The sequence below is a fragment of the Variovorax soli genome (assembly GCF_031454625.1).
Taxonomy (GTDB): domain Bacteria; phylum Pseudomonadota; class Gammaproteobacteria; order Burkholderiales; family Burkholderiaceae_C; genus Variovorax; species Variovorax soli_A.
This window is the reverse complement of the sequence record NZ_JAVDRF010000013.1, coordinates 1-56,292: the sequence shown is the minus strand read 5'-3', so window position 1 is coordinate 56,292 and position 56,292 is coordinate 1. Positions and strand designations below refer to the sequence as shown.

Annotated in this window: 55 protein-coding genes (1 of these 55 only partly in view); 19 read left to right on the top strand and 36 right to left on the bottom strand. The window is 66.2% G+C overall.

Annotation, left to right across the window (positions count from 1 at the left end; translation table 11 throughout):
- Nucleotides 1–358 carry the 5' portion of an FKBP-type peptidyl-prolyl cis-trans isomerase gene (locus tag J2739_RS23655; RefSeq protein WP_309906244.1) on the bottom strand. Its footprint begins 101 nt before the window's first position, so the window shows 358 of its 459 coding nt (coding positions 1–358); its start codon is at nt 356–358; its stop codon lies off the left edge, out of view.
- Between the two features lie 65 nt (nt 359–423).
- Between J2739_RS23655 and radC the strand changes: the two genes are divergently transcribed.
- Nucleotides 424–1,101, top strand: a complete 678-nt coding sequence (gene radC, locus J2739_RS23650) for a RadC family protein (protein WP_309906241.1) — start codon at nt 424–426, stop codon at nt 1,099–1,101.
- Between the two features lie 29 nt (nt 1,102–1,130).
- The gene (locus tag J2739_RS23645) at nt 1,131–1,793 is read left to right on the top strand and encodes a Smr/MutS family protein (RefSeq protein WP_309906240.1); all 663 of its coding nucleotides are present in this window, start codon (nt 1,131–1,133) and stop codon (nt 1,791–1,793) included.
- Between the two features lie 78 nt (nt 1,794–1,871).
- Here J2739_RS23645 and J2739_RS23640 read toward each other — a convergent pair whose 3' ends face one another.
- On the bottom strand, nt 1,872–2,291 hold the full coding sequence (locus tag J2739_RS23640; RefSeq protein WP_309906238.1) for a group II truncated hemoglobin: 420 nt from the start codon (nt 2,289–2,291) through the stop codon (nt 1,872–1,874).
- Between the two features lie 86 nt (nt 2,292–2,377).
- On the opposite strand from J2739_RS23640, the gene J2739_RS23635 reads away from it, so the two are divergent.
- Together J2739_RS23635 and J2739_RS23630 are read left to right on the top strand one after the other, a co-directional pair.
- Nucleotides 2,378–3,208, top strand: a complete 831-nt coding sequence (locus tag J2739_RS23635) for an ABC transporter substrate-binding protein (RefSeq protein WP_309906236.1) — start codon at nt 2,378–2,380, stop codon at nt 3,206–3,208.
- Nucleotides 3,209–3,286: 78 nt separating this feature from the next.
- Nucleotides 3,287–3,796 (top strand): YgjP-like metallopeptidase domain-containing protein, encoded by a 510-nt coding sequence (locus J2739_RS23630; protein ID WP_309906235.1) that lies wholly within the window; start codon nt 3,287–3,289, stop codon nt 3,794–3,796.
- 7 nt (nt 3,797–3,803) lie between these two features.
- Here J2739_RS23630 and nagZ read toward each other — a convergent pair whose 3' ends face one another.
- From nagZ to J2739_RS23520, 22 genes are all read right to left on the bottom strand, one after another.
- A complete protein-coding gene (gene nagZ / locus J2739_RS23625) occupies nt 3,804–4,880 on the bottom strand; it encodes a beta-N-acetylhexosaminidase (protein ID WP_309906232.1) in 1,077 nt (358 codons plus the stop codon).
- A complete protein-coding gene (acpS, locus tag J2739_RS23620; RefSeq protein WP_309906230.1) occupies nt 4,877–5,272 on the bottom strand; it encodes a holo-ACP synthase in 396 nt (131 codons plus the stop codon). Before acpS ends, nagZ begins: the two co-directional genes overlap by 4 nt.
- On the bottom strand, nt 5,269–6,012 hold the full coding sequence (locus J2739_RS23615) for a pyridoxine 5'-phosphate synthase (RefSeq protein ID WP_309906228.1): 744 nt from the start codon (nt 6,010–6,012) through the stop codon (nt 5,269–5,271). The genes acpS and J2739_RS23615 overlap by 4 nt, the downstream gene beginning before the upstream one ends.
- A complete protein-coding gene (gene recO, locus J2739_RS23610) occupies nt 6,009–6,779 on the bottom strand; it encodes a DNA repair protein RecO (protein WP_309906226.1) in 771 nt (256 codons plus the stop codon). The genes J2739_RS23615 and recO overlap by 4 nt, the downstream gene beginning before the upstream one ends.
- Nucleotides 6,780–6,795: 16 nt before the next feature.
- Entirely contained in the window at nt 6,796–7,761 is a 966-nt protein-coding gene (gene era / locus J2739_RS23605; protein ID WP_309906224.1) for a GTPase Era, read from the bottom strand.
- A complete protein-coding gene (gene rnc / locus J2739_RS23600) occupies nt 7,758–8,462 on the bottom strand; it encodes a ribonuclease III (RefSeq protein ID WP_309906222.1) in 705 nt (234 codons plus the stop codon). The genes era and rnc overlap by 4 nt, the downstream gene beginning before the upstream one ends.
- Before the next feature lie 90 nt (nt 8,463–8,552).
- On the bottom strand, nt 8,553–8,909 hold the full coding sequence (locus J2739_RS23595) for a DUF4845 domain-containing protein (protein ID WP_309906220.1): 357 nt from the start codon (nt 8,907–8,909) through the stop codon (nt 8,553–8,555).
- A gap of 25 nt (nt 8,910–8,934) precedes the next feature.
- Complete coding sequence (lepB, locus tag J2739_RS23590; protein WP_309906218.1) at nt 8,935–9,906, bottom strand: signal peptidase I; 972 nt, start codon at nt 9,904–9,906, stop codon at nt 8,935–8,937.
- Nucleotides 9,907–9,919: 13 nt separating this feature from the next.
- The gene (gene lepA, locus J2739_RS23585; RefSeq protein ID WP_309906217.1) at nt 9,920–11,731 is read right to left on the bottom strand and encodes a translation elongation factor 4; all 1,812 of its coding nucleotides are present in this window, start codon (nt 11,729–11,731) and stop codon (nt 9,920–9,922) included.
- Nucleotides 11,732–12,254: 523 nt separating this feature from the next.
- On the bottom strand, nt 12,255–13,739 hold the full coding sequence (locus tag J2739_RS23580; RefSeq protein WP_309906215.1) for a DegQ family serine endoprotease: 1,485 nt from the start codon (nt 13,737–13,739) through the stop codon (nt 12,255–12,257).
- A gap of 44 nt (nt 13,740–13,783) precedes the next feature.
- Nucleotides 13,784–14,854 (bottom strand): MucB/RseB C-terminal domain-containing protein, encoded by a 1,071-nt coding sequence (locus tag J2739_RS23575; RefSeq protein ID WP_309906213.1) that lies wholly within the window; start codon nt 14,852–14,854, stop codon nt 13,784–13,786.
- A 23-nt stretch (nt 14,855–14,877) separates the two neighbouring features.
- The gene (locus tag J2739_RS23570; RefSeq protein ID WP_309906211.1) at nt 14,878–15,525 is read right to left on the bottom strand and encodes a sigma-E factor negative regulatory protein; all 648 of its coding nucleotides are present in this window, start codon (nt 15,523–15,525) and stop codon (nt 14,878–14,880) included.
- Nucleotides 15,526–15,538: 13 nt separating this feature from the next.
- Nucleotides 15,539–16,213, bottom strand: coding sequence for an RNA polymerase sigma factor RpoE (rpoE, locus tag J2739_RS23565; RefSeq protein WP_309906209.1), 675 nt, complete (start codon nt 16,211–16,213; stop codon nt 15,539–15,541).
- Nucleotides 16,210–16,698 (bottom strand): hypothetical protein, encoded by a 489-nt coding sequence (locus J2739_RS23560; protein WP_309906207.1) that lies wholly within the window; start codon nt 16,696–16,698, stop codon nt 16,210–16,212. The genes rpoE and J2739_RS23560 overlap by 4 nt, the downstream gene beginning before the upstream one ends.
- 13 nt (nt 16,699–16,711) lie before the next feature.
- Entirely contained in the window at nt 16,712–17,956 is a 1,245-nt protein-coding gene (gene fabF, locus J2739_RS23555; RefSeq protein ID WP_309906205.1) for a beta-ketoacyl-ACP synthase II, read from the bottom strand.
- Nucleotides 17,957–18,049: 93 nt separating this feature from the next.
- The gene (gene acpP / locus J2739_RS23550; protein ID WP_007830471.1) at nt 18,050–18,289 is read right to left on the bottom strand and encodes an acyl carrier protein; all 240 of its coding nucleotides are present in this window, start codon (nt 18,287–18,289) and stop codon (nt 18,050–18,052) included.
- Nucleotides 18,290–18,386: 97 nt separating this feature from the next.
- Nucleotides 18,387–19,130 (bottom strand): 3-oxoacyl-ACP reductase FabG, encoded by a 744-nt coding sequence (fabG, locus tag J2739_RS23545; protein WP_309906203.1) that lies wholly within the window; start codon nt 19,128–19,130, stop codon nt 18,387–18,389.
- A gap of 27 nt (nt 19,131–19,157) precedes the next feature.
- Nucleotides 19,158–20,111, bottom strand: coding sequence for an ACP S-malonyltransferase (gene fabD, locus J2739_RS23540; protein WP_309906201.1), 954 nt, complete (start codon nt 20,109–20,111; stop codon nt 19,158–19,160).
- A gap of 54 nt (nt 20,112–20,165) precedes the next feature.
- Nucleotides 20,166–21,143: a beta-ketoacyl-ACP synthase III gene (locus tag J2739_RS23535; RefSeq protein ID WP_309906199.1), complete on the bottom strand. Its 978-nt coding sequence runs from the start codon at nt 21,141–21,143 to the stop codon at nt 20,166–20,168.
- A complete protein-coding gene (gene plsX, locus J2739_RS23530; RefSeq protein WP_309906197.1) occupies nt 21,143–22,234 on the bottom strand; it encodes a phosphate acyltransferase PlsX in 1,092 nt (363 codons plus the stop codon). The genes J2739_RS23535 and plsX overlap by 1 nt, the downstream gene beginning before the upstream one ends.
- A gap of 62 nt (nt 22,235–22,296) precedes the next feature.
- Nucleotides 22,297–22,479, bottom strand: a complete 183-nt coding sequence (gene rpmF / locus J2739_RS23525; RefSeq protein WP_028248601.1) for a 50S ribosomal protein L32 — start codon at nt 22,477–22,479, stop codon at nt 22,297–22,299.
- Nucleotides 22,480–22,641: 162 nt separating this feature from the next.
- Nucleotides 22,642–23,190: a YceD family protein gene (locus J2739_RS23520; RefSeq protein ID WP_309906195.1), complete on the bottom strand. Its 549-nt coding sequence runs from the start codon at nt 23,188–23,190 to the stop codon at nt 22,642–22,644.
- A gap of 38 nt (nt 23,191–23,228) precedes the next feature.
- On the opposite strand from J2739_RS23520, the gene J2739_RS23515 reads away from it, so the two are divergent.
- Genes J2739_RS23515 through J2739_RS23505 form a run of 3 tightly spaced genes read left to right on the top strand, consistent with a single transcriptional unit; the run spans nt 23,229 to nt 25,722 of the window.
- Nucleotides 23,229–23,810, top strand: a complete 582-nt coding sequence (locus J2739_RS23515; RefSeq protein ID WP_309906193.1) for a Maf family protein — start codon at nt 23,229–23,231, stop codon at nt 23,808–23,810.
- Nucleotides 23,807–24,568, top strand: coding sequence for an SAM-dependent methyltransferase (locus J2739_RS23510; protein ID WP_309906191.1), 762 nt, complete (start codon nt 23,807–23,809; stop codon nt 24,566–24,568). The genes J2739_RS23515 and J2739_RS23510 overlap by 4 nt, the downstream gene beginning before the upstream one ends.
- Nucleotides 24,569–24,570: 2 nt before the next feature.
- Complete coding sequence (locus tag J2739_RS23505) at nt 24,571–25,722, top strand: MFS transporter (RefSeq protein ID WP_309906189.1); 1,152 nt, start codon at nt 24,571–24,573, stop codon at nt 25,720–25,722.
- On the opposite strand, the gene J2739_RS23500 is transcribed toward J2739_RS23505, so the two are convergent.
- The 4 genes from J2739_RS23500 to J2739_RS23485 all read right to left on the bottom strand — a co-directional run bounded on the left by J2739_RS23500 (nt 25,723) and on the right by J2739_RS23485 (nt 28,894).
- On the bottom strand, nt 25,723–26,742 hold the full coding sequence (locus J2739_RS23500; protein ID WP_309906187.1) for a S49 family peptidase: 1,020 nt from the start codon (nt 26,740–26,742) through the stop codon (nt 25,723–25,725). It abuts the gene before it with no gap.
- A 1-nt stretch (nt 26,743) separates the two neighbouring features.
- Complete coding sequence (locus J2739_RS23495; protein WP_309906185.1) at nt 26,744–27,109, bottom strand: Rieske (2Fe-2S) protein; 366 nt, start codon at nt 27,107–27,109, stop codon at nt 26,744–26,746.
- A 68-nt stretch (nt 27,110–27,177) separates the two neighbouring features.
- Nucleotides 27,178–27,846 carry an HAD-IIIA family hydrolase gene (locus J2739_RS23490; RefSeq protein ID WP_309906183.1) on the bottom strand — a complete coding sequence of 223 codons (669 nt, stop codon included), beginning with the start codon at nt 27,844–27,846 and terminating at the stop codon, nt 27,178–27,180.
- Nucleotides 27,839–28,894 (bottom strand): RluA family pseudouridine synthase, encoded by a 1,056-nt coding sequence (locus J2739_RS23485; protein ID WP_309906181.1) that lies wholly within the window; start codon nt 28,892–28,894, stop codon nt 27,839–27,841. The genes J2739_RS23490 and J2739_RS23485 overlap by 8 nt, the downstream gene beginning before the upstream one ends.
- A gap of 541 nt (nt 28,895–29,435) precedes the next feature.
- Here J2739_RS23485 and J2739_RS23480 point away from each other — a divergent pair.
- The 8 genes from J2739_RS23480 to J2739_RS23445 all read left to right on the top strand — a co-directional run bounded on the left by J2739_RS23480 (nt 29,436) and on the right by J2739_RS23445 (nt 40,832).
- Nucleotides 29,436–32,375, top strand: coding sequence for an Rne/Rng family ribonuclease (locus tag J2739_RS23480; protein WP_309906179.1), 2,940 nt, complete (start codon nt 29,436–29,438; stop codon nt 32,373–32,375).
- Between the two features lie 626 nt (nt 32,376–33,001).
- Nucleotides 33,002–33,637, top strand: a complete 636-nt coding sequence (locus tag J2739_RS23475) for a sugar transferase (protein ID WP_309906177.1) — start codon at nt 33,002–33,004, stop codon at nt 33,635–33,637.
- 2 nt (nt 33,638–33,639) lie between these two features.
- Nucleotides 33,640–35,070, top strand: a complete 1,431-nt coding sequence (locus J2739_RS23470; RefSeq protein WP_309906175.1) for a mannose-1-phosphate guanylyltransferase/mannose-6-phosphate isomerase — start codon at nt 33,640–33,642, stop codon at nt 35,068–35,070.
- A 63-nt stretch (nt 35,071–35,133) separates the two neighbouring features.
- Nucleotides 35,134–36,102 carry a GDP-L-fucose synthase gene (fcl, locus tag J2739_RS23465; protein ID WP_309906173.1) on the top strand — a complete coding sequence of 323 codons (969 nt, stop codon included), beginning with the start codon at nt 35,134–35,136 and terminating at the stop codon, nt 36,100–36,102.
- Nucleotides 36,103–36,124: 22 nt separating this feature from the next.
- Complete coding sequence (locus J2739_RS23460) at nt 36,125–37,099, top strand: hypothetical protein (protein WP_309906170.1); 975 nt, start codon at nt 36,125–36,127, stop codon at nt 37,097–37,099.
- Nucleotides 37,096–38,442 carry a hypothetical protein gene (locus J2739_RS23455; RefSeq protein WP_309906168.1) on the top strand — a complete coding sequence of 449 codons (1,347 nt, stop codon included), beginning with the start codon at nt 37,096–37,098 and terminating at the stop codon, nt 38,440–38,442. Before J2739_RS23460 ends, J2739_RS23455 begins: the two co-directional genes overlap by 4 nt.
- Complete coding sequence (locus J2739_RS23450; protein ID WP_309906166.1) at nt 38,439–39,602, top strand: glycosyltransferase; 1,164 nt, start codon at nt 38,439–38,441, stop codon at nt 39,600–39,602. The genes J2739_RS23455 and J2739_RS23450 overlap by 4 nt, the downstream gene beginning before the upstream one ends.
- A 3-nt stretch (nt 39,603–39,605) precedes the next feature.
- Complete coding sequence (locus J2739_RS23445; protein WP_309906164.1) at nt 39,606–40,832, top strand: glycosyltransferase WbuB; 1,227 nt, start codon at nt 39,606–39,608, stop codon at nt 40,830–40,832.
- A 50-nt stretch (nt 40,833–40,882) separates the two neighbouring features.
- On the opposite strand, the gene J2739_RS23440 is transcribed toward J2739_RS23445, so the two are convergent.
- The 7 genes from J2739_RS23440 to hemC form a co-directional block, all read right to left on the bottom strand.
- Entirely contained in the window at nt 40,883–43,132 is a 2,250-nt protein-coding gene (locus J2739_RS23440) for a polysaccharide biosynthesis tyrosine autokinase (protein WP_309906161.1), read from the bottom strand.
- On the bottom strand, nt 43,132–43,569 hold the full coding sequence (locus J2739_RS23435; protein WP_309906470.1) for a low molecular weight protein-tyrosine-phosphatase: 438 nt from the start codon (nt 43,567–43,569) through the stop codon (nt 43,132–43,134). Before J2739_RS23435 ends, J2739_RS23440 begins: the two co-directional genes overlap by 1 nt.
- A gap of 5 nt (nt 43,570–43,574) precedes the next feature.
- Nucleotides 43,575–44,705 (bottom strand): polysaccharide biosynthesis/export family protein, encoded by a 1,131-nt coding sequence (locus J2739_RS23430; protein WP_309906160.1) that lies wholly within the window; start codon nt 44,703–44,705, stop codon nt 43,575–43,577.
- Nucleotides 44,706–44,955: 250 nt separating this feature from the next.
- Complete coding sequence (locus J2739_RS23425; RefSeq protein WP_309906157.1) at nt 44,956–46,242, bottom strand: heme biosynthesis HemY N-terminal domain-containing protein; 1,287 nt, start codon at nt 46,240–46,242, stop codon at nt 44,956–44,958.
- A gap of 12 nt (nt 46,243–46,254) precedes the next feature.
- Nucleotides 46,255–47,331 (bottom strand): uroporphyrinogen-III C-methyltransferase, encoded by a 1,077-nt coding sequence (locus J2739_RS23420; RefSeq protein ID WP_309906155.1) that lies wholly within the window; start codon nt 47,329–47,331, stop codon nt 46,255–46,257.
- Complete coding sequence (locus tag J2739_RS23415) at nt 47,328–48,101, bottom strand: uroporphyrinogen-III synthase (protein WP_309906153.1); 774 nt, start codon at nt 48,099–48,101, stop codon at nt 47,328–47,330. Before J2739_RS23415 ends, J2739_RS23420 begins: the two co-directional genes overlap by 4 nt.
- A 5-nt stretch (nt 48,102–48,106) precedes the next feature.
- Entirely contained in the window at nt 48,107–49,012 is a 906-nt protein-coding gene (hemC, locus tag J2739_RS23410; RefSeq protein WP_309906151.1) for a hydroxymethylbilane synthase, read from the bottom strand.
- Between the two features lie 98 nt (nt 49,013–49,110).
- On the opposite strand from hemC, the gene ppc reads away from it, so the two are divergent.
- Together ppc and J2739_RS23400 are read left to right on the top strand one after the other, a co-directional pair.
- Nucleotides 49,111–51,954, top strand: coding sequence for a phosphoenolpyruvate carboxylase (gene ppc, locus J2739_RS23405; protein ID WP_309906149.1), 2,844 nt, complete (start codon nt 49,111–49,113; stop codon nt 51,952–51,954).
- 42 nt (nt 51,955–51,996) lie between these two features.
- On the top strand, nt 51,997–52,902 hold the full coding sequence (locus J2739_RS23400; protein ID WP_309906147.1) for a LysR family transcriptional regulator: 906 nt from the start codon (nt 51,997–51,999) through the stop codon (nt 52,900–52,902).
- 80 nt (nt 52,903–52,982) lie between these two features.
- Here J2739_RS23400 and J2739_RS23395 read toward each other — a convergent pair whose 3' ends face one another.
- On the bottom strand, nt 52,983–54,233 hold the full coding sequence (locus J2739_RS23395) for a DNA polymerase Y family protein (RefSeq protein ID WP_309906145.1): 1,251 nt from the start codon (nt 54,231–54,233) through the stop codon (nt 52,983–52,985).
- Between the two features lie 76 nt (nt 54,234–54,309).
- Between J2739_RS23395 and J2739_RS23390 the strand changes: the two genes are divergently transcribed.
- Nucleotides 54,310–54,852: a putative glycolipid-binding domain-containing protein gene (locus J2739_RS23390; protein WP_309906143.1), complete on the top strand. Its 543-nt coding sequence runs from the start codon at nt 54,310–54,312 to the stop codon at nt 54,850–54,852.
- Nucleotides 54,853–55,079: 227 nt separating this feature from the next.
- The gene (locus tag J2739_RS23385) at nt 55,080–56,210 is read left to right on the top strand and encodes a DNA topoisomerase IB (protein WP_309906141.1); all 1,131 of its coding nucleotides are present in this window, start codon (nt 55,080–55,082) and stop codon (nt 56,208–56,210) included.
- Nucleotides 56,211–56,292 lie beyond the last annotated feature (82 nt).

The following is a 56,292-nucleotide window of genomic DNA, read 5'->3' as shown; positions in this document are numbered from 1 at the left end:
CGCCGGCGTAGCTGCCGCTGCCGTCGGGTGTGGGGAACTGCACGACGTCGCCGACCGCGTACTGCTCGTCGGGGTCGCCCATCTGGGCGAGCAGCTTGCGTGCCACCCACTGCTGCATCTCGGGGTTGCGATCGCCGAAGGCCTCGCCGGCCGGCAGCTCGAAAGTGACGTGGGTGCCTTCGGCCAGTCCGATCAGACGTTGCTCGACCGCGGGCGACAGCTCGCCGGTCCCCAGCGAGAGCGTGGCCGGCTTGTCGCCGAAAGTGTTGATGATGTCGCCCTCCGGTCCCGCCAGGCGATAGTGCAGCGTGAGGAAGGAGCCGGGTGCCACGACAGTGGCTGATGGGGTGGAGGACACGGTCGGGGATGGCTATAGACTCGGGGCCTGTATTTTAGGGAGCGGGCCAAACGCCCATGACGGCCATGTCTTTCAACGATCTTCCTCTGCAGGCGCGACCGCGCGAAAAGCTCATGGCGCAGGGGCCCGGCGCGCTCGCCGATGCCGAGCTCCTGGCGCTGTTGCTGCGCACGGGCCTTCCCGGCAAGAACGTGCTGCAGCTCGCGCACGAGCTGCTGGAAGGCTTCGGCGGCCTCAACGGCCTGCTGCATGCCGGACTGGAAGACCTGAAGCGCATCAAGGGCCTGGGCGGTAGCGCCAAGCGCAGCAATCTGGCTGCCGTTCTCGAACTCGCTCGACGCGCGGTGGCCCAGCGCCTCAGGGAGCGCGCGCTGTTCGAATCGCCCGAAGCGGTCAAGCACTACGTCCAATTGCAACTGGCTTCACGGCCGCACGAAGTCTTCGCCGCGCTTTTTCTCGATGCCCAGCACCGCCTGATCGCCCTGGAAGAACTTTTCCGCGGCACCCTGACGCAGACCAGCGTCTACCCACGCGAAGTCGTGTCACGCGCCCTGCACCACCATGCCGCGGCGGTGATCCTGGCGCACAACCATCCGAGCGGATGCGTCGAGCCCTCGCGCGCCGACGAGTCCCTGACGCAAACGCTTCGGGCCGCGCTGGCGCTGATCGACGTGCGCGTGCTGGACCACGTGATCGTCGCCCCCGGCCAATCGCTGTCGATGGCCGAGCGCGGCCTCATCTGAGGTCCCGGCGCGAAGGACTTATCCTTCCGATGATGCCGAGAAGCAAGCCTCCAGCGCTCAAGAGCCTCGCCGATCTCAAAGGCGTGCAGAAGACCCTGTCCGAGCAGCGCGAGCGCAAAGCCGCCGAGGCGGCTTTGCACGCCGCGGCCGAGAAGAAGCGCGCCGCCGAGCAGGACCTGTTCTCGCGCGCCATAGGCGCCACGCAGCCGCTGCGGCGCCGCCCCGCCGTTGCACTGGCGCCCGAGCCGCCGGCGCCCCTGCCCGTGCAGAAGCAGCTCGACGAAGAGCGCGTGCTGCGCGAGTCGCTGTCCGACGAATTCGACGTCACCACCTTGCTCGACGCCGACGACGCCATGAGCTTTCGCCGCCCCGGCATCCACAACGACGTCACGCGCAAGCTGCGCGCCGGCGAATGGAGCATCCAGCGCGAGATCGACCTTCACGGCATGCGCAGCGACGAGGCGCGGGAAGCCCTGGGCGAGTTCATCCGCGAGGCAGGCAAGCAGGGGGTGCGCTGCGTGCGCGTGGTGCACGGCAAAGGCCTGGGCTCTCCCGGGCGCCAGCCGGTGCTCAAGGCCAAGGTGCAGCGCTGGCTGATCCAGAAGAGCGAGACGCTGGCGTTCGTGCAGGCCAAGCCGGCCGAAGGCGGGGCCGGGGCGCTGGTGGTGCTGCTGACGCCGATCCGGCGCTGAAGTGAAGGCGGCGCCGCAGGCCGGTTCATGGCCTGCAGCATTGCGAGTACACGCAGAGATGCGCGGGCCCGGGCCGACTTACCCGCCTCGGTTGCGCATCCAGTCCGCGGTCTGGAAGAAGGAGTCGCGCAGGCGAGCGCGCAATCCTTCGGGCACCTGTGTCTCGCCCATCGCCTGATCCATGCACGCGAGCCATTGGTCGCGCTCCCGGATGCCGATGGTATGGCCCCCGATGCTCTGCGGCAGGTGACGCGCACGCAGCATCGGATGCCCGAAGCGATCGGTGTAGTGCTGCGGCCCGCCCAGCCAGCCGCACAGGAACCAGAACAGCCGCTGCCGCGCGTTCTCCAGCGAGGGACCGTGCACCGCGCGCAGTTGCGCGTAGGCCGGCTCCAGCTCCATCAGGTCATAGAAGCGCTCGACCAGCGCATGGACCTTCTCTTCGCCGCCGATCCATTCGAAGGGCGTGTCGAAGGGCGGCTTTTCGTGGATTTGCATGGCGGCAGTATGCATATGTGAAAGAGCTATTTCACGGCGCAGGCTTTTGTTGTTAAGGTGCGGACCCCTTTCCCCAGGAGAACACGATGCGCTTCCGTTTCGCTGCCGCCGCCTTCGCAGCGGCCGCCCTGCTCGCCGGCACCATCGTCCATGCCGATCAGCTGGACGACATCAAGAAGAAGGGCCAGCTGGTCGTCGGCGTGCTCGGCACCGACGAGCCCGCCACTTTCATCGACCCGAAGACGCGCGAGATCATCGGCTACGAAGTCGACCTGGTGAACGCCATCGGCAAGAAGATCGGCGTCAAGCCGGTGCTCAAGCAGATCGCCGTGGCGGCGCGCATTCCCGAGTTGCAGCAGGGCCACGTGGATCTGATCGCGGCGGGCCTCACGCACAACAAGGAGCGCGAGTCGCAGATCGACTTCTCGCTCACGACCTTCGTGACCGGCCAGAAGGCCATCGTCAAGAAGGACAGCGGCATCACCGAGGTGCCGCAGCTCGCGGGCAAGAAGGTGCTGACCATCCGCGGCGGCACGCAGGAGCCCAACATCAAGAAGGCCGTTCCCGGCGCCGAAGTCGTGACCTTCGATACCAGCCAGCAGGCCTTCCAGGCGCTGCAGCAGGGCAAGGGCGTGGGTTATGTCGACGACGAAGCCGCGCTGCTCAACAGCTACGCCAAGCTGGGCCCGCAGAGGGCGCAGTACGTCGTACTCAAGCAGAACCTGAGCACCGAGGCGCTGGCGATCGGCATCAGGAAAGGCGAGACCCGGCTCAAGAAGGTGGTGGACGACACGCTGCGCGAACTCGAGACATCGGGCGAGGCCGAGAAGATCTTCTTCAAGTGGTACGGCCCGAAGACCAAGTCCGGCTTCGAGACGCGCAGCTTCAAGATCGAGACCGACAAGATCGACGGCTGAAGAAGGCATGAACATCGTGTTCGGCGGCGCAGCGGCCGGCTCGCGCTATGCCGCCGACGCGAGAACCGCGCAACACGCATGAAATACCTGGCCGCTTATCCGACGGCGCTGCGCGCGCAGGTCGAACAGCTCATGACGCAAGGGCGGCTCGGCGAGTGGCTGCTGAAGCGTTACGAAAGCGTGCACGGCATCCGGACGGACCGCGCGCTCTACGACTACGTGAGCGGACTGAAGAACGAGTTCCTGCGCAATGCCGAGCCGCTGGCCAAGGTCGCCTTCGACAACAAGCTGCACGTGATACGCAATGCGCTCGGCACCCACACGACGATCTCGCGCGTGCAGGGCAGCAAGCTCAAGGCGAAGCGCGAGATCCGGGTGGCCAGCCTGTTCAAGGACGTGCCGATCCAATGGCTGCGGATGATCGTGGTGCACGAACTGGCGCACACGAAGGAACGCGAACACGACAAGGCCTTCTACCAGCTCTGTACCTATATGGAGCCGGACTATCACCAGTTCGAGTTCGACCTGCGCCTCTACCTGACGTACCTGGAGAGCGGCGGTCCCGCCCTGTGGGCGGCGGCAGCCTGAGCAGGCGTCAAATGCTGGACAGCGTCGCAGCTGCCTGCCGGTAGGCCGGCGAGCGCATGAGATCGTCCCAGCCGAGCGCATCGCCCCGCGGCAGGAGGCAGCGCCGACGCGCTTCGCGGATGGCCTCCGGCTTCCAGCGGCCGTCGCGGCGCGCCGCCGCGAAGCCCTCGAGGACTTCGTCGAGCACCTTGCCGTCGCCCAGGCTCTGGTTGCACAGCAGCGCGAGGTCGCACCCCGCGTCGAGGGCGGCGAGCGCGGCATCGGTATAGCTCAGCAGCTGGCCCTGGATGCTGCGCGCGGCTTCCATGCTGAGGTCGTCGCTGAACACCGCGCCTTCGAACCCCAGTTGACCGCGCAGGATGTGCTGAAGCCACTTCGAGGAAAAGCCGGCGGGACGGGCATCGACCTTCGGATAGATCACATGCGCGGGCATCACGGCCGCCAACGTGCCGCCCAGCCAGTCGTAAGGCCTTGCATCGTCCGCCAGGATGGCCTTCCGGCTGCGGCGGTCCACGGGAATGGCCACGTGCGAATCGGCGCGCACGAATCCATGCCCGGGAAAATGCTTGCCGCAGTTCGACATGCCCACCTGCAGCAGGCCGTGCGCCAGGCTGCGCGCGAGCATGGCAACGACGCGCGGATCGCGATGGAAGCTGCGGTCGCCGATCACACTGCTTTCGCCATGGTCGAGATCGAGCACCGGCGTGAAGCTGAAGTCCACACCGCAGGCGCGCAACTCCGCGGCGAGCACGTGTCCGCAAGCCGCGGCCGCCTGGGTAGCACGCATGGCGTCACGCATCCAGAGCTCGCCCAGCGTGCGCATGGAGGGCAGCCGGGTGAAGCCGTCGGTGCGGAAGCGCTGCACCCGCCCTCCCTCGTGGTCGACACAGATCAGGAGGTCGGGCCGCAGCGCCTTGATCTCGGCGTTGAGCGCGCTCATCTGGGCGCGGTCTCGCCAGTTGCGCGCGAAATGGATCACGCCTCCCACCAGCGGATCGGCAAGGCGGCGGCGATCGGCCGCGTTCAACGCGGTGCCGGCGACGTCGATGATCAAGGGGGCGTGGTCAGGATTGCGGTCTGTCATGGCTTGCGTTCGATCACGACGAAGCTCGCCGCGTAGTCGGTTTCATCGGTCACCGTGACGTGCGCGACCAGGCCTTCGGCCTCGAACCAGTCCTTGAGCGCGCCGTGAAGCACGAGCACGGGCTTGCCGCTGCGCTGGTTCGCAATTTCGCAAAGCCGCCAGCTCATCGGCATGCGCATGCCCTTGCCGATGGCTTTGCTGAAGGCCTCCTTCGCGGAAAAGCGCGTCGCGAGGTAGCGCAAGCCGCGCTTCGGCCAGCGAGCGCTGCGTGCTCGCCAGACCTCGAGTTCGGCGTCGCACAGCACTCGCTGCGCGAAGCGCTCACCTTGGCGCTCGAAAGTCGCGGCGATGCGGCGGATGTCGCAAATGTCGGTGCCGATGCCGTAGATCACGCGGCCTCTCGAATACAGCGCAGGTAGTCGCGCGTGGCCGCGGCGTAGCCGAGCTCCAGGGCATCGGAGACGAAGGCATGGCCGATCGAGACCTCGCGCACGCCGCGCGCGGCGCGCAGAAAGTCCGTGAGGTTGTCGCGGCTGAGGTCATGGCCGGCGTTGACTTCCAGGCCGGCCGCCTGCGCCGCACGGGCCGCTTCCGCATAGAGCTCCAGCACCGCGTCGGCCTTGGAGGTGCCGCGCGAGGCGGCGTAGCCCTCGGTGTAGAGCTCGATGCGGTCCGCGCCGACGGCCTTGGCGGCGGCCATCATGTCCGGCTCCGGGTCCATGAACAGGCTCACACGCACGCCGAGCGTCTTGGCCTCGGCGATCAGCGGCCGCAGGCGATCGGCATCGTCGGGAAAGGTCCAGCCGTGGTCGCTGGTCGACTGGGCCACGTCGTCGGGGACGAAGGTCGCCTGGTGCGGGCGCAGCTCGCGCACGAAGTCCATCAGGTTGTGGAAGGGATTGCCCTCGATGTTGAACTCGGCCTGGGGCCAGTCCTTGCGCAGGAGCTCCGACAGGTCCTGCACGTCCTGCGGGCGGATGTGCCGCTGGTCGGGCCGGGGATGCACCGTGATGCCATGCGCGCCGGCATCCAGGCACAGCGCGGCGGCGAAGAGCACGCTGGGGATCCCGAGCGAGCGCGTATTGCGCACCAGCGCGACCTTGTTGAGGTTGATCGACAGTGAAGTGCTCATAGGGCTTGCAAGTCTTTCATCATCTGGCGCGTGCGCAGCGTGCTCACCCCGCAATGGTAGTGGAGCAATGCGCGCAGCTGGTTGCGCAGCGCGCTGCTGGCGCCGGCAGTCATCGTCGCCACCTGGCGCAGCGTGGCGGCCAGCGGCGCGCGCTCCTCCAGGGTGCGCTGCAACGCCTCCCATTCGGCACCCGCGAGCGCGGACTCCTCCTCGGCGGCCCGACGCAAGCCGGCCTCGGGCACGAGCACGTAGCGCGCTTGCGGCTCCAGCGGCGCCAGCGTGAGCGTATCGACATCGAGCGTCGGCAGCAGCCCGACTTCGCGCAGAAGCAGGAGTTCGAAAGCGCGCAGCGCGGCAGCGTGGGTGGCGCCCTGCGCCCCGCCGTGGTCGCCTGCCAACACCTGTACCACCACGGCATAGCCGTCGAACAACGCCTCGTGCGCGTCCTCGCGCGCCAGCAAGCGAAGGAGCAGCTCGTTGAGGTAGTAGCCCGACAGCAGCGCCTCGCCGGTCGGCATCACATGGCCACCCATCCACTCGGCCCCCTTGAGCGTGCGGATCTCGGCATCGCCGCCGTAGCTCACTTGCAGCGGCTGGAGCGGCAGCAGCACCGGCCGGAAGTTGGAGCTGGGGCGCTTGGCCCCCTTGGCGACCAGGGCAATGCGGCCATGGTGGCGGGTGAACACCTCCAGGATCAGGCTCGACTCGCTCCAGTCGTAGCGGTGCAGCACATAAGCCGGTTCATGCGAAATACGGTGGGTTGCCATTCGCCCTCAGGCGTACTCATTCATAGCCGAAGGAACGCACCCGCGCCTCGTCGTCGGCCCAGCCGGAACGCACCTTGACCCACAGTTCGATGAAGACCTTGGCGTCGGCGAGCTTTTCGAGCTCCTGGCGTGTCTCCGTACCGATACGCTTGATGCGCTCGCCCTTGTCGCCGATCACCATCGCCTTGTGGCTGTCGCGCTCGACGACGATGGTGGCGGCGATGCGCAGCAGGCGCTTCTGGCCCTTTTTGGCGGGCGGCTCTTCCTCGAACTTGTCGATCACCACGGTCGATGTGTAGGGCAGCTCGTCACCAGTCAGGCGGAACAGCTTTTCTCGCACCAGCTCGCTGGCGAGGAACTGCTCGCTGCGGTCGGTGAGCTCGTCCTCGGAATACCACCATGCCTGTTCCGGCAGGTACTTTTCGCAGATCCCGAACAGGCGCTCGATGTCCTTGGGGTTCTTGGCCGACATCGGCACGAATTCGGCGAAGGCGTGCCGGCCCTGCATTTCCTGCAGCCAGGGCGCCAGTTCGCTGCGGCGAGCCACGTTGTCGAGCTTGTTGGCGATCAGCACGGTCGGGATGCCGGTGCCTAGCAGCTTCAGAACGCGCTCATCGGCCCCGGTGAAGCTGCCGGCCTCGACCACGAACAGGATGAGGTCGACATCGGAGACTGCACCCACCACGGTCTTGTTGAGCGAGCGGTTGAGCGCGTTGGCATGCAGCGTCTGGAAGCCTGGCGTGTCGACGAAGACGAACTGCGTCGCTCCCCGCGTGCGCATGCCGGTGATCCGGTGCCGCGTGGTCTGCGCCTTGCGCGAGGTGATGCTGATCTTCTGGCCGACCAGTGCGTTGAGCAGCGTCGACTTGCCCACGTTGGGCTTGCCGACGATGGCCACCAGCCCGCAGCGTTGACCGGAGGAGGCATCCGGCTGTGCGCCCTCTGCGGGAGGGAGCGGGCCGGATTCGATGGAAGGGTTCATTGGGATGCCTTTGCAGCGCCGCCGCGCGCCTTGAGCCGGATCAACATGGCAGCCGCCGCAGCCTGCTCGCCAGCGCGGCGCGACCCGCCGATGCCGCGTTCGCGCAAGCTCAGGTCGGGCACCTCGCATTCGACGTCGAAAGTCTGCTTGTGCGCCGCGCCCAGCGTGCCGATCACGCGGTAGACCGGCAGCTTCATTTTGTGGCCCTGCAGCCATTCCTGCAATTCAGTCTTGGGGTCCTTGGCCGCCGCGTCCATGCGCGGCGTGATGGCCACCGACTCGTAGAGCCGCCGCACCAGCGCCTGCGCCGGGCCATAGCCGGCGTCGAGGTAAACGGCGCCGATCAGCGCCTCCAGGGCATCGGCGAGGATCGAGGGGCGATTCGGTCCGCCGGAGCGCGCCTCCCCTTCGCCAAGCCGCAACAGCGGGGACAGCGCCAGCTTGACCGCCAGCTGATGAAGGGTGTCTTGCTTGACCAGGTTGGCCCGCACGCGGGAAAGATCCCCTTCCGGCAGTTGCGACAGCCGCTCATAGAGCAGGTGGGCGACCGCGAGGTTGAGCACCGAATCGCCCAGGAACTCGAGCCGCTCATTGTGGTCGGCCGAAAAGCTGCGGTGCGTGAGCGCACGCTGCAGCAGCCGCGGGTCGGAAAAGGAATGCTGGATGCGCGCCTGCAGCGCACCAAGGTCACCGCCCGTCACAGCCGGCCCGCTGCGGCGCCGACCCGGGGCAGGCGCGCCCCCCCGATAGGGCGAGGCAAGGGCTCGACTGCGATCCGGTAGCTTGCCATTTCAGCGCGATTGGCCTTCGTACTTCAGCGTCAGATAGGCCGGCCCGAACAGATGGATCTCGCGCTGGTAGGCGAAGGACACCACGACCTTGTCGCCGACCTTCTTGACGTCGAGGTCCTTGCCGGCGACGGACTGGAAGTCGTCGATGGCCTGTGCGCGATCGAAGATCGCCCGCACCTCGGGAACCGTCGTACCCTCCTTGGCCTTGTTCGCCGCCTTGGTGATCGCCTGGTACTCGATCAAGGTCGGAATGACCTGAGCCACCACCACGCCGACACAGGCCAGCACGATGGCGACGAACAGCAGCCCGATAAAGGAGATGCCGCGCTGGCGCCCCTTGGATTGACTAGCTCTCATGCCCTCATTTCCTCCAAAACCTCGATTATTGGAATCCGCCGATGCGCTTGAGGTCGCCGAAATTCATCCAGATGAAGAAGGCCTTGCCCACGATGTTCTTGTCCGGCACGAAGCCCCAGTAGCGCGAATCGAGCGAGTTGTCGCGGTTGTCGCCCATCATGAAGTAGTGGCCGGGCGGCACCTTGCACACAACGCCCTCGACACTGTAGCGGCAATTTTCCTGGTTCGGGAACGCCATGATCTCGGCCTCCGACAGGCCGGCACGGCGGCCCTCGTCGTTGAGGAGCATGTGATGCTTGCCGCCCAGGTCCTCGGAATACTGCTTGAGGTAGCGCATCGCCTCCTCGTCGAAATAATCCGGCACCGGCTGCTTGCTGACCGGCTGGCCATTGATGGTGAGCTTCTTGTTGAGGTACGCGACTTCATCGCCAGGCACGCCGATCACGCGCTTGATGTAGTCCATGCTGGGCTTGGGCGGATAGCGGAACACCATCACGTCGCCGCGGGCCGGCGGGGTGCCCTCGGTGATCTTGGTGTTGATGACGGGCAGGCGCAGGCCATAGGTGAACTTGTTGACCAGGATCAGGTCGCCCGTCAGCAGCGTGGGCATCATCGAGCCCGAGGGAATTTTGAAGGGCTCGACCAGGAAGGAGCGAAGCAGGAACACGGCCAGGATCACGGGAAACAGGCCCGCGGTCCAGTCCAGCCACCAGGGCTGCATGAGCAGGCGCTCGTGCGCCTTCGGGTCCGTGGTGTCGACCTGGGTGATGCCCTGGCGGGCCAGTTCTTCGCGCCGCCGGGTCAGGGAGCCTTCCAGCGCCTCGGCCGCCTTTCGGCGGCGCGGCAGGAAGTAGAAGCGCTCCGCCAGCCAGTACAGGCCAGTGACGACCGTCGCAAGAAACAGCAGCAGGGCGAAATTGCCTTCGACCGCGCCGAAGTACCAAGCACCGATATAACCGACGAAAGCCGCAAGGATCAGGGAGGTGAGAAATGCCATCGATGCCGTGTTCTTAGTCTTCGACCTGCAGGATGGCGAGAAAGGCCTCTTGCGGGACCTCGACCGAGCCGATCTGCTTCATTCTTTTCTTGCCCGCTTTCTGCTTTTCGAGCAGCTTGCGCTTGCGGGTGATGTCGCCGCCGTAGCACTTGGCGAGCACGTTCTTGCGCAGGGCCTTGATTGTCTCACGCGCAATGATGTTGGCCCCGATGGCGGCCTGGATCGCAACGTCGTACATCTGGCGGCTGATGATCTCGCGCATCTTGGAAACGACGGCCCGGCCGCGGAACTGGCTCTGGCTGCGGTGCACGATGATCGAGAGCGCATCGACCTTTTCGCCATTGAGCAGGATGTCGACCTTCACGACGTCTGATGCCCGGTATTCCTTGAACTCGTAGTCCATCGAGGCATAGCCGCGGCTGACCGACTTCAGCTTGTCGAAGAAGTCCAGCACGATTTCGCCGAGCGGCATCTCGTAGGTCAGCATGACCTGCCGGCCGTGGTAGGCCATGTTCATTTGCACGCCGCGCTTCTGGTTGGCCAGGGTCATGACCGAGCCCACGTACTCCTGCGGCATGTAGAGATGAACGGTGACGATCGGCTCGCGGATCTCCGCCATGCGGCCGACGTCGGGCATCTTGGAGGGGTTCTCGACCATGATCACTTCGCCGTCGTTCTTCACGACCTGGTAGACCACGCTGGGCGCTGTGGTGATCAGGTCCTGGTCGAACTCGCGTTCCAGGCGCTCCTGCACGATCTCCATGTGCAGCAGGCCCAGGAAGCCGCAGCGGAAGCCGAAGCCCAACGCCTGGGACACCTCCGGTTCGTAATGCAGCGATGAATCGTTGAGCTTGAGCTTTTCCAGCGCGTCGCGAAGCGAGTCGTACTCGCTCGCCTCGGTCGGGTAGAGGCCGGCGAACACCTGCGGCTGGATCTCCTTGAAGCCGGGCAAGGCCTCGGTGGCCGTGGCGGCAGCGCCGCCGGTGCCGGTCTTGATCTGCGTGACCGTGTCGCCCACCTTCGCTGCCTGCAGTTCCTTGATGCCGGCAATGATGAAGCCGACCTCCCCTGCCTCGAGCGACTGGCGGGTTTCGGTTGCCGGGGTGAAGACGCCAAGACTGTCAGCGTTGTAGCTCGCGCCCGAGGCCATCATCTTGATCCGGTCGCCCTTCGCCAGCCGGCCGTCGACCACGCGCACCAGCATCACCACGCCGACATAAGCGTCGAACCAGCTGTCGATGATCATTGCGCGCAATGCCGCGTCCGGATTGCCGCGCGGCGGCGGCACTTTGGCCACGATGGCCTCGAGAATTTCGTCGATGCCCATGCCGGTCTTCGCGGAGCAAGGGATTGCGTCGCCGGCATCGATGCCGATCACGTCCTCGATCTCGGCCTTCGCGTTCTCGGGGTCCGCCTGCGGCAGGTCCATCTTGTTGAGCACCGGCACGACCTCGACGCCGAGATCAAGCGCGGTGTAGCAGTTGGCGACCGTCTGCGCTTCGACGCCCTGGCTCGCATCGACGACGAGCAGTGCGCCTTCACATGCGGAGAGCGAGCGACTCACTTCATAAGAGAAGTCGACATGACCTGGCGTGTCGATCAGATTGAGGTTGTAGACCTGCCCATCGTGTGCCTTGTAGTGCAGTGCCGCGGTCTGCGCCTTGATGGTTATCCCACGCTCCTTCTCGATGTCCATCGAGTCGAGGACCTGCGCTTCCATGTCGCGCTCCGCGAGACCTCCGCAGCGCTGGATCAAACGGTCTGCGAGCGTCGACTTGCCATGATCGATGTGCGCAATGATCGAGAAATTTCTGATGTGATTCATCAACGGGAACGCTTAAGTACTTGAATTGGCTCGTGCGCAGCAGGCGACCGGCAAGAAAAAAGGGCGCGTCCCCAAGAGACGCGCCCTGAACCAACAAGCAATGGCAACTGCAGTAGTTGGAACTTCATTGTAGGCAAAAAGGGGGGCGCGTACAGCGAGGCCGGGGTCTGGGATCGGTCGTTGCAGGTCAGCAACATGGCACTTGTAAACAACTTATCAACAGGGTCGGTGGACCAGTTCCTTAACAACTTGTGGGCGATCTGTGGAGCAGCGGTGGACGGCACTCTGGAATCTCGCATGGTGGAGAGGGCTCGGCCGCTTATGCAGTGGCGAGGACCCGAGCGGAACCTATTCTACCGAAAATGGTCGTTAGCGACCCGCAAAGTTAGTGATTACAAACTTATTTTCGTCCTCTGAAGTGCCAAAAGTTTTTTCACAACGGGTTGCGGGAACACCAAAAACCGAGCGAAAAAAAGCCCCAAACCCGACTGCAGGATGGGGCCACTTGACGTTGAACGCCGATTCAGCGTGAGGGGCGGATCAAGGCGTACTGGGCCCATTCGCCCCGACGGAAAAGCACGCTCACGGGCTTGTTCTTGTCAGCCTTCACCAGGGCGGACTCGAACTCTTTGGCATTGGCCACTTCCGAGTTATTGATGGCCAGCACGATGTCCCCCTCCCGCAGGCCTGCCCGAGTCGCGGCATCGGTGGCGGATTCGATCTTCACGCCGCCCTTCAGCTTGAGCTCTTTTTTCTGCGCCTCCGTCAGGTCGCTGACGGCAAGGCCCAGCGACTTGGCGGCGGCGGATGCCGACGGCTTGGCCGGCTGCTCCTCGCGCTCTGACGTCCGAGTCGGCTTGTCAGGCTCGATCTCGGCGATCACCACGCTCAGGTCGCGCGAATTTCCTCGACGAAACACGGTCACGGTGCTCTTGGTGCCCGGTTTGGTATTGCCCACGAGGCGCGGTAGATCGCTGGGCTTCTCGATGGCCTTGCCATCGAAACGGGTGATGATGTCGCCAGGCTCAATGCCAGCCTTCTCGCCCGGCGAGCCGGCCTCCACCCCACGGACCAATGCCCCTTGCGCCTTGCCGAGTCCGAGGGATTCGGCCACGTCCTTCGTGACTTGATCGATCTGCACGCCGATCCGCCCGCGCGAGACACGGCCGTTGGAGCGAAGCTGATCGCTTACGCGAATCGCCTCGTCGATGGGAATCGAAAAGGAGATCCCCATGAAACCGCCCGAGCGCGAATAGATCTGGCTGTTGATTCCCACCACCTCGCCGCGCATGTTGATCAGCGGCCCGCCCGAGTTGCCGGGATTGATGGCCACGTCGGTCTGGATGAAGGGCAGGTAGTCGCCCGTGTCGCGCTGCTTCGCGCTGACGATGCCGGCGGTCACGGTATTTTCGAGGCCGAAGGGCGAGCCGATGGCCATCACCCATTCGCCGACGCGTAGCTTGGAGATGTCGCCCACCTTGACCGCAGGGAGGTTGGTCGCATCGATCTTCACAACCGCCACATCGGTGCGCTTGTCGGCACCGACGATCTTGGCCTTGAATTCCCGCTTGTCGACCAGCGTCACCAACACTTCTGACGCGCCGTCGACCACGTGGGCATTGGTCATCACGAAACCGTCCGGGGTCAGGATGAAACCGGAACCCACGCCCCGCGGGCGCGCTTCTTCCTGCGGCGCCTGGGGCCTGTTCGGGCGCGGCCCTTGGCGCGGGATATTGGGCAAGGGCTGGCCGAAAAAGCGTCGGAAAAACTCCTGCATCTCCTCGTCCATCTCACCGCTGCCGTCTCGCTCCGCCACCTTCTCGACCGTGCGGATGTTGACCACGGACGGACCGACCTGATCCACCAGATCCGTAAAGTCCGGCAGCACACGGGCTTGGGTCTGCGCACTGGCAGGCGTGACCGGCAGCAGCGCCGCGCCGGAGGCGAGCATGAATGCGCCGGCCACGAGGAATGAGCGGACCCTGTTCCTCTCGGTTCTGAACATCATCGGCTTCCTTCGTTGGAGAAAAGTACAAAAATCGATATGGCGGTTCAGCGCGTGCGTACAAGGCTTTGCGCGAACGCATCGAGCGTCTGCGGCGGAACCTCGCCGACAGCAGTCAGCCACCAATCGCCATCCTTGGCCTTCAGCAGCCGGGAGAGCGTGTAGGTGGCGCCTAGCGAAAGCAGGACTTCCCGGGGCTGGCGTTGCACGTCGTAAGGCTCCAAGAAAAGCGAAACCGTTGCCAGCCCGTCCGAGAATATCCATTGCATCGTATGCCCTGGCCCGCCGCTCGCCGTAGCACCGCCTAATACGCGCTTGTAGCAGCTGACGGGCTTGAAGCCGGCGATCGGGGCGCGAAGGGCCCAACCTTCCTTGACAGGCGTGGTGCGCTCGAGCTCGGATTTCTCCACCTTGTAGCCCGCGGTGCTGCTCATCATCTGCGCCAACGCCTGCGCTTTGACGGGCGCATCGAGCTGGAGTTCTGAAAAGGCGGACTGCTCGATCACGTGGTTGTCGCCATCCAAGGTCTGCAATTTCACCACCAGGCCCGATCGCCTTTCGCTCCAGATGCGGTATCCGAATCGAAGCCCGTCGCGCGGTTCCAGCTGCACCACGTCGGCGTCGAAGCCCGCGACGCGATCCTTGCCGACGACGCGCGCACCGTAGTAGTCGCCGATGGCAGTGTCGGGTGCACCGAGCAGGTTTGGAAAAAGTTCGAGGTTCTCGCGCTTCTCGCTCTTGACGATCTTCGTCTCGGGCAGGAAGGTCATCACATGATCGTTGCGTCTGAAAGTCGAGCGCGGCGGTCCGGACAACACCTCGACGCGCTCGAGCTGGAGGTCACCCTCGCAAACGTGCCAGATGCGGGCGCTCGACAAGTTCCCGCCTGCTGCCGAAACGACGAAGGTTCCAGAATAGGAACGCTGGCGGGACGCGGCATGCATGCGCTGCAGCCAATCGACCACGCTCAACGCCGGCGCCTCGCCGCCGGAAGCACTGATCGACCCCTTCGAGGACGGTGTGGGCGTTCGATTCTGGGCCACCGCAGCCTGCGCCATGCAAAGCGCAGCAACAAGGACCACGGCTCCACGCGCGGACATCGGCATCGATACAGTCATTGCGGACGTTTGGAAGCGAACGATCAGCGGGACGGGCCGTCAAAGGTCGCATTCCGCAGGAAGCCGGAAGGCATCTGGGAAGCGCCGCCCGCTTGCTGGTGAGCTTCAAGCAACTGGTCCAAGCGCGGGTCGCGCAACATGACTTGCGGATTGCCATTTCCCACGACGACGCGCATGGGCGTCAGCACCGACGCTGCCTGGGGCGATGGCCCACTGGCGGCGAGCACCGAGCCCGAGACCTGCTGTTGTTGCTGTTGCTGCGCCAATAGCGCAGCCGGCTGAGGAGTTCCCCCGACCCAGTTCCAGCTGATGGCCGCCGCGGCTGCCAGCGATGCCGCACCAGCCACCAGCTTCCATCGGAACACCGGCTCGTTGGCGGCCTCGGCACGGCGCAGCGCGGGCACCGCAACCGACACATCCGGCGCGAGCACCGGTGCCGAAGGCTCGGCCGCCAGCCGCTGCTGGAGCCGCGAAAGGAACCGCGAACTGTCGCTGCACGCGGTATGGACGCCGGAACGCAGGACATCTCCGACCACATGGTAGGCATGCCAGGTGGCCCGCAACTCATCGTTGTTGCAGACCTTGTCGATCACTTGGGCGAACTCGTCGTCCCGCAGATGCCCGTCGGCGAGTGCGGAAACCTGCTCATGGACAGTGGTTGATTGCTTCATCTCATTCACCTGCTTACCAACGCTTGCCGGATTGGTTGTCCAGCAACGGTTTGACCCTGGCCGAAATGGCTTCGCGCGCCCGGAAGATCCGCGACCGTACGGTGCCGATCGGACAATTCATGACCTCGGCGATTTCTTCGTAGCTCATGCCTTCGATCTCACGCAGCGTGACTGCCTGCCTCAGCTCCGCCGGCAGGGCTTCCATCGCCGCTTCGACGGCGGCCGCGATTTCGTTGGCCGCCATCACGGATTCGGGTGTTTCGTCGCTGGTTGGTTCGTTTCCGGGGCGGTAAGTTTCATCATCGTCCTCGGAAGAGGATCGCAGCGTGCTCTCGGTCACGGTCGGATCGCGCTTCATGTCCACCAGGGCCTTTTTGGCCGTGTTGACGGCGATGCGGTAGAGCCAGGTGTAGAACTGCGCCTCGCCCCTGAACTGGTGCAGGGCACGGTAGGCGCGGATGAAGGTCTCCTGCGCGATGTCCTCCACCAGGTTGACATCTCGCACCATGCGGCCGATGAGCCGCTCGATCCGGCGCTGGTACTTGATGACCAGGAGCTCGAACGCCTTCTGGTCGCCCGCGACCGTGCGCTGCACCAGCTGGAAGTCGATTTCTCCAGCCTTGGGCGTAGCAACGGGTGCGTCGGTCAAGCCGGTGTCGGGCGGCACGGGCGGTGGAGAGGCGGTCATGACAGAGGATGTTGCGCGCCGGTGGGCGCGGACCGGGCATCGGTCGGGGCCTCGCTGGCCGGAACGGGGCGCGAATATACCGCACACCACAAGTCTTGCCAGCGCTCCGGCATGGCGCGCCGCTCCAGCCAGACCCATCGGGCAGCGCGTCGCGGTAGCGCCAAGCGTACGAGCAGCCACGACTGGCCATCCAGCGCCACGCTCGCATCGGCAGCCTGCAAGCCCGCAACATCGCCGATCGACCAGCGCAGGCCATCGAAACTAAGGACCGAGGGCCGAGCGCGGCGCTGCGAACCCGCCCAGGCCGCAGCGCCCGCGCCGAGGACGCTCACCACCAGCAGGCCGGAGCGCCAGTCCGCCTTGCTGCCGAGCCGGAGCCACGCAGCAGCCGCGCAACAGGCGCCGCAGAGCCAAAAGAGGAGGAAAAGCCGGCCGGCGATGCGCGAGCGCCCCACCGGATAGCTCACCGACGGGGCGCCGTGCATGGATACGTGGAATTCAAGCGCGCTTGAACACCAGGGTGCCGTTTGTGCCGCCGAAACCGAAGTTGTTCTTGACTGCGACGTCGATCTTGAGATCGCGCGCCTCATTGGCGCAGTAATCGAGATCGCACTCCGGATCCTGATTGAAGATGTTGATCGTCGGCGGGCTCTTCTGATGGTGGATCGCCAGCACCGTGAACACCGACTCGATGCCCCCTGCGCCGCCCAGCAGGTGGCCTGTCATCGACTTGGTCGAGTTCACCACCAGCTTGCCGGCATGCGCGCCGAAGGCCTTTTTGATCGCGTTGGTTTCGTTGAGATCGCCAAGGGGCGTCGAGGTGCCGTGCGCGTTCAGGTACTGGACCTCGTCGGGATTGACGGCGGCATTCTTCAGTGCCGCCACCATTGAACGAGAGGGGCCGTCGACATCCGGCGCCGTCATGTGGAAGGCATCGGCGCTCATGCCGAAGCCGGCGACTTCGGCGTAAATCTTGGCACCGCGCGCCTTGGCTCGCTCGTATTCCTCGAGCACCAGCACGCCAGCACCTTCGCCCAGCACGAAGCCGTCCCGGTCGCGGTCCCAGGGGCGGGAGGCGGTGGCCGGGTCGTCGTTGCGGGTGGACAGGGCGCGCGCCGCGGCGAAGCCACCGATGCCGAGCGGCGAGACCGTGGACTCGGCGCCGCCCGCGATCATCACATCGGCATCGCCGTATTCGATCATGCGAGCGGAGATGCCGATAGCGTGCAAGCCGGTGGTGCACGCCGTGACGATGGCGATATTCGGCCCCTTGAAGCCGTACTTGATCGACACGTGCCCGGAGATCATGTTGATGATCGAAGCCGGCACGAAGAACGGGGAGACGCGGCGCGGCCCCCTGTTGGTCAGTTCGGCATGCGTCGCCTCGATCATGGGGAGTCCCCCGATGCCGGAGCCAATGTTGCAGCCGATGCGAACGGCGTCTTCCTGGGGCAAGGCATCGCCGGTCGGCAGGCCGCTGTCCCTCACCGCCTGCATTGCGGCAGCCAGGCCGAGATGGATGAAGCGGTCCATATGGCGCGCTTCCTTCTCGGGGATGTACTGGGTGATGTCGAAACCCTTCACCTCGCCTGCGAACCTGCACGCGAGCGCACCGGCATCGAAGCTGGTGACGGTGTCGATGCCCGACTTTCCGGCGAGCAGATCGGCCCAAGACTCGGCAACAGTGTTTCCGACAGGGGCAATGCAACCGAGCCCGGTCACGACGACGCGGCGTTTGGTCATGCCGGCAAACCTTTCTGGAGGCACTGAGGCCGCGGGGCGGCTTGCGCCATCATGGCAGCCGCGAACCGTTGCGGGAACCCAGTGTGGCCGATATCAGGCCTTTTGGTTCTTGGTGGCGTAGTCGACAGCGTTCTGGACGGTCGTGATCTTCTCGGCGTCTTCGTCGGGGATCTCGATGCCAAACTCGTCTTCGAGTGCCATCACCAGTTCGACCGTGTCGAGCGAGTCCGCACCGAGATCGGCGACAAAGGCCTTTTCGTTGGTGACTTGGGACTCTTCAACGCCGAGTTGCTCGGCAATGATTTTCTTGACACGTGCTTCGATATCGCTCATTTGGTTCCCTCTGAGGGTTGTAGGTAATCAATGATTTTAGCCGGCCGGATTGTGGCATCTGGCTCCGGATGGGGGGCAAGAGAATTGCGCGCTGATCTCACATATGCATGCCGCCATTGACATGCAATTCCTGGCCGGTCACATAGGCTGCCTGCGGCGATGCCAGGTAGGCCACGGCATGGGCGATGTCGGCCGGCTTGCCGAGATGACCGAGCGGGATCTGCGCCAGGAGCGCTTGCTGCTGGGCTTCCGGCAAGCTGGCCGTCATGTCGGTTTCGATGAAGCCGGGCGCGACGCAGTTGACCGTGATGTTGCGGCTGCCGAGCTCGCGTGCCAGGGCGCGGGTCAAGCCCGCGACGCCAGCCTTCGCCGCGGCGTAGTTGGCCTGGCCGGCATTGCCCGACGCACCGACGACGCTGGTGATGCTGATGATGCGGCCGTACCGCTGCTTCATCATGGGGCGGATCGCCGCGCGGGACAGGCGAAAGACGGCCTTGAGGTTGGTATCGAGTACCGCATCCCAGTCCTCGTCCTTGAGCCGCATGGCCAGCATGTCGCGGGTGATGCCCGCGTTGTTGACCAGGACGTGGATCGCCCCGTACGCTTTGACGATCTGATCGATCAATGCCTCAACGGCCGGCCCGTCGTTCACGTCGAGCGCCAGGCCCCTTCCGCCATACGCGCCAAGCGCGGCCGTGATTCTGTTGGCGCCCTCCTCGGTGGTGCCGGTACCGATGACCTGAAGACCGCGTTGTGCCAGCTCGAGCGCGATCGCCGCCCCGATGCCGCGCGAGGCGCCGGTGACCAGGGCAACCTGGCCTTCGAATTTGGGAATGTTCATAGAAGATGAATGTTCGAGGTGCGGCACTCAGGCGCCGAGCAATTGCTGGGTTTCCGCGCGCGTTGCCGGGTCATACACCGACCCTGTAAGGAGTTCGGGCGCAATGCGCTTGGCCATCCCGGCGAGAACCTTGCCCGGGCCGCATTCAACGATGGCTTCCACGCCGCGCGCCTTCAGGGCCAGCACGCTTTCGACCCAGCGCACGGGCCCCGCCGCCTGGCGCACCAACGCATCGCGGATCCGATCGGCATCGGTTTCCACAGCAACGTCGACGTTGTTGAGGACCGGAATCTGCGGCGCCGCGAAGGTCACGGACGCCAGGCGCTCACGCAAGGCTTGGGCAGCGGGCCGCATCAGGCTGGAGTGGAAGGGCGCCGAAACGGCCAAAGGCAGCGCACGTTTGGCACCCTGCGCCTTGAGCACTTCACAGGCCTTGTCGACCGCAGCCTTGCTGCCCGCGATGACCGTTTGCATCGGATCGTTGAAGTTCACGGCCTCGACGACTTCGCCACTGCCGGGGCCGAAGCCTGCCGTCACCTCGGCGCAGCCCGCCTTCACCTTCTCCGCGTCCATGCCCAGGACCGCCGCCATCGCACCCGCGCCCACCGGCACAGCCTGCTGCATCGCCTGGGCACGAAAACGCACAAGGGGCGCCGCCTGTGCCAGCGTCAGCACTCCCGAAGCGACGAGCGCGGAGTACTCGCCGAGGGAATGGCCGGCGACGAGCGCCGGCTTGGCTCCGCCCTCGGCCAGCCAGGCGCGCCAGGCAGCAATGCCGGCGACCAGCATCACGGGTTGCGTGTTGGTGGTGAGGGCCAGCGCTTCTTTCGGACCGTCGTGGATCAGGCGCGCGACATCCTCGTCCAGCGCGTCCGACGCTTCGCGCAGCGTACTGGCCACCGCCGGGTGATCGCCCCAAGCGTCGAGCATGCCGACTGCTTGCGAGCCCTGGCCCGGAAATACGAAAGCGAAGGATTTCATGGTTGGGTTTCCTTTGCGCACGCCGCCGCCGATCACGGGCAGCGCGCCGTCGCACTACATCGTCAATAGCACCGCGCCCCAGGTGAAGCCACCGCCTACTCCTTCGAGCATGACGGTGTCGCCCTTTTTCACCTTGCCGCTGCGCACCGCCTCATCCAATGCCAGGGGAATGGACGCAGCAGATGTGTTGCCGTGTTCGTTGACGGTCACGACCAGCTTGTCGAGCGGCAGCTTCAGCTTGCGCGCCGTGCCTTCCATGATTCGGATATTCGCCTGATGCGGGATCAGCCAGTCAATGTCCTCATCGGTCTTTCCGGCCTTCTGCAAGCAGGCGCGCGCGGACTCCTCCAGCACGCGGACGGCCAGTTTGAACACGGCCTGTCCATCCATGTGGAGCAGCGGCGTGCCCAGCACATCGCCGCCCGACACATGACCTGGTACGCACAGGATGCCAACGTGCTTGCCGTCCGCGTGCAGATCGCTGGCGAGGATGCCGGGCTCGGTGCTGGCCTCGAGGACCACTGCGCCAGCGCCATCGCCGAACAGCACGCAGGTGGTGCGGTCGTTGAAATCCAGGATGCGTGAGAACACTTCCGCGCCGATGACCAAGGCGCACCTGGCGCTGCCCGTGCGGATCATCGCGTCCGCCACGGTCAGGGCATAGACGAAGCCGCTGCACACGGCCTGCACATCGAAGACGGGACAACCGGCAATGCCCAGCTTGTTCTGGAGGATGGCCGCCGATGAGGGGAACACCATGTCCGGCGTTGAAGTCGCCACGATGATGAGATCGATGTCGCCGGCAGTGCGGCCCGCGGCCTCGAGCGCCTGCCTGGCTGCCTGAAGCCCCAGATCGCTGCTGGTCACCTCGGGTGCAGCGAAATGGCGGGCCCGAATACCGGTTCGCTCGACGATCCATTGATCGGAGGTCTCGATACCCCGCACTGCCAGATCGCGGGCGAGGTCCTCATTGGTCACTCGACGCGGCGGCAGGTAACTGCCGGTGCCGGTGATGCGGGAAAAAGGAGTCATCAAACGTGGAGCGCCCCCGCGTCGACCGGCGTCGCCGGCTCTTGCCGCGCAAGAAGGGGCGCGGCGTGGGCGATGCGGGCCCGCACGCGATCGAGCAGGTTGTTGCGAGCGGCATCATAAGCGCGATCGAGCGCGTGGCCGAAAGCCACATCGTCAGCCGAGCCGTGGCTCTTGAATACCAGCCCACGGAGGCCCAGCAGGGCAGCGCCGTTGTATCGCCGATGGTCCAGCCTGCGCTTGAGCGCTTTTAGCACCGGATAGGAGACGATTGCTGCGAATTTGCTGAAAATGCTGCTGGAGTACTCGATGCGCAGGAAGTCGACGATCATCGAGGCAACACCTTCCGTCGCCTTCAACGTGACATTGCCGACAAACCCGTCGCAGACGACGATGTCGGTCGTGCCTTTGAAAATATCGTTGCCCTCGACGTTGCCGTAAAAGTTCAAGTCATCGGAGCTGGCTGCCTTGCGGAGCAGTTGACTCGCCTTCTTGATTGTTTCGCTGCCCTTGATTGCCTCTTCGCCCACATTGAGCAGACCCACCGAAGGCGATTCGTTACCCGTCAGCGCAGACACCAGTGCGGAGCCCAGCACAGCGAACTGCAGCAAGTCCTCGGCGTCGCAATCCACATTGGCACCCAGATCGAGCACCGTGGTGGCGCCCCCCTTGCTGTTGGGCAGTTGGGGGGCGATTGCCGGCCGGTCGATGCCGTCAAGCGTCTTGAGCAAATAGCGGGCGATCGCCATCAGGGCGCCGGTGTTGCCAGCGGAGACCGCCGCCTGTGCGGCGCCGTCCTTCACCTGCTGGATCGCAACCCGCATCGACGAGTCCTTCTTCTTGCGCAGGGCGACCTCGATCGGGTCGTCCATTCCGACCACTTCGCTGGCCGGAATGACTTGGGCACGCGGATGCGAAAAACCGGCCATCGCAGCCGGGGCGCCCACGAGGAGGAGCGAGGCCTCCGCGTGGCGTTCCAGGAAAGCCCGACAGGCCGCAAGCGTAATGCGCGGCCCATGGTCTCCGCCCATGCAATCGACGGCCAGGGTGATTGCGGAGGGCGCGGAAATAGCAGATTCGGAAGGCGTAGCCATCAAAACAAAGGCCCGACGCTACGGCAAAAGTAGCTTCGGGCCTTCAGCCTTGGAACAGCAGATCAGGCTTCTGATTTGGTCTTGAGCACCTTGCGGCCGCGGTAGAAGCCGTTCGGGCTGATGTGATGGCGCAGGTGCGTCTCGCCGGTGGTCGGCTCGACAGCAATACCCGGCACGCCCAATGCGTTGTGGGAACGATGCATGCCGCGCTTGGACGGCGACTTCTTGTTTTGCTGGACAGCCATGCTGGCTCCTGAAAATGTTTGGGTGAGTGGGCGGGCACGCGCTCGACCGGAGTGGACCCTGACGGCCCCTGCCGTTCATCGGCACCTGCGAAAGGCGGCGCGCGCGAAGCCCATGATTATAGCCCCATTCGGCCACTTCAAGCCAGTTCAGCAAGTCCGGGCCTATTTCTGCTTGTCCGAGCGCAGCGTGCCGAGCACGGCGAAGGGATTCGGGCGGGCAGCCCCGGCGGCTTCGAAGTCGGGATCCGCCGCCGATAGCTTCACGGGCTCCGGACAATGTTCATGCCGTGGGGTGACAGGGATCTCCATCAGGAGCTCGTCCTCGACGAGAGCATGCAGGTCGAACTCGCGGCTGGCGACCAGCACGTCCTCCTCGGACTCTTCGTCCTCGGCGGCTGCCGTGTCTTCATCGGCGACGAATCGGAACCAGCGATCGACCTGCAACTCCACATTCACCGGCGTCATACAGCGTTGACAGACCAGCGGCACCGTGGCCGACGCGATCAGATGGAGCCACGGAACCGGGGTTCCGGCACGCCCTTCGTGCTCGGCGCCGACGGCTTCCCACTGCACGGGCGTATCGGGCGCCGGCTCAGCAAGCTCGGCACTCAGCCGTGCATAGGCCTGGAGGGGCTCGGCGCCAGAAAGCGTTTCGGCCGCCTCGGCGAAGCGGACCACGTCGAGCCTGCCGGGGGTGAATTCTCTGCTCATTGGCACCAGTCTAAACCGCTCACGCACAATCATGGGCCATGCAACGCCCAGTGATTCTTGCTTCGACCTCCCGCTACCGGCGCGAGCTCCTCGGCCGCTTGAGGCTGTCCTTCGATGTCCAGCCGCCCGAGGTCGACGAAAGACCGTTGGCGGGCGAGTCGCCGCGCGCCTTGGCCGAAAGGCTGGCCCTCGAAAAGGCGATCGCAGTGGCCCGCCGCTTTCCCGAAGCGGTGGTGATCGGTTCCGACCAAGTGGCCGACCTGGCCGGCGAACCGCTCGGCAAGCCCGGTGACCACGCCCGTGCGACCGCGCAGCTGCAGCGCATGCGCGGCCAGACCCTCGTGTTCCAGACCGCCGTTGCCGTGGTCTGCCAAGCCACGCGCTTCGCGCAGCGCGAGCTCGCCGCCGTGCGCGTGGTGTTCCGCAACTACAGCGATGCGGCCATTGAGAGTTATCTGCGCGCGGAGCAGCCCTACGACTGTGCGGGCAGTGCCAAAAGCGAAGGCCTCGGCATCGCGCTGCTGGACGCCATCGACAGCGACGATCCGACGGCCCTCGTGGGTCTTCCGCTGATCCGTACGGCCAACATGTTGCGCGCAGCCGGAGTCGATCTCCTGTGAACCGAGGCAAGCTCTACCTGGTTCCGGCCCCGCTGGATTTCGGATGCGACACGCAGGGCCCGCTCCAGGAAGTGATGCCATTGGGCACCCTGCACACCGCCGCAGGCCTGACGCATTGGATCTGCGAGAACGCAAAGTCGGCCCGCGCTTTTCTCAAACGCATTGACGGCGTGGTGGCGCTGGCCGCGCCGCTGCAGGCGCAGCAGATCCAGGAACTTCCCCGCGAGGTCCACAAGAAGGGCGACCACCAGGCGGGCCAGTTCGATGCGCGTCCACTCCTGGCCGCGGCGTTGGCCGGCACCGACATGGGACTGCTCAGCGAGGCCGGCATGCCGGCGGTTGCAGATCCCGGATCCTCCGTGGTGCGCGCCGCCCATGAGCTGGGCATCGCGGTCACGCCGCTCACCGGGCCGGTGTCGCTGCTGCTTGCGCTCGCGGCAAGCGGACTCAACGGCCAGAATTTCGCATTCGTCGGGTACCTCCCGCAAGACGCCGAGGCGCGCACGCAACGCATCCGCGAGCTCGAATCGCTCGCGCTTCGCACCGGCCAGACCCAGCTCTTCATCGAGACGCCGTACCGAAATGCAGCCCTGCTCCAGGCCCTGATGCAGACCCTCCAACACAACACCCGGTTGGCGGTGGCTCGCGGACTCACGCTTGCGGGCGCCGAGATCCGCAGCGAAACCGTGAAGGCATGGCGCGCCAGGCCACCGGCGGCCGACGGGCGGATGCCCGCTGTGTTCGCGATCGGACGCTAGCCGTGTCCGCCAATGCAGTGCTGCCGTCCGCCCGCATGCGCTGGGCCGCGCGTGTCCAGTTCTTTGCCTCCGGCTTCATCTTCGCGACCTGGGGCGTGCATATCCCGACCGTGAAGGCGCACTACGGAGTCACCGAGGCAGAACTCGGCATGGCCATGCTCGCGGCCGGCGTAGGCGCCCTGCTGGGCCTGACGCAGGCGAGCCGGTGGATTGGACGCCACGGCGCGCGGGCGATCGCCAGCCTCTGCGGTGCGGTCTATGCACTGTTGCTGGCCGGCTTGATGGTCATGCCGGGCTATGCGGCGCTGCTCGGCCTGCTTGCGGCCTTCGGCATCGTCACCAGCGTATTCGACGTGGCCATCAACACGGAAGCCGCAGAACTGGAGTTGCGAAACGGCCGCCCGCTCATGAGCGGGATGCATGGGATGTTCAGCCTTGGCGGCATGGCCGGGGCGGTGACCGGGAGCGCCGCCCTGGCGGCCGGCGTGGCACCACAGTCGCACCTGATGCTCGTCGCGTTGGCGATGGCCCTTGCGATCGTGCTCTCCGCCCAATGGATGCTGCCCAAGGACGCCACTGCTTTCGCCGGCGGCAATGAAGGCTTCCGGTTGCCCCGCGGTGCACTGGTCATCCTTGGCGTGCTCGCTGCACTCGGCCTGATCGCCGAGGGCGCGATCTACGATTGGAGCGTGCTCTACCTCAAACAGGAGCTGGGCAGCCCCCAGCAGCAAGCCGCCCTCGCCTACGCCAGTTTCTCGGCCGCAATGGCGGCGACGCGCTTCGGCGGCGACGCGCTGCGGGCGCGCTTCGCACCGGCCGTGCTGCTGCGCGGCAGCGCCTTGCTGGCAGCGGCATCCATGACGCTGGTCTTGCTCACCGATGCACCCTGGCTGGCGCTGGCCGGGTTCGCCGGCGTCGGGGCCGGCTTCGCCAACGTGGTGCCCATCCTGTTCGCAGCCTCGGCGCGCGTGCCGGGCGTCGAGCCGGCACGTGGCATCGCCGCAGTTTCGGCGGCGGCCTACCTGGGCTTCATGGCCGGACCTCCGGTGATCGGCTTCCTCGCCGAGGTCAGCTCCCTGACCGCAGCGCTCTATGTGGTAGTCACCTTCGCCGTGGGGCTCGCGGCGTCGGCGCGCTGGGCGGACCCGGCGTGATCAGCGCAGCGCCGGGGCGCTGCGCATCGCCCGTACCGAGGCATCGCCGAGCGCCGCGCCGAACTTCTTGGCCAGCTTCTCGGCCACGTTCTCGCGGCGCGTGTAATCAATGACGTCCTCGGCCTTGATAACCTCGCGCGCAACGAAGTCCACATTGCCGAGCTGATCGGCCAAGCCAAGGTCCACCGCCTGCTGGCCGCTCCAGAACAGGCCGCTGAACAGGCCCGGCGTGCCGGTCTTCAGCCGATCGCCCCGCCCTTTCTTGACCACGTCGATGAACTGCGCGTGGATCTGATCGAGCATCTGCTGCGCATGCGCACGCTGCGAATCGCTCATCGGACTGAAGGGATCGAGAAAGCCCTTGTTCTCGCCCGCCGTGAGCAGCCTGCGCTCGACGCCGACCTTCTCCATGAGTCCGGTAAAGCCGAAGCCGTCCATCAGCACGCCGATGCTGCCGACGATGCTCGCCTTGTCGACGAAGACCTTGTCTGTCGCAGCGGCGATGTAGTAAGCCGCGGAGGCGCAGGTCTCCTCGACCACCGCATACACCGGCTTGTTGTACTTGGCGCGCAGGCGGCGGATCTCGTCGTTGATGATGCCGGCCTGCACCGGGCTCCCGCCCGGTGAATTGATCAGCAGAACGATGCCCTTGGCCCCCTCGTCCTCGAAGGCGGTCTTCATCGCCGCCACCACGAACTCCGCGCTGGCGTCGGCACCGTTGGCGATCTCGCCCTTGATCTCGACGACGGCCGTGTGCGCCGTGGTCTTGGCCGTGGTCGGCGAACCGCGCGATACGACGAACCAGACCAGGAAGATGAAGAAGGCCAGCCAGCTCAGTCGGACGAAAGTCTTCCAGCGGCGCGCAGCCTGCTGCTCGCGCAGGCTGGCGAAGGCGAGCCTCTCGAGGGTCGCGCGCTCCCAGCCGGGTTGCTGGGTCGGATCGTTCCTGGAACTGCGCGCCGGCGTGGCGCGCTCGAAAGGTTCGAAACCCTCGGGTTCCGTTCGATGGGGGTCGGTCATGTCAGAAGGCCAGGGGTTGGAGGTTCCAGGCAGTATGCCAGTGCACCACGCCGTCCCGTTCGCTCAGCGCGATCTTCACGAGGCCCCCGCGGCAAGGACCGCCGGCGCATTCGCCGGTGTCCGGCTTGTAGACCGCCCCATGGGTCGCACACAGCAGCCACCGGCCGCTGTCGTCGAAGAAGCGATCCGGCTGGAAGTCCAGCTCCATCGCCACATGGCTGCAACGGTTCACGTAGGCATGCACCTGGCCTTCATAGCGGACGGCGAAGGCCCGGCAGGTCTGGCCGCCGAGCACCACATCGAAAGGCACGGCACGGCCGCCCTCGACCAGATCGGCGGCATTGCACAGGGGAATGCATTCGCTCATTCATCACCTCCGCGCTGACCGCTCCGGGATTCGCCTTCGAGCGTCCGAGTGGCTGGCGCCTGCGATTTTCATGCGTTCTCGAGAAGCCATTGCGCCAGACCGGACACGGAGTGCGCCACGTACAGCGGCTGCAGGGGGTCGAAGGTCTCTGGCTCGTGCGCGCCGTAGCTCACGCCCACCCTGGCGCAACCGGCATTGATCGCGAGCTGCAGGTCGTGGGTGGTGTCACCGATCATCAACGTGCGCTCGGCAGGCACCTCCATCTCTTCCATCAGCTCCAGCAGCATGCGCGGATGCGGCTTGCCGAAGGTCTCGTCCGCCGTGCGCGAGGCGTCGAAGCGCTCGCGCAGCGCGACGGTGGCGAGGGCCTCGTTCAGTCCGCGCCGCGATTTGCCGGTGGCCACGGCCAGCTTGTGGCCACGGACACGGAGGGCGTCGAGCATCGGCAGGACGCCATCGAACAGCACGATGTCGTCCTGGTGCTTGAGATAGTGGTGGCGATAGCGAGCCCCGAGCTCCGCGTATTTCTCTTGGGGCACATCGGGTGCGGCACGGGCCAGCGCCTCGGACAGGCCCAGGCCGATCACCCAGGCTGCATCGTTCTCGCTCGGCTTGGCACCGCCGACATCGACCACCGCCGCCTGGATGCAGCGCACGATGAGCCGAGTGGAGTCATAGAGGGTGCCATCCCAGTCGAAGGCAATCAGGTCGAAGCGGCGTGGACGCATGTCAGTCATGGGCAAGGAGAGGAGCGGGAACTGCAAGCGCATCGAGCGCCGATTGCGGCATCAGGGCGCGCAGCTCGGGCGGCAGTTCGGCCTGCAGCGCCATGCGCTCGCCGCTTGCTGGATGGGTGAACTGGAGGCGCCAGGCATGCAGGAACATGCGCTTGAGGCCGAGCTTCTGCAGCGCACGATTGCGCTCGAAGTCGCCGTACTTGTCGTCGCCCGCAATGGCGTGGCCGCCGGAGGCGAGGTGGACGCGGATCTGATGCGTGCGGCCGGTCTTGATCGTCACGCCGAGCAGGGAAAAGGCCCCCGGCTCGATGGGCAGCGAGACGCGCGCCAGCACCTTCACCAACGTCACCGCTCGCATGGCATCCGGGTGATCCTTGGCGACCACGCGCACGCGCCGCTCGCCGGGCTCCGACGAACCCGGCTTGCCCGGCAGCAGGTAGCGCGCCAGCGGCGCGTCGAGCACCTTTTTATTGGCAGGCCAGTCGCCCTCGACCAGCGCAAGGTAGGTCTTGCCGGTTTCGCGCTCCCGGAATTGGTCCTGCAAGCCCGTCAGCGCGCTGCGCTTCTTGGCGACCAGCAGGATGCCCGAGGTTTCGCGGTCCAGCCGGTGCACGAGTTCCAGAAAACGCGCCGCGGGCCGCGCCGTACGCAATTGCTCGATCACGCCGGAACTCACGCCACTGCCGCCGTGGACGGCAACGCCGGCAGGCTTGTCGAGCGCGAGCAGGGCGTCGTCTTCGTACAGCAAGGGAAATTCGCGGGGCGGCGCGGCAGGCAGGCCGCCCGCGCCTTCCGGCCGCGCGGCCATCCGCAATGGCGGCAAACGCAGCACGTCGCCCGCCTCCAGGCGGGTTTCGGCCTGGGCACGCCCCTTGTTGATGCGCACTTCGCCCGACCGGATGATCCGGTAGACATGGGTCTTGGGGACGCCTTTGAGCTCTCTGAACAGGAAGTTGTCGAGCCTTTGACCCACGAATTCCTCGTCGACCGTCAGAAAGCGAACTTCTGCCGCCGCGGGGCTTGGCTTCGCACCTATAATGTTTTTCACCAGCGCGGTCTTGTAAGTGCTTGATTAATCAGAAGTTTAGAGCACTGCCGGCAGCGCTGCGAGGTCGATGCCGCTTGGGCGTTGAATCTGCAGGCTACGCGCACAAGTGCAAAGCGGCAGGCGCCATGTTCAAGCCAAGCCGACGCCCACGAAACACCGATACGGAATACCAGCCGGCAGTGGACAAACTGCCGGCGGATCGAAGCGAGTCCCTTGTGTTGATGCTGCTGATTCAACTTTGCCTGCGCTGGCTGATGCCAGCGCCTTCGGGCGTTGGATCATCGGTAGCGCCTGTCTCCATCGCGCCAGCTGCCATCGAAAACATGGCAAGTCAACATCACATCGGGCTCGCGCCCATCCACGCGCCCCCACCCTTACTGCACTTGAGCTGACGCTCAACACAGGTCGCGCGCGCTCGCGCGCCGACCGGCAGCCGGGGTCAAGCGGCAATTCCTCCTTCGTTTCGCGAAGCGTCGTCCGTGCATCGTGAGGTCCGTCATGGACCGGTGAGAACGACAGAAACGACAGAAGGAAACGCATCATGAAGCGGATGCTGATCAACGCCACGCAGGCAGAAGAACGCCGCCTGGCCATCGTCGACGGGCAGAAGCTCCTCGACTACGAGATCGAAATCGAAGGGCGCGAGCAGCGCAAAGGCAATATCTACAAGGCCGTCGTCACGCGCGTCGAGCCGTCGCTGGAAGCCTGTTTCGTGGACTACGGCGAGGACCGGCACGGCTTCCTCCCGTTCAAGGAAATCTCCAAGCAATATTTCGCCGAGGGCGTGTCCGCCAGCCAGGCGCGCATCCAGGACGCGATCAAGGAAGGCCAGGAACTGGTGGTCCAGGTCGAGAAGGAAGAGCGGGGCAACAAGGGCGCGGCCCTGACCACCTTCATCTCGCTGGCCGGCCGCTACGTCGTGCTGATGCCCAACAACCCGCGCGGCGGTGGCGTCAGCCGGCGCATCGAGGGCGACGATCGCGCCGAACTCAAGGAGGCGATGGACCAGCTCGAGTACCCCAAGGGCATGAGCATCATCGCGCGCACCGCCGGCATCGGCCGCTCGGCGCCCGAGCTGCAATGGGACCTGAACTACCTGCTCAAGCTGTGGGCCGCGATCGATGGCGCCGCCAAGGGCGGCAAGGGCGCCTTCCTGATCTACCAGGAGTCGTCGCTGGTGATCCGGGCGATCCGCGACTACTTCAACCACGACATCGGCGACATCCTGATCGACACCGACGACATCTACGACCAGGCACAGCAGTTCATGGCCCACGTGATGCCGGAACATGCCTCTCGCGTGAAGCGCTATCGCGATGATGCCGCGTTGTTCAGCCGATTCCAGATCGAGCACCAGATCGAGTCGGCCTACGCCCGCACGGTACAACTGCCCAGCGGCGGCGCGATCGTGATCGACCATACCGAAGCACTGGTTTCGGTGGACGTGAATTCGGCCCGCGCCATCAAGGGCGGCGACATCGAGGAGACCGCCACCCGCACCAACCTCGAAGCGGCCGACGAAGTGGCGCGCCAGATGCGTCTGCGCGACCTGGGCGGCTTGATCGTCATCGACTTCATCGACATGGACGAGTCGAAGAACCGCCGCGAAGTCGAAAGCCGCTTGCGCGACGCGCTGCGCCAGGACCGCGCGCGCGTGCAGTTCGGCTCGATCAGCAAGTTCGGCTTGATGGAAATGAGCCGCCAGCGCCTCAAGCCCGCCCTCTCCGAGGGCTCGTCGATCCCTTGCCCCCGCTGCGGCGGCTCGGGCCACATCCGCGATACCGAATCGAGCGCGCTGCAGATCCTGCGCATCATTCAGGAAGAGTCGATGAAGGACAACACGGCCGCCGTGCACGTGCAGGTGCCGGTCGAAGTCGCTTCCTTCCTGCTCAACGAAAAGCGTCCCGAGATCGCCAAGATCGAGCTGAAGCAGCGCGTTACCGTGCTGATGGTGCCCAACAAGACGCTGGAGACGCCCAACTACAAGCTGGAACGCCTGAAGCACGACGATCCGCGCCTCGATCACATCGAAGCCAGCTACAAGATGGCCGACGAGATCGAGGATCCGACATCGGTCACGCGGCGCTCGCAGGAGCCCACCAACCGCCAGACGCCGGTGATCAAGGGTGTGCTGCCCGATGCACCCGCGCCTGTCGTGGCACCCAAGCCCGAAGCCGCGCAACCGCCGGCGGCGACGCCCGCGCCCGTCGCGCCGCGGCCCGCTGCCGTCGAGGAACCGGCCGACGCAGGCTTCTTCGGCTGGATCAAGCGCCTGTTCGGCGCGACGCCGGCGCCTGCGCCGGCACCAGTGGTCATTCCTGTCGAAGCACCCAAGCCGCGCCGCGAAGGCCGTGGCGGGCGCGATGGCGAAGGGCGCGTGGCGCGTGACGGCGAACAGCGCCGTGGCGGACGTGGCGAGGGCAGGGGCGGCCGCGATGGCGAACGCCGAGGTGGACGTACAGGCGAGCGCCGTGAAGGCGAGCGTCGCGAAGGACGCGAGACGCGCGGCGAAGCGCGCAATGAGGCACAGATCCGCGAACCGCGCGAGCCACGCGAGGCGCGCGCACCGCGCGACGGCGAGCGCCGCGGCCGTGGCGAGCGGCGCGACAACGAGCCTCGCCAGACGCCGGCCGACGCTGAGATCCAACTCGACGCACAAGCGCTTGCACCCACTGTCTCCGCGAACGACGAGGTGGTGGCTCCCGCCGAACGTGCGCCGCGCGGACGCGGCGAGCGCCGCGAGCGCAGCGAACGCGGTGCCGACGCCGTGCGCGAGGCCGGCAACGAAGGCCCGTCAGATGCCGAGCGCGGAGCCCGCGGCGGGCGCGAGGAGCGCCCCCCTCGCGGCGAGCGCGGCGAAGGACGTCGCGACCGCCGCGCGGAAGGGACGCCACGCGCGGCCGAGACCATCGCCAGCGCGGAACTGCCCCCGGCGGCGGACAGCGCCGCGGATGCGGTGAACGGGGAGGTCGTACCGCGCCGCGAGGACGACGAACGCCGCGGGCGCTCGCGTGACCGCTACGGCCGCGACCGCCGCGAACGTGCGCCGCGTGAAGATGCCGAGGCCAGCATGGCGGCCCCACCGATCGGAGCGCCCGATGCCAACGGACCCGCCAAGGTCGATGCGCTGCCCATGGCCCGCACCGAGCGACCCTCGACTCCGGCTGCCCCCATCGTCGTCGAGGCCCCGGCGCCGCGCTCGCGCGCGCTGCCGAAGGTACAAGGCTACGAACTGCCGCTGGACGAACTCGCCCAGGTGGCCGAAGGCTCCGGCCTGCAGTGGGTGAACTCGAACGCCGAGCGCGTCGCCGAGGTCCGTGCAGCGATCGCGGCGGAACCTCGGGCGGTCCATGTGCCGCGCGAACGGCCCCCAGCCATCGTGCTCGATGAAGGGCCGCTTATCCTGGTTGAAACGCGTCGCGACCTGGACAACCTGGTGCTGCCTTTCGAGGAGCCTTCGCGCGAAGTCCGCCCCTCCTGACAAGGGACTTGCAGGAGGCGTGGTTTCCCCCGGCACCGGCCGGGGCGCCTCGAAGGCCGCGCCAGTGTTTGGCGCGGCCTTTTTGCTTTGACGCTTGAGCGTTGGGCTTCTGCTCGGGCGCGCGGTCCACCCTGCCGGGGATGCATTTGCAGGCGTTGTCCTACGCGCGTCGGTGTAATTCTTTCTGGCTCATGCCGGCATACTCTATGCATGCTGCACCGCAGCAGCATGAAACCGACAACTAAGTCACGAAAACTTGGAGCCGGCGTTTGTAAGCAACAGGAAAACGTCAACGCGCGTTAACATGTTGTCATACAAAAGAATTACACTCAGCCATGGATGCTGCACTGCAGCAAACTAGCGGGGAAAGCTTTCGTCAGAGGCGGGGCTTACAACGTTTGTCATGCGATGTACGTCTTTTGTTCACAAGACAAACGGCCCATCTTGTGTTCAAATTCTTGCGAATAGTAGTAAAGCGTTACAGCTGCCGCGCTCTCGGGCTGGAGGCAGCAAAACACCCGTCACCGGGGGAATATTCGATGTTTCGATCCGACTCAACTGCACATGGCAACGTGGTTCGACGCTACACCCCCGGGGGCGGCGGCCCTTCGGCGTCTCCCGCGTACGTGCAACCGCGCAAGCTCAACCTCCTGGAGCGCGCTGCGAAGCGCAGCATCGATATCGTGGGTGCGCTGACCTTCTTCGTTCTCTTCGGTCCGCTCTACCTGCTCGTGGCGCTCTGCGTCGGCATCAGCATGGGACGTCCCGTGCATTTCTGGCAGCACCGCCTCGGCGCAAGCGGACAGCGCTTCCGCTTTTACAAGTTCCGTTCGATGGTCCGCAATTCCGAGCATGTGCTCGACGAGTTCCTGAGCCGCAACGACATGGCACGCACCGAATGGGACACCTTCCAGAAGCTGGAGAAGGACCCGCGCATCACACCGATCGGCGTGTTCATCCGCAAGCTGAGCCTGGACGAACTGCCGCAGTTCTGGAACGTGCTGAAGGGCGACATGAGCCTCGTGGGACCGCGCCCCTGCATGGAGCGCCAGCGCAGCCTGTACGGCAAGGGCTGGGAGCACTACTGCGCCATGCGTCCTGGCATTACCGGCCTGTGGCAGGTCAGTGGCCGCAACAGGTTGTCGTACGCAAGACGCGTCGAGCTCGACGTGGAGTACGTCAGCAACTGGTCGCTCTGGCTGGACATCAAGATCCTGCTGAAGACGGTGCGCACCGTGATCACTGGCGACGGATCGAGGTAAGCATGATCCGTCCGATCGTCCTATGCGGCGGCAGTGGCACGCGGCTCTGGCCGTTGTCGCGCAAGACGCTGCCCAAGCAGTTCGTCCCGCTGATCGACAACAAGAACCTGCTCGTTCTCACGCTGGAACGCCTGCGGCTCCTGAGCGACGAGGTGACCTGCGTCGCTGCCGAGGAGCACCGCTTCCTGGTCCAGGAGAGCATCGAGGCCGCGAATGTGCGAGGCCAGCAGTTGCTCGAGCCGGTGGCGCGCAACACAGCGGCTGCCATGGCCGCGGTCGCCCTGCTGTCCGAGCCCGACCAACTGCTGTTGTTCGCGCCGGCAGATCATCACATTCCTGATGCGGAGCGCTTCGTCGCGACGATCCGCAAGGGCGTGCCCGCCGCCCTCGCCGGCCATCTCGTGACCTTCGGCGTCGAGCCCAGCTTTCCAAGCACAGCCTATGGCTATATCCGCCAAGGCGAGCCGCTCGCAGCCTCGCTGGGCGAGGACGCCGGCCACGCGGTGGCCGCCTTCGTCGAAAAGCCCGCGGCAGCGCACGCCGAGCAACTGCTGCTGGCGGGCGGCCATCTCTGGAACGCCGGCATCCTGCTCGTCCAGGCTCGCGTACTGATCGAGGCGCTGGAACAGCACGCGCCCGACATCCTGCAGAGCTGCCGGGAAGCCACAGCTTCCGTCGAAACCGACGGTGACTTCCTGCGCATGGACGCCACCACATTCGGCCGCTGCCGCAGCCAGAGCATCGACTATGCGGTGCTCGAAAAATGCGAGAAGGTTGCGGTGCTTCCATTTCAGGGCCGCTGGAGCGACGTCGGCAGCTGGAACGCCGTCGCCGATCTGCATGAAGCGGACGAGCACGGCAACCGGATCAGCGGCCAGGGCTTCGCCATCGGCGCCAGCAACACGTTCGTCTACGCGCCCAACCGACCTGTGGTGGCACTGGGCACGAAGGACCTGTTGGTGGTGGACACGCCGGACGCATTGCTGGTCGCGCATGCGGATTTTGCCGAGCAGGTCAAGGACGTGGTCGCATTGCTGACCACCCACGGCCACAGCCAGGCCACGCGCCACCGCCGCATTCCGCGCCCCTGGGGCGCCTACGACAGCGTCGACGACGGCGATCGTTTTGCCGTCAAGCGCCTGACGGTGAAGCCCGGCGCGCGCCTGGCGTTGCGCATGCATCACCATCGCGCCGAACACTGGGTGGTCGTGAAAGGCACGGCACGGGTGCTGTGCAACGGCGAGGCCTGCCTGGTCAAGGAAGACGAGTCGATCTACATCCCCGTGGGCGCAAAGTACAGGCTGGAAAACGCAGGCAAGACCGTGCTGGAAGTGATCGAGGTCCAGACGGGCGGCTATCTCGGCGAGGACGACATCGTCCGGTTCGATGACGCACCGGCGGGGATCATCGGCAACGACAAGAAGCTGGCCTGAACGCCGCCCCTCCCGGGACGTTCCAGGCCGATCTCCAATCCTGCGCGGAAGGGTCGATATTTCATGAGCCAGTTTCAAAAGCGGATTTTCGTGGCTGGGCACCGCGGCATGGTGGGCAGCGCGATCGTGCGGTGCCTGGTCGACCAGGGCTATAGCAACATCATCAGCCGAAGCCATTCCGAGCTCGACCTCACGGACCAGGCGCAGGTCCGCGCCTTCTTCGCCGAGGAGAAGCCACAGGAGGTCTATGTCGCCGCAGCCAAGGTCGGCGGCATTCATGCCAACAACACCTATCCGGCCGAGTTCATCTATTCGAACCTGATGGTTGAAGCCAACGTGATTCACGAGGCTTGGCGCAACGGCGTGGGCAAGCTGCTGTTCCTGGGTTCGAGCTGCATCTATCCGCGGCTCGCGGCCCAGCCCATGGCCGAAGACGCGTTGCTGACGGGCAAGCTGGAGCCGACGAACGAGGCTTATGCGATTGCGAAGATCGCCGGCATCAAGCTGTGCGAAAGCTACAACCGCCAGTACGGCTGCGACTTCCGCAGCGTGATGCCGACCAACCTCTATGGCCCAGGCGACAACTACCACCCCGAGAACAGCCACGTGCTGCCGGCGATGATCCGTCGCTTCCATGAAGCCAAGCTCGCCGATGCACCGGCCGTGGTCATCTGGGGCACCGGATCTCCCAAGCGGGAGTTCCTTTATGTCGACGACATGGCCCGCGCCTGCGTGCACGTGATGGATCTGTCGCGCGAAACCTACGCGGCCCACACCGAGGTCACCACCAGTCACCTCAATGTCGGGACCGGCGAGGATTTGTCGATCGCCGAGCTTGCCAGCCTGGTGAGCGAAGTGGTGGGCTACCAAGGCGAAATCCGCTACGACACCAGCAAGCCCGACGGCACGCCGCGCAAGCTGCTCGATATCTCGCGCATCCGTGAGCTCGGCTGGAAGCCCGAGGTATCCTTGCGCGATGGCGTGGCACGCGCCTACGAAGACTTCCGCAGTGAAGAGCTCGTTCCTTCCTGAGGAGTCGCCTTTCCTGGCCTGCATGAACGCTTCCTCGCTCTCCCTCATTCCGCCCGGCACGGGCGGCGTGCGAGACTACGCGTCCATGGTAGGCCATCCGCTGCACGCGCCCCTGATGGAGTTGAAACACGACACCGACACCGCCTCGCTCTCCGGCGATTTCGTGCTGCTGCATTTCAGCGGCTATGGCTTCGAGAAGCGCGGCGTTCCCTTGTGGCTGGTCCGGCGTATCCGCGGCCTGCGTACGCAGTTCAAGGCCGTCGGCGTGGTCTTCCATGAGCTCTTCGCGACCGGGCCGCCATGGGGCTCGGCCTTCTGGCTCAGCAGCGTCCAGCGGCGCATCGCGCGCGAGCTGCTGCTTCTGTCGGACTTCTGGCTGACGAACCGTGAAGACGCCGCCCGCTGGCTGTTGGCGCAATCGAAAGCGGCACCCCACCGGGTGCTCCCCGTGTTCTCGAATGTCGGCGAGCTCGACGCGATCGATACCGAGCGGCAGCGCAGGCTGGTGGTGTTCGGCAGCGCCGGCATCCGGGCCCAGGTCTACGAATGGGCCGACGGCGAGATTTTCGGCAGCGCCAGGCGCCACGGCCTGGAGATCCACGACATCGGCCCGGCGATGCCCGAGGGCCCGCTCACCCAGCGCATGGTCCAGGAAGGCGTGGTGGCGCACGGCAAACTGCCCGCCGAACAGGTGAGCGCGGCTTTGTCCACCGCGGCCTATGGCGCGCTGGCCTATCCGCCGGACTACGTGTCCAAGAGTGGCATCTTCGCGGCCTACTGCGCGCACGCGGTTTGTCCGATCCTGCTGTCGAAGGATTACGGCCAGCATGACGGCCTGACGGCGAACGTGCACTACATGCGAGGCTTCGGCGCGCTCGACGCCGCCACCGGCGATGCGCGCACAGTGGGCCGCGAGGCGCGCCGGTGGTACGAGCCGCATCGCGTCGACGCCCATGTGGCGGCGCTGCGCGCGCTCACGAGCGAGGTGCGGCGATGAGCGCCATCTCTCCAACCTCGGTACAGGCACCCAGCCGGGCCGTGTCCCTCAGCCGCGCGGGAAAGCTCTTCCTCGCCGTCTTCCTGATCATCGTGTTCGAGGGATCGGTGCGCAAATGGGTGTCGTCCGCCTCCACCCTGCCCCTGATCCTGCTGCGCGACATGTTGGCCCTGATGCTGATCGTCTACGCCTGGCGGCACGGCCACCTGAGGCGGCACAGGAAGATCACCGCGGCCATGGTGGCATGGTCCTGCGCGGTGGTGGGCTGGGGACTGCTGCAGCTCGTCGGCGGCCAGAGCTCGCCCATCGTGTTCGTGATCGGCCTGCGCTTCTGGTTGCTCTACATCTGGTTTGCGGTCGCCGCCGCGGCAGCCATGAACGAGGCGGACTACCGGGCCGCCCTTCTGACGGCGGCCGTCGTCATGCTTCTGCTGGCACCGCTGGCGGTGCTTCAGCACTACTCGCCGCCCGGCGCCCGCATCAACACCCAGATCGACGGGGACGAGGAAAGCGTGTTCGTGGCGGTGGTCGGCGTGGTGCGCACCACCGGCACTTTCAGCTTCACCTCGGGTTATGCCACCTACCTGACCATGGTCGCGCCGCTGGTGTTCGGCATCCTGGGCGCGCGCAAGCGCAACCAGTTCCAGTTCCTGTTCGCCGTCGCCGTGTTCGTCGCCTTCATCACCGGTGCGCTGGTGAGCGGCTCCAGAACGGCGGCGATCACCTCCGGCGGCATGCTCGGTGCCTATCTGCTCGGGCGGCTGCTGTTCTCGAAGGCACGCAACAAGGTCGGGGCCGCGATCGCAGTGGTCGTGGCGGGTGGATTGGCGGCCCTGTTCGGCTACGTGTTCCGCGAGGCCATCAACGTCACGCAGACGCGTTTCGAGCAGGCTTCGGCTGCAGAAAATTTCGTCGAACGCGTGTTCACCGTCCTGTTCGGCGAGCCCTGGGTGCTCGATCTCGTCACCTGGCTCGGCTACGGCGTGGGCTTCGGCTCCAACCTGGCCACCTACGTGCGCACCGGCTCTGCCGATGTCTTCGCACTCGCCGAAGCCGAGGGCGGCCGCATCCTGATGGAAGGAGGCCTGCTGGGCTTCGCCTACATCGCGGTGAAATACCTGGTGATAGCGCTCGGCCTGATGCGGAGCTTGAAAATCTCGATCAGCACGAACTCCCCGTATCCCTTGCTGGTATGGCTGACAACCGCGCTGGCGGTGGTCAGCTGGCCTGCCCTCGGGCAGCTCTCCGCCAATGCCCTGCTCGGACTCATGCTCGCCTACGGGCTCCTCGTATTCCGATATCCGAGGCTCGAGATTTTTCCGCCGCGTGCCTCGCGACTGTGAGACTCCTGCATCTGGTTCCCTCCGTCGATCCCCAGGGCGGAGGCGTCATCGAGGGGGTGCGCCGCATCCACGATGCGTTGACGGCCATGGGCCACAGCGGCGACCTCGTCAGCCTGGACAACCCCGACGCTGACTGCGTGAGCGCCTATCCGGGCCAGGTAGTCGCGACCGGACCCTCGATCTCCAGCTACGGCTACAACGAGCGCCTGCTGCCCTGGCTGAAAGCGCATGCAGGCGCCTATGACGCGGTCATCGTCAACGGGCTCTGGCAGTACGTCGGCTTCGCGGCCTGGCGCGCCCTGCATGGCTCGGACACGCCCTACTTCGTCTACAGCCACGGCATGCTGGACCCTTGGTTCAAACGCCGCTATCCGCTCAAGCACCTGAAGAAGTGGCTGTACTGGCCTTGGGGCGAGTACCGCGTGCTGCGCGATGCATCGGCGGTGGTCTTCACCTGCGAGGAGGAGCGGCTGCTGGCACGGCAATCGTTCTGGCTTTATCGCTGCCGCGAAGTGGTGGGCTCCTATGGCACCAGCACGCCGCCGCGCGATGCACAGCGGCTCTCGGAGGTTTTCCTCTCGTCTTGCCCCGAGCTGCGGAACAAGCGCCTGCTGCTGTTCCTGGGCCGCATTCACGAAAAGAAGGGCTGCGACCTGTTGATCGAGGCTTTCGCGCGCGTCGCGGCGACGACGCCCGAGGCCCACCTGGTGATGGCCGGCCCCGGCGACGAAGCGCTGACGCGCCGGTTGCAGGCCCGCGCCCAGAGCTTGGGCGTGGCGGCGCGCATCAGCTGGCCCGGCATGCTGTCGGGCGATCGCAAATGGGGTGCCTTTCACGCCTGCGAAGTGTTTTGCCTGCCCTCCCACCAGGAGAACTTCGGCATCGCTGTGGTGGAGGCGATGGCCTGCAGCCGGCCGGTGCTGATCAGCGACAAGGTCAACATCTGGCGCGAGATCGCCGAGGACCATGCCGGCTTCGTCGAGTCGGACACGCTCGAAGGCACGACCGCCCTGCTGCAGCGCTGGCTGGCGGCGACGCCGGCCGAGCTGGACGCGTTGCGTGCTGCAGCGCTGCGCTCCTTCGAGCGGCGCTTCCGCATGGAGCAGGTGGCTTCGACACTGGTGGACATCATCCGCACGCATGCCCCGCATATCGCCTGATCCATGAAGCTCCTCGTTTACGGAATCAATTTCGCGCCGGAGCTGACCGGCATCGGCAAGTACACCGGGGAGATGGTGGCCTGGCTCGCTGCCCAAGGGCACGAGGTGCGCGTGGTGACGGCACCGCCCTACTATCCCGACTGGAAAGTGCGCCCCGGCTACCACGCGGGGCGCTACACCCGGCATGAATGGCAGGGCGCCCAGGTGCTTCGCACGCCCCTTTGGGTGCCGCGCAAGGTGACCGGTGCAAAGCGGCTCCTGCACCTGGCGAGCTTTGCGGCCGGCAGCGTGCCGGCCCTGCTGGCCCAGTGGCACTGGAAGCCCGACGTGGTGTGGGTAACGGAGCCTCCGCTCTTCTGTACGCCGGCGGCCCTGGCCTTCGCGTGGCTGCGCTCGGCCAAATCCTGGCTGCACATCCAGGACTACGAGATGGACGCCGCCTTCGACCTGGGCCTGCTCAAGGGGGCGCGCACGCGGGCCTTCGTCGCGGCGGCCGAGCGCTGGCTGATGCGCCGCTTCGATCGCATCTCCACCATCTCGCAGCGCATGCTCGAACGCGCGCGCAGCAAGGGCACCGAGGACGCGCGGCTGGTCTCGCTGCCCAACTGGGCCGACGTCTCCGCGATCCAGCCGCTGCAAGGCACCAGCCCCTATCGCGCCGAACTGGGCATCCATCCCGACGCGGTGGTGGCGCTGTACTCCGGCAACATGGGCGCCAAGCAGGGCCTGGAGCTGCTGGCCGAGATGGCGCTGATGCTCAAGGACCAGCCCGGCCTCGAATTCGTGTTCTGCGGCAACGGCGCCGGTCGCGCCGAGCTGGTCAAGCGCTGCGAATCGCTCGCCAACGTGCGCTTTCTCGACCTGCAGCCGGTCGAGCGGCTCGGGGACTTCCTCGGCCTGGCGGATATCCATCTGCTGCCCCAGCGCGCGGACGCGGCGGACCTGGTGATGCCGTCCAAGCTGACCGGCATGCTCAGCAGCGGCAGACCCGTGGTGGCCGGCGCACGCCCGGAGACCGAGCTCGGCAAGGTCATGGCGGAATGCGGAATCGCCGTTGCGCCGGACGACGCCAAAGCCTTCGCCGAGGCGGTGCTCGCGCTGGCATTGCAGCCCGAGCGCCGGCGCGAGCTGGGGCTGAAGGCGCGGGCGGTGGCAGAGGCGCGCTTCGATCGCGACGCCGTGCTGGCGCAGTTCGAACGCGATCTGCTGGCCTGCGTGGCCCGACGCTGAGCCTGCCGATCAAGCCAAAAAAAAGCCGGGTCGAGCCCGGCTTTCTTGCATCACTGCTCTTCGGGCAGGATGCTCTCGTAGTTGTAGCTGGTGTAGCGATAGCGCCCGTACTTGTAGGGCGCGAAGGTGCGGCGGCCCAGATCCATCGCGTTGAGCAGCACGCCCGTGGCGGCCCTGCCGCTCATCGCGAGCCGCCGCGTGCTCTCCTTCAGCTCGCCCATGGTGGACTGGTCGGCGCGCGCCACCAGCAGCACGGTGCCCGCGTGGGCTGCCACGGTGGAGGTGTCGGCCGCCACCAGCACCGGCGGCGTGTCGATGACCACCAGGTCGTACTGCTCGGACAAGCGCTCGAGGGTGGTCTTGAACGAGTCGGACACCAGCAGCTCCGCAGGGTTCGGCGGAAGTTGGCCGGTGGCGAGGAAGTCGAGGTTGGGCACCACCTGGCGGTGCACGGTCTGCTGCACCGTCAGGCTGCCGGCGATCAGCTCGGACAGACCGCCGTGGCGTTGCAGGCCGAAGTACTGGTGCGTGTGGCCGCGGCGCAGGTCGGCGTCGATCAGGAGCGTGCGCTTGCCGGCCGCAGCCATCAGGGCGGCGAAATTCGCCGTCACGAAGCTCTTGCCGACGCCCGGTGTGGGCCCGCTGATCAGCACCCGGTTGTTGGGCGACTCCAGCATCGCGAACTGCATCGCCGTGCGCAGGCTGCGGAGGCTCTCGACCGCCGGGTCGTCGGGGTTTTCGATCGCCAGCAACCGCACGCCGGTGGCGCCGCTGAGACGGCGCTTTGCAATGGCGGACTGCGAGGGGCTCAGCGGAATGGTCGAGAAGACCGGCAGGCCGGTGTCGGCCTCGACCTCGTGCGGATCACGCAGGCGCTGCTCGACGAAGGAGTTGCGGATGAAGGCCGCGACGATACCGAGGAACAGCCCGAGCGCCAGCGCGGCGGCGATGATCACCTTGCGGTTCGGCTTGACGGGCTGCGTGGGCACCACCGCTTCGTCCAGCACGCGGACGTTGCCGACCTTGCCTTCCTTCACGAGGCGCAGCTGCAGCGCGTTGTTGAGCAGCGACTGGTAGAGCTCGGTGTTGACCTTGACGTCACGCTCCATGCGCACGGCTTCCTGCTGGATCGCCGGCAGGCCCTTGATGCGTTCCTGGATGCTGCCCATGTCGGACTTCAGCGCTGCGATCTGGTTGTCCAGGGTCTGCACTGCCGGGTGCGCGGAAGTGAAGCGCGCTTCCAGCTCGCGTCGGCGCTGCTGGGCATCGAGCAGCTTGGTCTGCCGGTCGACGGACTGGCCCAGGATCAACGCGGCTTCCTCACTGAAGGCCACCGTCCCCTTCTGGTTGCGATAGCGGTTGTAGACCTCTTCCGAGGCCTCCAGCTGCTTCTTGAACAGGGGCAGCTGCACGTCCAGGAAGGCCAGCGTCTTCTGGGCCTCGGCCGCCTTGCGCTCGATGTTCTGCTTGACGTACTGGTCGCCCACGGCGTTGAGCACGCGGGTCAGCTTGAACGGGTCCGTGTCCTGCAGCATGACATTGACGATGCCGGAGTTCTTGCCCCGCTCGGTGAGGCTGAGGCTGGACTGGAGCCCGATCGTCGTCGGCAGCTTCGCGTAGCGGTACAGGTTGAACAGCGCTCCCGGCTTGCCAGCCAGCTGGTCGATCTGCAAGGAGATCGGCCCTTCGGGGGTGTCCGACCTGAGCGGCGCGCCGACGGTGCCCTTGACCTGCTGCATTCCCGGGTAGTCCAGCGTGTACTGGTTGTTCCCCAAGGCAGTCACGGTGAACAGGCCGCCTTCCATCGAGGTCGGCACGTCGAACTGCGACACGAGGATGCGCTCCGTGCCCGACACATAGCCGTTCAGCCAGAGGAAGCCGGGGTCTGACAGGCCATTGGCCCGCCGCGCGAGCCACCCGCCGATGTAGGGCACGTAGCGCGGCCCGGCGACGATGTAGAGCTTGGTCGCCTCCACCGCCTGGCCCGCGATCATGCGCGAACGGATGATCTCGATCTCGGCGCTCGCGGGCGTCTTCACGTCCACCAGGCCGCCGGCTTCCGCCAGGATGCCCTTGCCCCCGGGTTCCGTGTCCTCGACCTGGATCACCATGTTGGACTCGTAGACCGGGCGCTCGAGGAAGGCGTAGGCCGCGCCGATGAGGAACACGACCAGCGTGATCGCCGCGATCAGCCACTTGTTCGAGACAAGGACGTCGATGTAACGCCCGAGGTCGAGGTCTTCCTCGTTCGACGCGCTCGCCGGGGAAGGATTCGTCTTGGTAATGATTGAGGAATTCATCAACTGGATACTCTTGAGATGCGTTGGGCCCACTGCCTGGCGCCGCCTTCGATGAGCTGGAGCGAGTGCTCGAAGACGCCGCGATCCGCGCGATAGGGATCGGGCACGTCCTCGTCGCTGAACTCGCACAGACGGAACACCTTGCCGGCGGCGCAGAGATAGCGCTCCTGCACAGCCCGGCGTTGCTCGCGGTCCATCACAAGGATCAGGTCGGCGATCTGGCACAGCTCGAGATCGAGCTGTTGCGCCCGGTGCGCTCCGATGTCGATGCCACGCTCTTCCAGCAGCTCGCAGGCAGTCGGGTCCGCCGGGCATCCGACCAGCGCCTGCAGCCCTGCGGAGCCGACCTGTTTTCCGGGGAGCGCGGCCGCCATCAGGCCTTCGGCCATCGGACTGCGGCAGATGTTGCCGATGCACACGACGAGGACGTTTTGGATGGCCACTATCTGCCGCTCCCGCTGCGCGAGCCCAGGTCGCGATAGGAGGTCGCGGTCGTGGCGGTCGGAAGAATCAGGCTCAACACGCGGTTCCACTGCACCAGCGGGACCGGGTCGACGTAGACCACGTCCTTTGGCCTGAGCGCGAAGCCGTCCGCCATTGCGATCGCCGTCGGGGTGCGGGCATCCAGGTGGAAGATCGACAGGCCGTTGGTCTCGTTGCGGATCACGTAGATCTGCCGCGGGTTGGCCGTCCCGAGATTGACCCCGCCGACCTCGGTCAGCGCGTCATTCAGGGTCAGGCGGCCGTTGCGCATCATCACGCCGGTCTGGAGGTTGACTTCACCCATCACCGTGACCTTGCGCTCGTCGCGGCTGCGCACCATCACCAGGTCGCCCGACCGGAGCGGGATCCTTGTGGGGTCGATGCCGGCCTCGGCCATCGACATCAGGTCGAGCGGAATCATCTTTCCGTCACGCGTCAGCGTCACGGCAGAGCGGTCGCCGTTGGGCGCGAGTCCGCCGGCGCGGTTGAGCGCCTCGGCCAAGGTCATCGGGATATCGGTGAAGATCTGCAGTCCGGGCTGGCGTACCTCACCTTCGATGTAGGCGCGCTTGCTGCGGAAGGCGGCCACGCGCACGCTCAGCTGCGGGTCCTTGAAGACCCGGGACAGTCTTTTCACCAGCGTTTCTTCGAGTTCCTGGACCGTCAAGCCTTCCGCCTTGATCTGGCCCACGTAGGGGAAGCTCATTTGGCCCGTATTCGAGACGATGAAGCCGGGCGCGGGCGACACGCTCGACTGGTCGGCCACCGTGGTCGCTGGCACGCCGCTGAACACGATTTCCGGATGGTCATAGACGACGATGCTCACCACGTCGCCCGGACCGATCTTGTAGACCGGCGACTCGCCCACGAGCGAGCGCACCTCGGGCGGTACGTTGTTGCCGACGGCGGCGCGTTGCGCCCGGATCAGCTGGGGCGTGATCTCTGTGATCGCGCCGGGCGGCGGCGGATCGATCTCGGAAGTGGAGAAGCCCGATGGCGATACCGCCTGGTCAGCATCGTTGCCGGCCGAGCGGAAGCCCGGCGCCAGAGGCGCGCAGGCCTGTAACAGCAGCCCGGCCGAGGCGAACAAAGTGGCATGTAATAGAAAACGTTTCAAACCCGACTCCGCGTCATGACCCTGAATGAATACTTTTGCAAACAGTTACGACTGTACATCAGCAAAGCGCCCCGCTCAAATTCTTTGTTGGCTTAGAGCGTTCGGCAGAGTAAACGGCTGAGCGCGCGGATGGGGTAAGCGAGCTCCTACACGGTGCAATCCAAGCGGCGATTGGCTTCTAAGCTATCAGAAAGATAGCGCCCCTATCGAGGGGATTTGTTCCTCAGGGGGTCTCGATCTGCGCTGCGCGCTTCCACGCGGCCGATGCCTGGTCCGCATCCTCGCGAGCTTCGGCGAGTTGCGCCAGCGCCTGCCAGGCACGGCGGTGCAATACGGGATCTTGTAACCCCAGTGCGGCATGCGTGAGCAGTTGTTGCGCCTTGCCCCACAGCTGACGTTTCAGGCAGGCCATGCCCGCGAGGTACTGCAAATTGGCGTCGCGTGGGTTGTTGCGCTGCGCCGATTCGATGCGAGCCAGCCAGTCGGCGTCGACCGAGTCGAGCCCGGCCTCCAACGCGCGGACCAGCTTCACCCGCAGGGATTCGCCCAGGCTGCGAGGCTGCTCGTTCATGCGCTCCCAGACCGGCAGCAGCCAGGCACGCGCAAGGTCGAGGTCGCCGCGCAGCGCCACCATGCGCTGCGCCGCATGAATGGCGACTTCGGGCATTTCGCGCTCGGCAGCCTCGAACTCGCCCCAGGCACGCAGCAGCTGCGTGGGGTCGTGCGCGCCCGAAAGCAGTTCGGTCGCCAGGCCGCGCACGATGCTCTGCGCGGCCGCATCGGAAAAGGCGCGATGCTTGGCAAGCAAGCGCGCGGTCTCGAGCGCCTCCAACGTGCGCCGGTCCTGGCGTGCCGCCTTGAGGCGCAGGCGCAGGGCGAGCGTGCGGCGCTGCGCGCCCAGCGGCAGTTCCTCCAGCCGCGCCAGCGCGGCGGGGGCGTCGCGGTCGTCGAGCGCCCAGCGGGCCGCGCGCAATTGCACGCCTTCACGCGTCTCCGGGCTGGCGGAGAGCCCGCCGCGTTCCGCGCTCTCGTTGAGCGCATGCTGCAGATGCGCATCGCGAGCAGCGCGATCCTGCAGGGCCTGGGCGCTTTCCGCGGCGAGCAGGTGCGACAGCACGCGGATCTGCTGCGCCTGTGGCAGGTGCGCATCGAGCGCGGCCAGCGTCCGCTCCTGCGCAAGCGCGGCTTGCGCAGCCTTGCGCGAGCGTGAGAAGCGGCCGGCCAGCAATTGCGCCAGCGCCTCGAGCAGGGCTGCGTGAAGGGAGCGCTCCTTCTGCTGCAGCCGCCATTGCCGGGCCTGGCGCGGCAGGGAGAACAGCGCCGACAAAGCGCGCAAGGCGACATGCAGCAGCCCGAAGGCCATCAGCAGGATCAGGAGCGTGAGGTTGAGTGAAAGGTCGACTCGCCACGGCGGCCAGAAGACGGTGATCGTGCCCTGGTTGTTGCCGGCGAACAGCGCCACCGCCGCCGCGATGCCGAACAGGGCCAGGAACCACAGTGCCGCGCGCATATCCTTCTGGCCCTAGCGTCCGGCTGCCGCGGTCGTGAGCGCGGCCAGCGTGTCGTCGATACGTGGCGTCTCGCTGGTCTTCATTTGTGCCTGCAGCTGCTGAAGCAGCGTGGCCGCGGCCTGGACGCGGCGCGAGGCCGGATCGAAGTAACGATTGAGGGAGGTCGAGACGGCGGCCAATTCGTTGCGCGTGGTGTCGAACTGCCTCGACAGCAGCGCCAGCCGCGCGTTGAGCAGCTGGAGCTTCAGGTTCTCCCGAAGAAAGAAGGTCTGGTCGGGCGACAGCAAAACGGCCTCGGGGCGATCGATGCGGCCCACGCGCAGGAGCGAACGGGCCTCGTTGCGCACCATCAGCAGCGCACGTTGCCACCAGGGCGCATCGGCCGGCACGGGTTCGGCCTGCCAGGGGTTCAGACCGGCTCCGCGCGTGGCTACCGCGTTGAGGGGCGGCAGCTCGTCCACCATGCGCACCAGGTCGTCCAGCTTGCGCAGCGTCTCGCCGCTGTCGGCACTGGCGCTGGCCCGGAGACGCTCGGCATCGCGCTGCATCGAGCGCTGCAGGGGCGCCAGCCGCGGCTGGGCGGCACGCGCAATGCGCAGGTCGCCGGCCTTCAGGGCGGCCAGCAGTGGCTGCACGTTGCCCGTGACCTCCGCCTGCTGCAGCGCGAGGCGCACGGCCGCCTCGATGTCGACCACCAGGTTCTCGTCGCGCGAGCGCGAGAGGCTCTGCATCAGTTCCTCGAGCTGCGAGCGCTGAAGCGCCACCTCCGCCACCCGCGTCTCGTTGAGGGCCAGCCGCGCCGCGGTGTCTCGTACCGTCTCCTGCGCCTGGCGCGCCAGGGTGCGAGCCTCCATGGATTGGGCCAGGGAGTCGGCGCTCTGGCGCGCCAGCTGCTCCTGCATGCCGCTGACCTTCTGCCAGAGGACGAGCACCGCGACCAGCGCCAGCACCGCGGCCGCGGCGAGCAGCCCGAGCAGGACCTTCGACAGCGTGTTCGCGGGGATCGGCGCCGTCTGCAGGGGCATCGGCACGGGCGCGCGCGCCGCCGGGTCCTGCAGGGATTCGTTCAACACGGAGGCGTCGCTCATGCGAAGGATTCTATAGACGCGATCAGCGCGGGCAGCGCCGGGGAAGAGACGCACACGGCCCCGAAACCCACGTCCCGCGCGGCTTCGGCGATACGGGGGTGAGTGGCGATCGCACGCGCAGACCCCCAGGAGGTATCGGGCAGCGCGGCGCGCAGACGGGAAATGGCCTCGGCGCTGCTGAAGAGCCAGATCGCCTCGCCGCGCGCGCCCTCCCCGGCCAATTCGCGCGCGGCATCGTCGAGAGGCGCCGGCAGCCGCCGGTAGGCGACCACGGTGTCGCAGGCGCCACCGGCCGCGGCGATCTCGCGCATCAGCCAGGCGCGTCCGGCCGGCTGTCCCGCCGCATCTCCGCCGCGCACGATCAGCACACGCAGGCCTGGGCGCACCTGCGCCTGCACCTGGGCCCACAGCGCCTCGGAATCGAACTGCGCCGCGTCCGCCGCCGGCGCATCAATGGCGCGGGCCGGCACGCCGGCCTGCTGCAGTGCGCGAATGGTGCCGGGACCGGTGGCCCAGCAGCGCGAACGCAGGCCAGCGGCAACGGAGGCGGCGCCATCGAAGAAATGCTCGGCGGCCGCGGCACTCACGAACATCAGCGCGGCGTAGTGGTCGAGGCGCTGGAGCGCGGCCTGGAGGTCCTTCCCATCGGCCACCGGCGCGATCGCGATCAGGGGCAGCGCCTGTGCGTCCACTCCCGCGCTGCGCAGCGCCTCTACCCAGCGCGCCGCCTCGCGCGCAGGGCGCGTGACGATCACTCGCGGCGCCGGCATTTCATTCAGTGCGCGCCGGCGTCGCGCAGCAGGCGGGCGGCCTGGTCGCCGAGTGCCGCAGCCTGAGCGGCATCGGCGACGCGTGCCTGCGCATGAGCGCGGACCAGTTGTACGGAGCCTTCCGGCTCACCCCACGCCGCATCGATGCGCAGGTTGTCGCCGGCCCGCCAGCGCGCATGTGCCGCCAGGGGCATCGAGCAGCTGCCGCCCATGGCCCGGCTCACGGCGCGCTCCGCCGCGGTGGCGAGCAGGTCCCGATGGCTGGCGAGCGGCGCCAGGAGCGTGATCAGGTCGCCGCGGTCGGCCCGCACCTCGATGCCGAGCGCGCCCTGCCCGGCGGCCGGCAGCATGGCTTCGGGTTCGAAGACGGTGCGGATGCGGCGCTCGAGGCCCAGCCGCTTGAGGCCGGCGGCCGCCAGCACGATGGCGTCGTATTGACCCTCGTCGAGCTTGCGCAGGCGGGTGTCCAGATTGCCGCGCAAGGGCTCGATGCGCAGGTCGGGCCGCAGCGCGCGCAGCAGCACCACGCGCCGCAGGCTGGAGGTGCCGACGACTGCACCTTGCGGCAGGGCCTCGAATGAATCGTGGCGGGGCGACACCAGCGCATCGCGCGGGTCCTCGCGTTCCAGCACACAGGCGAGTGCGAAGCCCTCGGGCAGGTCCATGGGCACGTCCTTGAGCGAGTGCACTGCGATGTCGGCACGGCCTTCCTCGAGCGCCTGCTCGAGCTCCTTCACGAACAGGCCCTTGCCGCCGACCTTGGAGAGCGAGCGATCGAGGATCTGGTCGCCGCGCGTCGTCATGCCGAGCAGGCTGACCGTGTGGCCTTGTTGCCGGAGCAGAGACTGCACGTGCTCGGCCTGCCAGAGGGCCAGGCGGCTTTCGCGCGTGGCGATCACGATATTGCTCAAGGGGCCACTTCCATTGCTGTGAGGGATCTGGGAGATGCTAGCATTGTTGCATCGCAGCAACGACGGCGCAGACCAGGTCGGACGAGGAGATATTTCGAATGAAAAGCAGCCCCACCCCAGCTTCAGCCGCCAGGCGCCGCGGCAGCAGCGAAGAGCAGCCACTGATCGACGACATCCGGCTGCTGGGCCGCATCCTCGGCGATGTGATCCGTGAACAAGAGGGCGAGGAAGCCTTCGCGCTGGTGGAGAAGATCCGTACCCTGTCGGTCTCTTTCCGCCGCGATGCCGACCATGCGGCAGACCGCGCCCTCAAGACCCTGCTCAAGGGCTTGAGCGCGGCGGAGACGGTCCGCGTGATCCGCGCCTTCACCTACTTCAGCCATCTGGCGAATCTGGCCGAGGACCGCCACCTGATTCGCCGCCGCACCGACGCCGAACGCGCCGGCGAGAGTGCGGCCGCGGGCAGCCTCGAGCTCGCGCTGGCACGTATCCGCAAGGCGGGCATTACGCCCGCGGCGGTGGTGGAGTCGCTGGCGCACAGCTATGTGTCTCCGGTGCTTACCGCGCATCCGACCGAGGTGCAGCGAAAAAGCATCCTGGATGCCGAGCGCGCCATTGCACAGCTGCTCACCGAGCGCGACGACATCAAGCTGCGCCAGCGCGCCTTCGCAGGCTCCAAGGACGCGCTCACGCCCGCCGCGATGGCGGAGAACGAGAGCCGCATGCGCTCGCGCGTGATCCAGCTCTGGCAGACGCGCCTGCTGCGCTTCTCCAAGCTCACGGTGGCCGACGAGATCGAGAACGCGCTGAGCTATTACGAAGCCACTTTCCTGCGCGAGATCCCGCGCGTCTACGCCGACCTCGAGAAGGCCTTGGGGCAATGCGACATTGCGCCCTTTCTGCGCATGGGTCAGTGGATTGGCGGCGACCGCGACGGCAATCCCAATGTCAGCGCCGACAGCCTCGAGTACGCGATGCGCCGACAGGCCGAGCTGGCGCTGCGCTACTACCTGACCGAGGTCCACTTCCTCGGAGGCGAACTCTCGCTGTCCGCCACATTGGTCGATGTATCGCCGGAGATGCAGGCGCTGGCCGAGAGCTCTCCCGACCACAGCGAGCATCGCCAGGACGAGCCCTACCGCCGGGCCCTGACCGGCATCTACGCGCGCCTGGCGGCTACGCTGCGCGAGCTCACGGGCGGTGAAGCGGCGCGCCATGCGGTCGCGCCACAGAACCCGTACCGCCAGGCGGAAGAATTTCTGGCCGACCTGCGCGTGATCCAGGAATCGCTCGTCGACAAGCACGGCGTCGCGATGGTCGCGCAGCGGCTGGGGCCCCTGATCCGCGCGGTCGAGGTGTTCGGTTTTCACCTCGCGACGGTGGACTTGCGCCAGAGCTCCGACAAGCATGAGGCTGTCGTAGCCGAGCTGCTGGCCACGGCGCGCATCGAGCCCGATTACGCCGTGCTGGCCGAGGAAGCCAAGCAGACGCTGCTGCTGCGCCTGCTCGACGACGCCCGCCCGCTGCGCGTGCCCGACGCCGCCTACTCGCCGCTGGCGCAGAGCGAGCTCGCAATCTTCGCGGCCGCGCGCAGCGCCCGCGCGCGCTTCGGCGCGGCGGCAATCCGCCACTACATCATCAGCCACACAGAGACGGTGAGCGACCTGCTGGAGGCGCTGCTGCTCCAGAAGGAAGTGGGCCTCCTGCGCGGCACCTTGGACCACAACGCCACCTGCGATCTCATCGTGGTGCCGCTGTTCGAGACCATCGAGGACCTTCGCAATGCCGCGCCCATCGTGCGTGCCTTCTATGGCCTGCCGGGCATCCAGGACTTGGTGCAGCGCTCGGGCGCCGAACAGGATGTGATGCTGGGCTACAGCGACAGCAACAAGGACGGCGGTATTTTCACCAGCAACTGGGAGCTCTACCGCGCGGGCACCGCGCTGGTGGCCTTGTTCGACGAGCTGAACAAGAAATCCAAGACCTCCATTCGGTTGCGCATGTTCCACGGGCGCGGCGGGACCGTCGGGCGCGGGGGCGGCCCGAGCTATCAGGCCATCCTGGCGCAGCCGCCTGGCACGGTGCGCGGCCAGATCCGTCTGACCGAACAAGGCGAGGTGATCGGCTCCAAGTACGCCAACCGCGAGATCGGCCGGCGCAACCTCGAGACGCTGGTCGCCGCGACGCTGGAGGCCACGCTGCTGCCTTCCGCAAAGCCCGCGCCGGCGAGCTTCCTTGCCACCGCGGCCGAGCTGTCGGCGGCGAGCATGGCCGCTTACCGGGCCCTGGTCTATGACACGCCGGGCTTCGGCGACTACTTCTTCAGCGCCACGCCGATTCGGGAGATCGCCGAGCTCAACATCGGGTCGCGCCCGGCTTCGCGCAATCCGAGCCGCCGTATCGAGGACCTGCGCGCCGTGCCCTGGAGCTTCAGCTGGGGCCAGTGTCGGCTCACGCTTCCGGGCTGGTACGGCTTCGGCTCGGCGATCGAGCAGTTCCTCGCCGCCGCCAGCAGCGCGGTCGTGCGCAAGGAACGGCAGGCTCTGTTGCAGCGCATGTATGCGCAATGGCCGTTCTTCAGCACCTTGCTGTCGAACATGGACATGGTGCTGGCCAAGAGCGACCTGGCGCTGGCCTCGCGCTACGCCGAGCTGGTGGAGGAACGCAAGCTACGCCAGAAGGTGTTTTCGATGATCGAGGCCGAATGGCACCGAACCTCGGACGCCCTGGCGCTGATCACCGGGGCGAAGCAGCGCTTGGAAGGCAATGTCGAGATGCAGCGCTCGATTCGCCACCGTTTCCCCTACATCGATCCGCTACACCACCTGCAGGTGGAGCTGATGCGCCGCTGGCGCGCCGGCCAGCAGGACGACGAGCGGCTGCAGCGCGGCATCCACATGTCGATCAACGGCGTGGCCGCGGGCCTGCGGAATACCGGGTGACCCCGCCGGCGATCCCGGGCCGCCGCACAATCGGCGACTGACATGGACAGCCTCGACCTCATCCGCACCTTCCGCGAAGTAGCCGCGTACGGCAGCTTCTCCCGCGCAGCCAGCCGCCTGGACATGTCCAAGGCCACCGTGAGCAAGTACGTCGCCGAACTGGAGAGCCGCTTCGGCGTGCGGCTGCTCAACCGCTCGACCCGCTCCGTCAGCCTCACCGACGCCGGGGCGCTTCTGCTGGAGCGCAGCAAGCCGGTGATGGAGATGGTGGAGCTCACCCAGGCGGAGCTCCAGGAGCATGCAAGCCAGCCGCGCGGGCGGCTTCGCATCTCGGCGCCGCACGGCATGGGCCAGGGCGACCTGCCCAAGCTGCTGGCGCAATTCATGGGCTACTACCCCGAGGTCAGCCTGAGCCTCCACCTGAGCAACCGTCAGGTCGACATGGCCGAGGAGGCCATTGACCTCGCGCTGCGCGTCGGCCCGATCGAGGACGACAACCTGATCGTGCGCAAGCTGACGCGGTTGACGCTGGTGGTGTGCGCCTCGCCGAGCTACTGGAAGAAGCACGGCACGCCGGCTCACCCGGCCGAGTTGACGCAGCACGAGGCGCTGACGCACTCGCGGCTCGGCACCCATCCGCAATGGCGTTTCGAAATCGACGGCCAGCCGCTGGACGTGCCGCTCAAAAGCCGCATGGATGCCTCTGAAGCCGGGCCGCTGATCGAGGCCGCGCTGATGGGCTTTGGTGCGATGTATCTGCCGGCCCTGCTGGTCCAAAGCCATATCGAACGCGGCGAACTGGTCCCGGTGCTGCAGGACTGCGTGCGAAACGACATGTGGCTCTCGGCCGCCTACCTGCAGCGCCGCCACAACAGCGCGGCTCTGCGCGCACTACTGGACTTCCTCCAGACGCGGATCGGTCAGAAGTACCCCACAGGCAAGCGCTAGATGCGGTGAGTGCCATGAAGCACTGCCAGGGACAGCACGGTTCGGGTTGAAGGGGAATCCGGGGCCATCAACCTGAAGGTCTAGAAAAGCGAAGCCGTTGTCGCAAGCTCGGTCGCGGTGCGCGATCGCACCGCGGATTTGCCATCCGCCAGCGCCTGCAGCGCCTCTGGACTGCCCGCCTTGACCAGGGCACCCACGCGCACGCCCAGCAGGCGCAGCGGCCGTTCCAGCGGTACGCGCTTGAGGCAGCGCCCAGCCGCCTGGCGGATGGTCTTCGCGTCCGAGGTGAACTGCTCGATGGTCTGGTCGCGCGTCGCAATCTTGAAGTCGGCGTAGCGCAGCTTGATCCCTATGGTCTTGCCGACATAGCCTTTGCGTTGCAGATCTTCCGCCACCTTTTCGCATAGGTGCGTGAAGATGGTGCCGAGCTCGGCTCGGTCGCGCACCGCGTGCAAGTCGCGCTCGAAGGTGGTCTCGCGGCTCATCGACACGGGCTCGCTCTCGGTGACCACCGGGCGCTCATCCCGGCCCCAGGCCACTTCGTGCATCCAGGCGCCTGTCGCCTTGCCGAAATTCTGGATCAGCCAATCGCGATCACGCGCCGCGAGCTCGCCGATCGTGCGGATTCCATAGCGCTGGAGCTTCTCGTCGGCCTTGGGTCCGATGCCGTTGACCTTGCGGCAGGGCAGCGGCCAGATGCGCGTCTCCAGGTCGTGCTCATAGATCACCGAGATGCCGTTCGGCTTGTCGAACTCGCTCGCCAACTTGGCCAGGAGCTTGTTGGGCGCGACGCCGATGGAACAGGTGAGCCCGGTGGCGTCCAGGATCGAGCGCTGGATCAGCCGCGCCAGCACGCGACCGCCCTCACGCTGGCCGCCCGGCACCGCCGTGAAATCGATGTACACCTCATCGACGCCGCGATCTTCCATCACCGGCGCGATCTCGGTGATCACCTTCTTGAACATGCGCGAATAGCGGCGGTATTCGTCGAAGTCGACCGGCAGGATCACAGCCTGCGGGCACAGTTTCGCAGCCTTCATCAGCCCCATGGCGGAGCCGACGCCGAACAGCCGGGCTGGATAGGTCGCGGTCGTGATCACGCCACGGCCGGCATAGTCCTTGAGCAGCGGAAAGGCCTCCACCGGGATGTCGGCCAGAGAGCTGCCTTCCGGCAGCTCTCTGATGGCCTCATCCACCTTGCGCCGGCCGCCGCCGATCACCACCGGGAGGCCCCTGAGCTGCGGGTATCGCAGCAGTTCCGCCGAGGCATAGAACGCATCCATGTCGAGGTGGGCAATGCGTCGGATCGGAGCAGCGGTCACGGTCTGCATTCTGACGGTTCCAAGGAGGGCACTGGTGCGCCGAGGGCATCGATGACATCATCTGCCCATGCAAATCGTAGCCACCATGTTCTGGCGCCGGCTCGACCTGCCCGGCCATGATGCGTGCCGCCTCGAAAAGCACGGCGACGGATGGCAGCTCGACGGCGCTGCCGTCTTTCGCGGCGAGAACGGCCAGCCTGCCCGCTTGGACTATCGCGTGCATTGCGACAAGGCATGGCATGCCAAATGGGGGCGCGTGCGCGGCTGGATCGGAAGCCTGGCAGTGGATTTTGCGATCGCGCGCGGCGCCAATGGCGAATGGTCCCTCAACGACCAACGTGTGGCCGGCCTGGCACATTGCACGGACCTCGATCTTGGCTTCACACCGGCGACCAACCTGCTGGCTTTGCGCCGCCTGAACCTTCAGGTCGGCGAGAGCGCCAAGGCGCCGGCAGCCTGGCTCGACCTCGACGACGAAGGCCTGAGCCCGCTGGAGCAGCACTACGAACGCCGCAGCGATGCCGAGTATTGGTATCAGTCGCCACGCTTCGACTATGAAGGGGTGTTGCTGACAACACCGGATGGCTTCGTCACCCACTACCCGACGCTCTGGCAGCCCGGGGATTGAGCGGGACCGGCTTGCTGGGCCTGGCAGGAAGTTTGGCCGCCGTGGCGCCACGCGCGGATGCAAAGCGCCATCGCATGCCCCTGAAGCACCTGCGCGCCTTCCTAGGTGGGTAAGGCGGGTAGCGGACCCGCAGTGCTTGCGGCGTCCTACATCCCTGCGGGGCGCGCGCCACCTCGCGAGAGCGGATTGAAGAATGCACTCTTGCGAAGCAATTTAGCGCAAAGCGCATGGCTGACGCTCCAAGTTCCCACCCTGTGCCTCTCCCGAACGGCCTCGTCTACGTGAATACTGGTATGCCCGGTCTCACGCGTGAGCGGCACGGCAAAGGCTTTCGCTATCGGGATACCAAGGGTCAGTGGGTGCATGATGTCAATGAGATTTCGCGCATCCAGCGGTTAGCCATCCCGCCGGCCTACACCGATGTCTGGATCTGCCCGTTGCCCAACGGCCATTTGCAGGCCACTGGGATCGATGCCCGCGGCCGCAAACAGTACCGCTACCACGCCGAATGGCGCCTGATGAAGGATGAGACCAAGTTCGAGCGGCTCGAGCTGTTCGGGCGCGCCTTGCCGAAAATCCGTGCACGCGTGGCGCGCGACCTGCGGGCAGGAGCAAGGCAGACGTTGCCGGGGCGTGCACTCGTGCTGGCAACGCTGGTGCGCCTGCTCGACATCACGTTCCTGCGCGTTGGAAACGAGGAATATGCGAGCACCAATCGATCCTATGGCCTTACCACGTTGCGCAATCGGCATGTGGACGTTCGCGGCGCCTCCCTCAAGCTGCGCTTTCGCGGGAAGAGCGGTGTGTTGCATGAGGCGCGGGTCGACGACCCGCGCGTAGCGCGCGTGATCCGGCGCTGCCAGCAACTGCCGGGCCAAGAACTGTTCCAGTACCAGGATGCGGACGGCGAACTGCGCAGCGTATCGTCAACCGACGTCAACGATTACCTGCGCGAGGCCGCAGGAGACAATTTCACAGCCAAGGATTTTCGAACCTGGCACGGAACGGTGCAGGCTTTGGAACTGATACGACTTGCTTGCAGCAGCGGGTCGGAGGGCCCGCGCTTGAGTGCAAAAGAAATTCTCGGCGCGGTGGCCCAGCAACTCGGCAATACACCGGCGGTTTGTAAGAAGGCCTATATTCATCCGGAGGTTCTGACGCTCGGCGTCAAATTGGCCGCCGATTCTGGGGCCATGACCGAGATCTGGAAGGAACTGGCAGACGCAACCCAAGGTGTGCGCCGGCTTCACGCTGCAGAGGCTCGATTGCTTGCTTTCCTTCGGCAGTGTCGCCTCGAAGCGCGCCGTTTCCAGCGATCCGCAGCAAATAAAGATCGAACTCGGGAGAGAACTATATAGCCCCAGCTTACACTGAACGCACAAAGCAAAAAGCCCAACCATTGCTGGTTGGGCTTTTTGGGGCTGTAAGAGCCTGACGATG

Excerpts from the sequence above, each read along its gene's own strand:
- J2739_RS23420 (WP_309906155.1), bottom strand. The coding sequence starts at position 47,331 with ATGAGCGACGCCTCCGTGTTGAACGAATCCCTGCAGGACCCGGCGGCG.
- J2739_RS23580 (WP_309906215.1), bottom strand. The coding sequence starts at position 13,739 with ATGATGTTCAGAACCGAGAGGAACAGGGTCCGCTCATTCCTCGTGGCC.
- J2739_RS23480 (WP_309906179.1), top strand. The coding sequence starts at position 29,436 with ATGAAGCGGATGCTGATCAACGCCACGCAGGCAGAAGAACGCCGCCTG.
- fabG (WP_309906203.1), bottom strand. The coding sequence starts at position 19,130 with ATGAACATTCCCAAATTCGAAGGCCAGGTTGCCCTGGTCACCGGCGCC.
- radC (WP_309906241.1), top strand. The coding sequence starts at position 424 with ATGTCTTTCAACGATCTTCCTCTGCAGGCGCGACCGCGCGAAAAGCTC.
- J2739_RS23640 (WP_309906238.1), bottom strand. The coding sequence starts at position 2,291 with ATGCAAATCCACGAAAAGCCGCCCTTCGACACGCCCTTCGAATGGATC.
- J2739_RS23570 (WP_309906211.1), bottom strand. The coding sequence starts at position 15,525 with ATGAAGCAATCAACCACTGTCCATGAGCAGGTTTCCGCACTCGCCGAC.
- fcl (WP_309906173.1), top strand. The coding sequence starts at position 35,134 with ATGAGCCAGTTTCAAAAGCGGATTTTCGTGGCTGGGCACCGCGGCATG.
- fabF (WP_309906205.1), bottom strand. The coding sequence starts at position 17,956 with ATGACCAAACGCCGCGTCGTCGTGACCGGGCTCGGTTGCATTGCCCCT.
- J2739_RS23470 (WP_309906175.1), top strand. The coding sequence starts at position 33,640 with ATGATCCGTCCGATCGTCCTATGCGGCGGCAGTGGCACGCGGCTCTGG.
- J2739_RS23460 (WP_309906170.1), top strand. The coding sequence starts at position 36,125 with ATGAACGCTTCCTCGCTCTCCCTCATTCCGCCCGGCACGGGCGGCGTG.
- nagZ (WP_309906232.1), bottom strand. The coding sequence starts at position 4,880 with ATGACAGACCGCAATCCTGACCACGCCCCCTTGATCATCGACGTCGCC.
- fabD (WP_309906201.1), bottom strand. The coding sequence starts at position 20,111 with ATGAAATCCTTCGCTTTCGTATTTCCGGGCCAGGGCTCGCAAGCAGTC.
- J2739_RS23425 (WP_309906157.1), bottom strand. The coding sequence starts at position 46,242 with ATGCGCGCGGCACTGTGGTTCCTGGCCCTGTTCGGCATCGCGGCGGCG.
- rpoE (WP_309906209.1), bottom strand. The coding sequence starts at position 16,213 with ATGACCGCCTCTCCACCGCCCGTGCCGCCCGACACCGGCTTGACCGAC.
- lepB (WP_309906218.1), bottom strand. The coding sequence starts at position 9,906 with ATGGCATTTCTCACCTCCCTGATCCTTGCGGCTTTCGTCGGTTATATC.
- J2739_RS23440 (WP_309906161.1), bottom strand. The coding sequence starts at position 43,132 with ATGAATTCCTCAATCATTACCAAGACGAATCCTTCCCCGGCGAGCGCG.
- J2739_RS23390 (WP_309906143.1), top strand. The coding sequence starts at position 54,310 with ATGTTCTGGCGCCGGCTCGACCTGCCCGGCCATGATGCGTGCCGCCTC.
- J2739_RS23560 (WP_309906207.1), bottom strand. The coding sequence starts at position 16,698 with ATGCACGGCGCCCCGTCGGTGAGCTATCCGGTGGGGCGCTCGCGCATC.
- J2739_RS23595 (WP_309906220.1), bottom strand. The coding sequence starts at position 8,909 with ATGAGAGCTAGTCAATCCAAGGGGCGCCAGCGCGGCATCTCCTTTATC.
- J2739_RS23645 (WP_309906240.1), top strand. The coding sequence starts at position 1,131 with ATGATGCCGAGAAGCAAGCCTCCAGCGCTCAAGAGCCTCGCCGATCTC.
- J2739_RS23630 (WP_309906235.1), top strand. The coding sequence starts at position 3,287 with ATGAAATACCTGGCCGCTTATCCGACGGCGCTGCGCGCGCAGGTCGAA.
- J2739_RS23415 (WP_309906153.1), bottom strand. The coding sequence starts at position 48,101 with ATGCCGGCGCCGCGAGTGATCGTCACGCGCCCTGCGCGCGAGGCGGCG.
- plsX (WP_309906197.1), bottom strand. The coding sequence starts at position 22,234 with ATGGCTACGCCTTCCGAATCTGCTATTTCCGCGCCCTCCGCAATCACC.
- J2739_RS23500 (WP_309906187.1), bottom strand. The coding sequence starts at position 26,742 with ATGACCGACCCCCATCGAACGGAACCCGAGGGTTTCGAACCTTTCGAG.
- ppc (WP_309906149.1), top strand. The coding sequence starts at position 49,111 with ATGAAAAGCAGCCCCACCCCAGCTTCAGCCGCCAGGCGCCGCGGCAGC.
- J2739_RS23385 (WP_309906141.1), top strand. The coding sequence starts at position 55,080 with ATGGCTGACGCTCCAAGTTCCCACCCTGTGCCTCTCCCGAACGGCCTC.
- lepA (WP_309906217.1), bottom strand. The coding sequence starts at position 11,731 with ATGAATCACATCAGAAATTTCTCGATCATTGCGCACATCGATCATGGC.
- rpmF (WP_028248601.1), bottom strand. The coding sequence starts at position 22,479 with ATGGCTGTCCAGCAAAACAAGAAGTCGCCGTCCAAGCGCGGCATGCAT.
- J2739_RS23490 (WP_309906183.1), bottom strand. The coding sequence starts at position 27,846 with ATGACTGACATGCGTCCACGCCGCTTCGACCTGATTGCCTTCGACTGG.
- era (WP_309906224.1), bottom strand. The coding sequence starts at position 7,761 with ATGAACCCTTCCATCGAATCCGGCCCGCTCCCTCCCGCAGAGGGCGCA.
- J2739_RS23635 (WP_309906236.1), top strand. The coding sequence starts at position 2,378 with ATGCGCTTCCGTTTCGCTGCCGCCGCCTTCGCAGCGGCCGCCCTGCTC.
- recO (WP_309906226.1), bottom strand. The coding sequence starts at position 6,779 with ATGGCAACCCACCGTATTTCGCATGAACCGGCTTATGTGCTGCACCGC.
- J2739_RS23575 (WP_309906213.1), bottom strand. The coding sequence starts at position 14,854 with ATGACTGTATCGATGCCGATGTCCGCGCGTGGAGCCGTGGTCCTTGTT.
- acpP (WP_007830471.1), bottom strand. The coding sequence starts at position 18,289 with ATGAGCGATATCGAAGCACGTGTCAAGAAAATCATTGCCGAGCAACTC.
- J2739_RS23515 (WP_309906193.1), top strand. The coding sequence starts at position 23,229 with ATGCAACGCCCAGTGATTCTTGCTTCGACCTCCCGCTACCGGCGCGAG.
- J2739_RS23455 (WP_309906168.1), top strand. The coding sequence starts at position 37,096 with ATGAGCGCCATCTCTCCAACCTCGGTACAGGCACCCAGCCGGGCCGTG.
- J2739_RS23520 (WP_309906195.1), bottom strand. The coding sequence starts at position 23,190 with ATGAGCAGAGAATTCACCCCCGGCAGGCTCGACGTGGTCCGCTTCGCC.
- J2739_RS23400 (WP_309906147.1), top strand. The coding sequence starts at position 51,997 with ATGGACAGCCTCGACCTCATCCGCACCTTCCGCGAAGTAGCCGCGTAC.
- J2739_RS23615 (WP_309906228.1), bottom strand. The coding sequence starts at position 6,012 with ATGAGCACTTCACTGTCGATCAACCTCAACAAGGTCGCGCTGGTGCGC.
- J2739_RS23395 (WP_309906145.1), bottom strand. The coding sequence starts at position 54,233 with ATGCAGACCGTGACCGCTGCTCCGATCCGACGCATTGCCCACCTCGAC.
- J2739_RS23445 (WP_309906164.1), top strand. The coding sequence starts at position 39,606 with ATGAAGCTCCTCGTTTACGGAATCAATTTCGCGCCGGAGCTGACCGGC.
- J2739_RS23495 (WP_309906185.1), bottom strand. The coding sequence starts at position 27,109 with ATGAGCGAATGCATTCCCCTGTGCAATGCCGCCGATCTGGTCGAGGGC.
- J2739_RS23535 (WP_309906199.1), bottom strand. The coding sequence starts at position 21,143 with ATGACTCCTTTTTCCCGCATCACCGGCACCGGCAGTTACCTGCCGCCG.